Annotated in this window: 54 protein-coding genes, 1 rRNA gene, 5 pseudogenes and 1 riboswitch (1 of these 61 running past the window's edge); of the genes and pseudogenes, 36 read left to right on the forward strand and 24 right to left on the reverse strand. The window is 71.3% G+C overall.

Translation table 11 applies throughout. From position 1 onward, the window contains the following. The 11 genes from rrf to ADK64_RS38520 all read left to right on the forward strand — a co-directional run. Window positions 1–99 (forward strand): 5S ribosomal RNA (gene rrf / locus ADK64_RS38470); the annotation flags it as partial. Between the two features lie 108 nt (window positions 100–207). Continuing rightward, window positions 208–816 carry a CDP-alcohol phosphatidyltransferase family protein gene (locus ADK64_RS38475; RefSeq protein WP_053666756.1) on the forward strand — a complete coding sequence of 203 codons (609 nt, stop codon included), beginning with the start codon at window positions 208–210 and terminating at the stop codon, window positions 814–816. 114 nt (window positions 817–930) lie between these two features. Then, entirely contained in the window at window positions 931–3,426 is a 2,496-nt protein-coding gene (locus ADK64_RS38480; RefSeq protein ID WP_053666757.1) for a mannose-1-phosphate guanyltransferase, read from the forward strand. Between the two features lie 145 nt (window positions 3,427–3,571). Further along, the gene (locus tag ADK64_RS38485) at window positions 3,572–4,480 is read left to right on the forward strand and encodes a DUF881 domain-containing protein (protein ID WP_234384897.1); all 909 of its coding nucleotides are present in this window, start codon (window positions 3,572–3,574) and stop codon (window positions 4,478–4,480) included. Next, the gene (locus tag ADK64_RS38490) at window positions 4,477–4,809 is read left to right on the forward strand and encodes a small basic family protein (protein WP_031174261.1); all 333 of its coding nucleotides are present in this window, start codon (window positions 4,477–4,479) and stop codon (window positions 4,807–4,809) included. The genes ADK64_RS38485 and ADK64_RS38490 overlap by 4 nt, the downstream gene beginning before the upstream one ends. 4 nt (window positions 4,810–4,813) lie before the next feature. After that, window positions 4,814–5,647, forward strand: coding sequence for a DUF881 domain-containing protein (locus ADK64_RS38495; RefSeq protein ID WP_053666759.1), 834 nt, complete (start codon window positions 4,814–4,816; stop codon window positions 5,645–5,647). A 190-nt stretch (window positions 5,648–5,837) separates the two neighbouring features. Next, window positions 5,838–6,668 carry an FHA domain-containing protein gene (locus ADK64_RS44400; RefSeq protein ID WP_199829831.1) on the forward strand — a complete coding sequence of 277 codons (831 nt, stop codon included), beginning with the start codon at window positions 5,838–5,840 and terminating at the stop codon, window positions 6,666–6,668. A gap of 43 nt (window positions 6,669–6,711) precedes the next feature. Then, a complete protein-coding gene (locus ADK64_RS38505) occupies window positions 6,712–7,449 on the forward strand; it encodes a MerR family transcriptional regulator (RefSeq protein ID WP_053666761.1) in 738 nt (245 codons plus the stop codon). Window positions 7,450–7,535: 86 nt separating this feature from the next. Then, a complete protein-coding gene (locus ADK64_RS38510; RefSeq protein WP_053666762.1) occupies window positions 7,536–8,009 on the forward strand; it encodes a bifunctional nuclease family protein in 474 nt (157 codons plus the stop codon). A 228-nt stretch (window positions 8,010–8,237) separates the two neighbouring features. Then, window positions 8,238–8,882 carry a MerR family transcriptional regulator gene (locus ADK64_RS38515; RefSeq protein ID WP_078993113.1) on the forward strand — a complete coding sequence of 215 codons (645 nt, stop codon included), beginning with the start codon at window positions 8,238–8,240 and terminating at the stop codon, window positions 8,880–8,882. 59 nt (window positions 8,883–8,941) lie between these two features. Continuing rightward, window positions 8,942–10,285 (forward strand): DNA polymerase IV, encoded by a 1,344-nt coding sequence (locus tag ADK64_RS38520; protein WP_053666764.1) that lies wholly within the window; start codon window positions 8,942–8,944, stop codon window positions 10,283–10,285. Window positions 10,286–10,396: 111 nt separating this feature from the next. On the opposite strand, the gene ADK64_RS38525 is transcribed toward ADK64_RS38520, so the two are convergent. After that, window positions 10,397–10,765 carry a PRC-barrel domain-containing protein gene (locus ADK64_RS38525; protein WP_053666765.1) on the reverse strand — a complete coding sequence of 123 codons (369 nt, stop codon included), beginning with the start codon at window positions 10,763–10,765 and terminating at the stop codon, window positions 10,397–10,399. Window positions 10,766–10,883: 118 nt separating this feature from the next. After that, a riboswitch (glycine riboswitch) is annotated at window positions 10,884–10,978 on the forward strand. Window positions 10,979–11,148: 170 nt separating this feature from the next. Here ADK64_RS38525 and gcvP point away from each other — a divergent pair. Then, the gene (gene gcvP / locus ADK64_RS38530) at window positions 11,149–14,034 is read left to right on the forward strand and encodes an aminomethyl-transferring glycine dehydrogenase (RefSeq protein WP_053666766.1); all 2,886 of its coding nucleotides are present in this window, start codon (window positions 11,149–11,151) and stop codon (window positions 14,032–14,034) included. 66 nt (window positions 14,035–14,100) lie between these two features. On the opposite strand, the gene ADK64_RS38535 is transcribed toward gcvP, so the two are convergent. Genes ADK64_RS38535 through modA form a run of 4 tightly spaced genes read right to left on the reverse strand, consistent with a single transcriptional unit; the run spans window position 14,101 to window position 17,349 of the window. Beyond that, on the reverse strand, window positions 14,101–14,520 hold the full coding sequence (locus ADK64_RS38535; protein WP_053666767.1) for a TOBE domain-containing protein: 420 nt from the start codon (window positions 14,518–14,520) through the stop codon (window positions 14,101–14,103). 26 nt (window positions 14,521–14,546) lie between these two features. Then, the gene (locus ADK64_RS38540; protein WP_053666768.1) at window positions 14,547–15,632 is read right to left on the reverse strand and encodes an ABC transporter ATP-binding protein; all 1,086 of its coding nucleotides are present in this window, start codon (window positions 15,630–15,632) and stop codon (window positions 14,547–14,549) included. A 41-nt stretch (window positions 15,633–15,673) separates the two neighbouring features. Further along, window positions 15,674–16,534, reverse strand: a complete 861-nt coding sequence (gene modB / locus ADK64_RS38545) for a molybdate ABC transporter permease subunit (RefSeq protein WP_053666769.1) — start codon at window positions 16,532–16,534, stop codon at window positions 15,674–15,676. Next, window positions 16,531–17,349, reverse strand: a complete 819-nt coding sequence (gene modA / locus ADK64_RS38550) for a molybdate ABC transporter substrate-binding protein (RefSeq protein WP_053666770.1) — start codon at window positions 17,347–17,349, stop codon at window positions 16,531–16,533. Before modA ends, modB begins: the two co-directional genes overlap by 4 nt. 216 nt (window positions 17,350–17,565) lie before the next feature. Between modA and ADK64_RS38555 the strand changes: the two genes are divergently transcribed. Further along, entirely contained in the window at window positions 17,566–18,054 is a 489-nt protein-coding gene (locus ADK64_RS38555) for a molybdopterin-dependent oxidoreductase (RefSeq protein ID WP_053666771.1), read from the forward strand. Here ADK64_RS38555 and ADK64_RS38560 read toward each other — a convergent pair. Together ADK64_RS38560 and ADK64_RS38565 are read right to left on the reverse strand one after the other, a co-directional pair. Continuing rightward, window positions 17,969–20,707 carry a molybdopterin-dependent oxidoreductase gene (locus tag ADK64_RS38560; RefSeq protein WP_053666772.1) on the reverse strand — a complete coding sequence of 913 codons (2,739 nt, stop codon included), beginning with the start codon at window positions 20,705–20,707 and terminating at the stop codon, window positions 17,969–17,971. The two genes, ADK64_RS38555 and ADK64_RS38560, sit on opposite strands and share 86 nt — an antisense overlap. Further along, the gene (locus tag ADK64_RS38565) at window positions 20,704–21,528 is read right to left on the reverse strand and encodes an FAD binding domain-containing protein (protein WP_053666773.1); all 825 of its coding nucleotides are present in this window, start codon (window positions 21,526–21,528) and stop codon (window positions 20,704–20,706) included. The genes ADK64_RS38560 and ADK64_RS38565 overlap by 4 nt, the downstream gene beginning before the upstream one ends. 210 nt (window positions 21,529–21,738) lie before the next feature. On the opposite strand from ADK64_RS38565, the gene ADK64_RS38570 reads away from it, so the two are divergent. After that, window positions 21,739–23,325, forward strand: coding sequence for a helix-turn-helix domain-containing protein (locus ADK64_RS38570; protein WP_053666774.1), 1,587 nt, complete (start codon window positions 21,739–21,741; stop codon window positions 23,323–23,325). Window positions 23,326–23,335: 10 nt separating this feature from the next. Here ADK64_RS38570 and ADK64_RS38575 read toward each other — a convergent pair whose 3' ends face one another. Then, window positions 23,336–23,731, reverse strand: a complete 396-nt coding sequence (locus ADK64_RS38575) for a TOBE domain-containing protein (protein WP_053667122.1) — start codon at window positions 23,729–23,731, stop codon at window positions 23,336–23,338. Between the two features lie 125 nt (window positions 23,732–23,856). Between ADK64_RS38575 and ADK64_RS38580 the strand changes: the two genes are divergently transcribed. Beyond that, a complete protein-coding gene (locus tag ADK64_RS38580) occupies window positions 23,857–24,462 on the forward strand; it encodes a DUF1707 SHOCT-like domain-containing protein (RefSeq protein ID WP_053666775.1) in 606 nt (201 codons plus the stop codon). A gap of 51 nt (window positions 24,463–24,513) precedes the next feature. On the opposite strand, the gene ADK64_RS38585 is transcribed toward ADK64_RS38580, so the two are convergent. The 3 genes from ADK64_RS38585 to ADK64_RS44405 form a co-directional block, all read right to left on the reverse strand. Continuing rightward, window positions 24,514–26,469: an APC family permease gene (locus ADK64_RS38585; protein WP_053666776.1), complete on the reverse strand. Its 1,956-nt coding sequence runs from the start codon at window positions 26,467–26,469 to the stop codon at window positions 24,514–24,516. Window positions 26,470–26,939: 470 nt separating this feature from the next. After that, entirely contained in the window at window positions 26,940–27,470 is a 531-nt protein-coding gene (locus ADK64_RS38590) for a universal stress protein (RefSeq protein WP_053666777.1), read from the reverse strand. Window positions 27,471–27,723: 253 nt separating this feature from the next. Continuing rightward, a complete protein-coding gene (locus tag ADK64_RS44405; RefSeq protein ID WP_234384898.1) occupies window positions 27,724–27,861 on the reverse strand; it encodes a hypothetical protein in 138 nt (45 codons plus the stop codon). Between the two features lie 395 nt (window positions 27,862–28,256). Here ADK64_RS44405 and ADK64_RS38595 point away from each other — a divergent pair. From ADK64_RS38595 to ADK64_RS48185, 3 pseudogenes are all read left to right on the forward strand, one after another. Further along, window positions 28,257–29,062, forward strand: a pseudogene (locus ADK64_RS38595) (extracellular solute-binding protein); the annotation flags it as partial. Continuing rightward, window positions 29,059–29,457 (forward strand): annotated as a pseudogene (locus ADK64_RS48180) (carbohydrate ABC transporter permease); the annotation flags it as partial. The pseudogenes ADK64_RS38595 and ADK64_RS48180, both read left to right, overlap by 4 nt. Next, a pseudogene (locus ADK64_RS48185) lies at window positions 29,430–29,795 on the forward strand (endo-1,4-beta-xylanase); the annotation flags it as partial. The pseudogenes ADK64_RS48180 and ADK64_RS48185, both read left to right, overlap by 28 nt. A 101-nt stretch (window positions 29,796–29,896) precedes the next feature. On the opposite strand, the gene ADK64_RS48190 reads toward ADK64_RS48185, so the two are convergent. Further along, entirely contained in the window at window positions 29,897–30,103 is a 207-nt protein-coding gene (locus ADK64_RS48190) for a DUF5999 family protein (RefSeq protein WP_078993114.1), read from the reverse strand. A gap of 290 nt (window positions 30,104–30,393) precedes the next feature. Continuing rightward, the gene (locus ADK64_RS38605) at window positions 30,394–30,993 is read right to left on the reverse strand and encodes a hypothetical protein (RefSeq protein WP_053666778.1); all 600 of its coding nucleotides are present in this window, start codon (window positions 30,991–30,993) and stop codon (window positions 30,394–30,396) included. 570 nt (window positions 30,994–31,563) lie between these two features. Here ADK64_RS38605 and ADK64_RS38610 point away from each other — a divergent pair. After that, the gene (locus tag ADK64_RS38610) at window positions 31,564–33,099 is read left to right on the forward strand and encodes a hypothetical protein (protein WP_053666779.1); all 1,536 of its coding nucleotides are present in this window, start codon (window positions 31,564–31,566) and stop codon (window positions 33,097–33,099) included. A 231-nt stretch (window positions 33,100–33,330) separates the two neighbouring features. Then, the gene (locus ADK64_RS38615; RefSeq protein WP_053666780.1) at window positions 33,331–34,131 is read left to right on the forward strand and encodes a CPBP family intramembrane glutamic endopeptidase; all 801 of its coding nucleotides are present in this window, start codon (window positions 33,331–33,333) and stop codon (window positions 34,129–34,131) included. A gap of 19 nt (window positions 34,132–34,150) precedes the next feature. On the opposite strand, the gene ADK64_RS38620 is transcribed toward ADK64_RS38615, so the two are convergent. Next, on the reverse strand, window positions 34,151–34,963 hold the full coding sequence (locus ADK64_RS38620; protein WP_053666781.1) for a PhzF family phenazine biosynthesis protein: 813 nt from the start codon (window positions 34,961–34,963) through the stop codon (window positions 34,151–34,153). A 220-nt stretch (window positions 34,964–35,183) separates the two neighbouring features. Between ADK64_RS38620 and ADK64_RS38625 the strand changes: the two genes are divergently transcribed. Beyond that, window positions 35,184–35,810 (forward strand): PadR family transcriptional regulator, encoded by a 627-nt coding sequence (locus ADK64_RS38625; RefSeq protein ID WP_078993138.1) that lies wholly within the window; start codon window positions 35,184–35,186, stop codon window positions 35,808–35,810. A 78-nt stretch (window positions 35,811–35,888) separates the two neighbouring features. Here ADK64_RS38625 and ADK64_RS38630 read toward each other — a convergent pair whose 3' ends face one another. Together ADK64_RS38630 and ADK64_RS45630 are read right to left on the reverse strand one after the other, a co-directional pair. Then, a complete protein-coding gene (locus ADK64_RS38630; protein WP_053666783.1) occupies window positions 35,889–36,317 on the reverse strand; it encodes an SRPBCC family protein in 429 nt (142 codons plus the stop codon). 114 nt (window positions 36,318–36,431) lie between these two features. Next, complete coding sequence (locus tag ADK64_RS45630) at window positions 36,432–36,617, reverse strand: hypothetical protein (protein ID WP_199829847.1); 186 nt, start codon at window positions 36,615–36,617, stop codon at window positions 36,432–36,434. A gap of 227 nt (window positions 36,618–36,844) precedes the next feature. Here ADK64_RS45630 and ADK64_RS38635 point away from each other — a divergent pair, with 227 nt between their 5' ends. The 3 genes from ADK64_RS38635 (at window position 36,845) to ADK64_RS38645 (ending at window position 39,667) form a co-directional block, all read left to right on the forward strand. Continuing rightward, window positions 36,845–37,429, forward strand: coding sequence for a Clp protease N-terminal domain-containing protein (locus ADK64_RS38635; RefSeq protein WP_234384899.1), 585 nt, complete (start codon window positions 36,845–36,847; stop codon window positions 37,427–37,429). A 95-nt stretch (window positions 37,430–37,524) separates the two neighbouring features. Further along, on the forward strand, window positions 37,525–38,517 hold the full coding sequence (locus tag ADK64_RS38640) for an EamA family transporter (RefSeq protein WP_420713104.1): 993 nt from the start codon (window positions 37,525–37,527) through the stop codon (window positions 38,515–38,517). Window positions 38,518–38,707: 190 nt separating this feature from the next. After that, entirely contained in the window at window positions 38,708–39,667 is a 960-nt protein-coding gene (locus ADK64_RS38645) for a DMT family transporter (protein WP_420713105.1), read from the forward strand. Between the two features lie 50 nt (window positions 39,668–39,717). Here the strand turns inward: ADK64_RS38645 and ADK64_RS38650 are convergent, their stop codons facing one another. Continuing rightward, a complete protein-coding gene (locus ADK64_RS38650) occupies window positions 39,718–40,401 on the reverse strand; it encodes a pyridoxamine 5'-phosphate oxidase family protein (protein WP_053666785.1) in 684 nt (227 codons plus the stop codon). A gap of 70 nt (window positions 40,402–40,471) precedes the next feature. Here ADK64_RS38650 and ADK64_RS38655 point away from each other — a divergent pair, with 70 nt between their 5' ends. Further along, window positions 40,472–41,803: an aminotransferase class I/II-fold pyridoxal phosphate-dependent enzyme gene (locus ADK64_RS38655; protein ID WP_078993115.1), complete on the forward strand. Its 1,332-nt coding sequence runs from the start codon at window positions 40,472–40,474 to the stop codon at window positions 41,801–41,803. A 31-nt stretch (window positions 41,804–41,834) separates the two neighbouring features. Here the strand turns inward: ADK64_RS38655 and ADK64_RS38660 are convergent, their stop codons facing one another. Beyond that, window positions 41,835–42,773 (reverse strand): DMT family transporter, encoded by a 939-nt coding sequence (locus tag ADK64_RS38660; protein WP_199829833.1) that lies wholly within the window; start codon window positions 42,771–42,773, stop codon window positions 41,835–41,837. 74 nt (window positions 42,774–42,847) lie between these two features. Between ADK64_RS38660 and ADK64_RS38665 the strand changes: the two genes are divergently transcribed. Next, window positions 42,848–43,756: a LysR family transcriptional regulator gene (locus ADK64_RS38665; RefSeq protein WP_053666788.1), complete on the forward strand. Its 909-nt coding sequence runs from the start codon at window positions 42,848–42,850 to the stop codon at window positions 43,754–43,756. A 3-nt stretch (window positions 43,757–43,759) separates the two neighbouring features. Here ADK64_RS38665 and ADK64_RS38670 read toward each other — a convergent pair whose 3' ends face one another. Further along, window positions 43,760–44,230 carry a pyridoxamine 5'-phosphate oxidase family protein gene (locus ADK64_RS38670; RefSeq protein ID WP_053666789.1) on the reverse strand — a complete coding sequence of 157 codons (471 nt, stop codon included), beginning with the start codon at window positions 44,228–44,230 and terminating at the stop codon, window positions 43,760–43,762. An 84-nt stretch (window positions 44,231–44,314) separates the two neighbouring features. Between ADK64_RS38670 and ADK64_RS38675 the strand changes: the two genes are divergently transcribed. Next, window positions 44,315–44,959, forward strand: coding sequence for a cysteine hydrolase (locus tag ADK64_RS38675; protein ID WP_053666790.1), 645 nt, complete (start codon window positions 44,315–44,317; stop codon window positions 44,957–44,959). A 5-nt stretch (window positions 44,960–44,964) separates the two neighbouring features. Here ADK64_RS38675 and ADK64_RS38680 read toward each other — a convergent pair whose 3' ends face one another. Next, window positions 44,965–45,471: a Rieske (2Fe-2S) protein gene (locus tag ADK64_RS38680; RefSeq protein WP_053666791.1), complete on the reverse strand. Its 507-nt coding sequence runs from the start codon at window positions 45,469–45,471 to the stop codon at window positions 44,965–44,967. Window positions 45,472–45,632: 161 nt separating this feature from the next. Here ADK64_RS38680 and ADK64_RS38685 point away from each other — a divergent pair, with 161 nt between their 5' ends. From ADK64_RS38685 to ADK64_RS38715, 7 genes are all read left to right on the forward strand, one after another. Next, on the forward strand, window positions 45,633–46,409 hold the full coding sequence (locus ADK64_RS38685) for a HipA family kinase (protein ID WP_053666792.1): 777 nt from the start codon (window positions 45,633–45,635) through the stop codon (window positions 46,407–46,409). Beyond that, window positions 46,406–46,855, forward strand: coding sequence for a DUF3037 domain-containing protein (locus ADK64_RS38690; protein ID WP_053666793.1), 450 nt, complete (start codon window positions 46,406–46,408; stop codon window positions 46,853–46,855). Before ADK64_RS38685 ends, ADK64_RS38690 begins: the two co-directional genes overlap by 4 nt. A 122-nt stretch (window positions 46,856–46,977) precedes the next feature. Further along, complete coding sequence (gene fabG, locus ADK64_RS38695) at window positions 46,978–47,739, forward strand: 3-oxoacyl-ACP reductase FabG (RefSeq protein ID WP_053666794.1); 762 nt, start codon at window positions 46,978–46,980, stop codon at window positions 47,737–47,739. A gap of 21 nt (window positions 47,740–47,760) precedes the next feature. Beyond that, complete coding sequence (locus ADK64_RS38700; RefSeq protein ID WP_053666795.1) at window positions 47,761–48,522, forward strand: SDR family oxidoreductase; 762 nt, start codon at window positions 47,761–47,763, stop codon at window positions 48,520–48,522. A 189-nt stretch (window positions 48,523–48,711) separates the two neighbouring features. Continuing rightward, entirely contained in the window at window positions 48,712–50,289 is a 1,578-nt protein-coding gene (locus ADK64_RS38705) for an ABC transporter substrate-binding protein (protein ID WP_053666796.1), read from the forward strand. Between the two features lie 92 nt (window positions 50,290–50,381). After that, a complete protein-coding gene (gene ung / locus ADK64_RS38710) occupies window positions 50,382–51,083 on the forward strand; it encodes a uracil-DNA glycosylase (protein WP_053666797.1) in 702 nt (233 codons plus the stop codon). 160 nt (window positions 51,084–51,243) lie between these two features. Further along, window positions 51,244–51,729 (forward strand): tetratricopeptide repeat protein, encoded by a 486-nt coding sequence (locus ADK64_RS38715; RefSeq protein ID WP_053666798.1) that lies wholly within the window; start codon window positions 51,244–51,246, stop codon window positions 51,727–51,729. 14 nt (window positions 51,730–51,743) lie between these two features. Here the strand turns inward: ADK64_RS38715 and ADK64_RS38720 are convergent, their stop codons facing one another. The 3 genes and pseudogenes from ADK64_RS38720 to ADK64_RS44420 all read right to left on the reverse strand — a co-directional run. Further along, the gene (locus ADK64_RS38720; RefSeq protein WP_053666799.1) at window positions 51,744–52,208 is read right to left on the reverse strand and encodes a hypothetical protein; all 465 of its coding nucleotides are present in this window, start codon (window positions 52,206–52,208) and stop codon (window positions 51,744–51,746) included. A gap of 114 nt (window positions 52,209–52,322) precedes the next feature. Further along, entirely contained in the window at window positions 52,323–52,835 is a 513-nt protein-coding gene (locus ADK64_RS38725) for a DinB family protein (RefSeq protein ID WP_053666800.1), read from the reverse strand. Window positions 52,836–52,898: 63 nt separating this feature from the next. Then, window positions 52,899–53,182: pseudogene (locus ADK64_RS44420) on the reverse strand (TetR/AcrR family transcriptional regulator); the annotation flags it as partial. On the opposite strand from ADK64_RS44420, the pseudogene ADK64_RS48195 reads away from it, so the two are divergent. Then, window positions 53,182–53,463, forward strand: a pseudogene (locus ADK64_RS48195) (monooxygenase); the annotation flags it as partial. The pseudogenes ADK64_RS44420 and ADK64_RS48195 overlap by 1 nt on opposite strands. 16 nt (window positions 53,464–53,479) lie before the next feature. Next, a complete protein-coding gene (locus tag ADK64_RS38735; RefSeq protein WP_053666802.1) occupies window positions 53,480–54,391 on the forward strand; it encodes a Gfo/Idh/MocA family protein in 912 nt (303 codons plus the stop codon). Here ADK64_RS38735 and lnt read toward each other — a convergent pair. Continuing rightward, window positions 54,309–54,437, reverse strand: partial view of an apolipoprotein N-acyltransferase gene (gene lnt / locus ADK64_RS38740; protein ID WP_053666803.1) — the 3' portion only. The gene runs 1,437 nt beyond the window's last position; only the last 129 of its 1,566 coding nucleotides appear in the window; the start codon falls outside the window, past its right edge; the stop codon is at window positions 54,309–54,311. The two genes, ADK64_RS38735 and lnt, sit on opposite strands and share 83 nt — an antisense overlap.

Consider the following 54,437-nt stretch of genomic DNA (forward strand, 5'->3'; position numbering starts at 1 on the left):
AGGGAAACGCCCGGTTACATTCCGAACCCGGAAGCTAAGCCTCACAGCGCCGATGGTACTGCAGGGGGGACCCTGTGGGAGAGTAGGACGCCGCCGAACTCCTTTTAAAGCTCCGGCTCTTGGGCACTGCCCAGGGGCCGGAGCTTTTTTGCGTTGAGGTAGGGTCAGGGGGCATCGTTGGCTCGTTTTCGCACAGGAGGCCCCCGGGTGGAGGTCCAGGAGACCCGCGTCCAGACAGACCGGGTCCTCACCATCCCCAACATCCTCAGCATGGCGCGGCTCGTCGGCGTACCCGTCTTCCTGTGGTTGATCCTCCGGCCCGAGTTCGGAGGTCCCAAGAGCGATGGCTGGGCTCTCCTCGTACTGGCCTTCAGCGGGGTCAGTGACTATCTCGACGGGAAGCTCGCCCGACGGTGGAATCAGATCAGCAGCCTCGGCCGGCTTCTCGATCCCGCCGCCGACCGGCTCTATGTCCTTTCCACGCTGCTCGGTCTCACCTGGCGGGACATCCTGCCGATCTGGCTGACCGCTCTGCTGCTGGCGCGGGAACTGGTTCTCCTGGTGATGGTGGGCATCCTTCGCCGGCACGGGTATCCGCCGCCGCAGGTGAACTTCCTCGGGAAGGCCGCGACCTTCAACCTGATGTACGCCTTCCCGTTGCTGCTCCTCAGCGACGGGCATGGTTGGATCGCGTCACTCGCTGCTGTTTTCGGATGGGCGTTCGCCGGATGGGGTACAACGCTCTACTGGTGGGCAGGAGTGCTCTACGTGGTACAGGTCCGCCGTTTGGTTCGGGCGGACGCCATGGCCGATTGAGCTCGGCGGTTGTCCTGACGTTATGCCTCGATGGCCCGCGGTGGAAAAGTGCGGGACAATCAGGACGGGTGAAGTCGGCTAGACCGTCGTCTCTTGGAGGAGGACGCTTCCGACATGAAGGCCGTCGTGATGGCCGGGGGCGAAGGCACACGCCTGCGCCCCATGACCTCTAGCATGCCCAAGCCGCTCCTGCCCGTGGTCAATCGCCCGATCATGGAGCATGTGCTACGGCTGCTCAAAAGGCACGGGCTCACCGAGACCGTCGTCACCGTCCAGTTCCTGGCATCGCTCGTCAAGAACTACTTCGGTGACGGCGAAGAGCTCGGCATGGAGCTCACCTATGCCAATGAGGAGAAGCCACTCGGTACCGCCGGAAGCGTCAAGAACGCCGAAGAGGCGTTGAAAGACGATGCTTTCCTCGTCATCTCCGGTGATGCCCTGACCGACTTCGACCTCACGGAGCTGATCAATTTCCACAAGGAGAAAGGTGCCCTGGTCACGGTCTGTCTGACCCGTGTGCCCAATCCGCTGGAGTTCGGCATCACCATCGTCGACGAGGAAGGCAAGGTCGAGCGCTTCCTGGAGAAGCCGACCTGGGGTCAGGTCTTCTCCGACACGGTCAACACGGGCATCTATGTCATGGAGCCCGAGGTCTTCAACTACGTCGAAGCCGACGTTCCGGTCGACTGGTCCGGTGACGTCTTCCCGCAGCTCATGAAGGAAGGCAAGCCGATTTACGGCTATGTCGCCGAGGGCTACTGGGAGGATGTCGGCACGCACGAGAGCTATGTGAAGGCGCAGGCCGACGTCCTCGAAGGCAAGGTCAACGTCGACATCGACGGATTCGAGATCTCGCCGGGCGTATGGGTGGCCGAAGGCGCCGAGGTCCATTCCGACGCCGTCCTGCGCGGGCCCCTGTACATCGGGGACTACGCGAAGGTGGAGGCCGGCGCGGAGATCCGGGAACACACCGTCGTCGGATCGAATGTCGTCGTCAAGAGCGGGGCCTTCCTGCACAGGGCCGTCGTGCACGACAACGTGTATGTCGGCCAGCACAGCAATCTGCGTGGCTGTGTCGTCGGGAAGAACACCGACATCATGCGCGCTGCCCGGATCGAGGACGGCGCCGTCATCGGTGACGAGTGCCTGATCGGTGAGGAATCGATCGTCCAGGGAAACGTCCGCGTCTATCCGTTCAAGACCATCGAGGCCGGCGCCTTCGTCAACACCTCGGTCATCTGGGAGTCCAGAGGACAGGCCCAGCTGTTCGGCGCCCGCGGTGTGTCCGGCATTCTGAACGTCGAGATCACACCCGAGCTGGCGGTGCGGCTCGCCGGGGCCTACGCGACCACCCTGAAGAAGGGTTCCACCGTCACCACCGCCCGCGACCACTCCCGCGGCGCCCGTGCGCTCAAGCGGGCGGTCATCTCCGCGTTGCAGGCCAGCGCCATCGAGGTACGCGACCTGGAGAACGTGCCGCTGCCCGTGGCCCGGCAGCAGACCGCGCGCGGCAGCGCCGGCGGCATCATGATCCGGACCTCGCCGGGTGTCCCGGACTCGGTCGACATCATGTTCTTCGACGGGCAGGGCGCCGACCTGTCGCAGGGCGGCCAGCGCAAGCTGGACCGGGTGTTCGCACGGCAGGAGTACCGGCGCGCGTTCCCCGGTGAGATCGGCGACCTGTACTTCCCGGCGAGCGTCTTCGACTCGTACACCGGCTCGCTGCTGCGAAACGTCGACACGACCGGTATCGCCGAGTCCGGTCTGAAGGTCGTCGTCGACGCCTCGAACGGCAGCGCCGGGCTGGTGCTGCCGAGCCTGCTCGGCAAACTCGGTGTGGACTCGCTGACCATCAACCCCGGTCTAGACGAGTCGCGGCCCACGGAGACAACCGAGATGCGCCGGAACGGGCTGGTGCGGCTGGGCGAGATAGTGGCGTCCTCCGGTGCCGCCTTCGGTGTGCGGTTCGACCCTGTCGGCGAGCGGCTGTCGCTCGTGGACGAGAAGGGCCGGATCATCGAGGACGACCGGGCGCTGCTCGTGATGCTCGACCTGGTGGCCGCGGAACGGCGCAGTGGGCGGGTGGCGCTGCCGGTGACCACGACCCGGATCGCCGAGCAGGTGGCCGCGTACCACGGCACCCAGGTCGAGTGGACCACGACCTCGCCCGACGACCTCACGCGCGTGGGGCGCGAGGAAGGAACCATTTTCGGCGGTGACGGCAAGGGCGGCTTCATCGTCCCCGAGTTCAGCAGCGTCTACGACGGTACGGCCGCCTTCGTACGGCTGATCGGGCTCGTCGCCCGGACGCAGCTCACGCTCAGCCAGATCGACGCGCGGATCCCGCGGGCGCACGTGCTCAAGCGGGACCTGGCCACGCCGTGGGCCGTAAAGGGCCTGGTCATGCGGCGGGTGGTCGAGGCGGCCGGGGATCGCTCCGTCGACACGACGGACGGTGTGCGGGTCGTGGAGACGGACGGGCGCTGGGTGATGGTGCTGCCCGACCCGGCCGAGGCGGTCACCCATCTGTGGGCCGAGGGGCCCGACGACGCCTCCGCGCAGGCCCTGCTGGACGAGTGGTCGGCCATCGTGGACAGCGCCGGCCATTAAGGGTCCACACCAGCGGGGATCACATCGCGCCGAGCGTGAGACCCACGCACACGTGCGTGCCGGACAAGTGTCCTCAAGGGGGCCTGTCCGGCACGTCGGTGGGGCCATTCGGAGGTACTGCCCGCGACGTGCGACGATGTGCGGCATGCCGCAGCAACCCCCCGTTCGGAGCAGCCCTGCGCGGCCGCAGCGTCCGGACGCCTCCATGTCGTTGATCACCAATGTCATGGATCACAGCCTCGACGACGGGTACGCCGAGGCCGCCGCCCGCAGGAAGGCCCGGGGCGAGAGCGGGCTGCCCAGGACGCTCCGGACGAAGCTGGGCCTGGCGGGCGGGCTCGTCCTCGCGGCGCTGGTCGTGACCCTCGGCGCGGCGCAGGCACGGGTGGCGGCGCCCGTGGTGGCCAAGGAGCGCCAGGAGCTCATCGACCGCGTCGACAGCGAGACCGCGAGCGCGGACAAGCTGGAAGGCACCGTGGACAAGCTGCGCGACGACGTCAGCGCGCGCCAGCGGGCGGCGCTGAAGTCGAGCGGTGGCGGCGCGCAGGAGGATCTCGTCGGCATCCTTTCGGGAGCGACCGAGGTGCACGGTCCGGGCGTCAAGCTCGTCGTGAACGACGCCAAGGAGGCCAGCACCGGCGGTGACGGGACCAACCCGCGGGAGACCTCGGGCTTCTCCGACAGCGGCCGGGTGCGGGACCGCGACATGCAGCGCGTGGTCAACGGCCTGTGGGCGTCCGGGGCCGAGGCCGTCTCCATCAACGGGCAGCGGCTGACGTCGCTGTCCGCGATCAGGGCCGCGGGAGACGCGATACTGGTCGACAACAGGCCGCTGGTGCCGCCGTACACCGTGCTGGCGGTGGGGGACGGGGAGCGGCTGAGCACCGGGTTCCAGAACGGCGCAGACGGGTTGTATCTGCATGCTCTGGAGCAGAACTTCGGTATCCGCGCCACCATTTCCACCGAGGGCGACCTACGGTTGCCCGCCGCACCGAGTGTGATCGTCCGTACCGCACAGCCGAGCACCGAGAAGACTGAGAAGGGCACATCGTGATCGCCGTACTGGGCCTCGTCGTGGGAGTCGTGGCCGGCCTGTTGGTCCGGCCCGAGGTTCCGGCGGTCGTCGAGCCGTATCTGCCGATCGCCGTCGTCGCGGCGCTGGACGCCGTCTTCGGCGGAGTGCGGGCCATGCTCGACGGGATCTTCGACGACAAGGTCTTCGTGGTGTCGTTCCTGTCGAACGTGGTCGTCGCCGCCCTGATCGTGTTCCTCGGCGACAAGTTGGGCGTGGGCGCGCAGCTGTCCACGGGTGTCGTCGTGGTCCTGGGCATCCGGATCTTCTCCAACGCCGCCGCGATCCGGCGTCACGTGTTCCGGGCGTGACACCATGAGCGAGCAGAACGAGCAGCCGGAGAACAGACTGCGTGAGGAGCTGCCGGCCGAAGTGCCCGCGGTGGCCTCCGAGCCCGGGCCGACGCCCGGTCAGCCGCAGACGCCGCTGACCGGTCGGCAGCGGCTGGTCAAGGGGCTGTGGCCGCCGCGGCTCACCCGCGCCCAACTCATCGTCGCCCTGCTCCTGTTCGGCCTCGGTTTCGGCCTGGCGGTGCAGGTGGCGTCGAACAGCGACAGTGACAGCGCGTTGCGCGGCGCGCGGCAGGAAGATCTTGTGCGCATCCTCGATGAACTGGATTCGCGTACTCAGCGTCTTGAGGACGAGAAGCAGGGACTAGAGAAACAGCGCCAGGAGCTGCAGAGCAGCTCCGACCAGGCGGCGGAGGCCCGCAAGCAGACGGCCGAGAAGGAGAGACAACTCGGTGTGCTGGCGGGCACCGTGGCGGCGCAGGGTCCCGGCATCACGATGACGGTCGAGGACACGAAAGGGACGGTCAAGGCGGACATGCTGCTCGACGCGATCCAGGAGCTGCGCGCGGCCGGTGCCGAGGCGATCCAGCTGAACGGGGTGCGGGTGGTCGCGAACACGTATTTCGCGGACTCCGGCGACAGCGTGAGCGTCGACGGGAACAAGATCAACGCTCCCTATCGTTTCCAGGTCATCGGCAAGCCGCAGGATCTGGAACCGGCGCTGAACATCCCGGGAGGAGTGGTGCAGACCCTGGAGAAGGAGCAGGCCACGGTGTCGGTCCAGAGCGCGGACAAGATCGTCGTGGACTCCTTGCGACAGGCGAAGCGGCCTGACTACGCTCGGTCGTCCTCCCAGTGAACCAGCGGTGCATGGGGGACGTCCGGCAGGGGCATGAGGTTGCGGGGGGTCGGCGCACCGAAGGGGTGGTGCGTGGTGGAAACTGTTTGGTGGATACGGACGTTGTGAGAATGTCCGGCTCGGCCGGTGTAGGCAATCAGGGTTCGTCCTGCCCCACGGGCGGGTCTGTTTCGGTCAAGGGGAATCGCCCGTGAAGTTGTTTGCGAAGTTGTTCGGCAAGAGTGCGCGCGAGAGGAGCGAGAACGCTACCGCTCGTCATCGCGCCCAGCCTGACGCGGAGGGCCAGCGCCCGCTGTTCCGGGACCAGGTCGCTGGTCCGGGCGGTGACATTTCCGGAGGTCAGGGCGGGGCGTCGGTTGACCCTGCCCAGTCCGGCGGCATAGGTTTCGGGCAACCGTCAACCTCAGGTGCGGGTGGAGGGTTCGCCTCCGGTCCGTACGCGTCCAACGCCCCGGCGGGGCAGCCGCGGCAGGAGGATCCGTCCATGTCGGTCCTGGTGTGTACGAGGTGCGGTAACCGCAATGCGGAGAACGCCCGCTTCTGTTCCAACTGCGGCGCGCCGTTGCGCTCCGGAGTGACGCCGGAGCGTGCCTCCGAGACGACGTCCACGATCTCGATCTCCGGTCTCGAGGCGTACGACGCCGAGGTGACCGGCCAGACGCAGATCCCGACGCTGTCGCCCGAGGCGCAGGCCGCGGTGGACGCCCTGCCGTTCGGCTCGGCGCTGCTGGTGGTGCGCCGGGGGCCGAACTCGGGCAGCCGCTTCCTGCTGGACGCCGACCTGACCACGGCCGGCCGGCATCCGCAGAGCGACATCTTCCTCGACGACGTGACGGTCTCGCGTCGGCATGTGGAGTTCCGCCGCTCCCCGGACGGCTCGTTCACCGTGGCGGACGTGGGCAGCCTGAACGGCACGTACGTCAACCGTGAGCCGATCGACCAGGTCGCTCTGTCGAACGGTGACGAGGTGCAGATCGGCAAGTACCGGCTGGTGTTCTACGCGAGCCGACAGGGCATCTGACCCGCCCCCGGACCGTCGTCCGGGGGGACCCCAGGGAAGGTCCATGCTTCAAACACCGAGCGGCGGTGCCGGAAGCGGTACCGCCGCCAGGGACAGTGGGCTGATGAGCATCGGCACGGTGCTGAGCGTGCTGCGCGACGAGTTCCCCGAAGTCACCATCTCCAAGATCCGCTTCCTGGAGTCGGAGGGACTCATCGAGCCGCAGCGGACCCCTTCGGGGTACCGCAAGTTCAGTGCCGGGGACGTCGACCGCCTGGCGCACGTCCTGCGGATGCAGCGGGACCACTATCTGCCGCTCAAGGTGATCCGTGAGCACCTGGACGCCATGGAGCGGGGCGAGGCCGTTCAGCTGCCCGTCGTCGGGCGGCAGCGCACCCCGCAGGACATGGGGGAGGCGCCTGCGGTGCCCACGGTCGCCAGGGTCCACAGGGCCGAGCTGCTGGCTGCGGCGGACGTGGACGAGGGCGAGCTGAAGGAGTGGGAGTCCTACGGGCTGATCGCCCCGCTGGCGGACGGGGCGTACGAGGCCGAGGCGGTCACCGTGGCCGCGCTCGTCGCCGAGCTGGGCCGGTTCGGGATCGAGCCGCGTCACCTTCGGGTGATGAAGGCCGCCGCCGACCGCGAGGCCGGGCTCGTCGACCAGGTGGTGGCCCCGCTCAAGCGCCACCGCAACCCGCAGACCAGGGCACTTGCCGAGGCCCGTACGAAGGAGCTGGCGGCGCTCACGGTGAAGCTGCACGCGGCGTTGGTGAAGACCGCTCTCGGGGTGCGGCTGCCCTGAAGGGCCCGGGTCCGCCGGAGACCGGATCGGGCACCTGTTCCCGGCCCGACTACCCAAACGTCCCGGGCACGGCCTAGGGTTGCTGTGTGAACGAGCTCGATGTCGTAGGTGTCCGGGTCGAAATGCCCTCCAACCAACCGATCGTGCTCCTGCGCGAAGTGGGAGGCGACCGTTACCTCCCCATCTGGATCGGGCCGGGGGAGGCAACGGCGATCGCCTTCGCCCAGCAGGGCATGGCTCCCGCTCGACCGCTGACGCACGACCTTTTCAAGGACGTGCTGGAAGCCGTCGGCCAGGAGCTGACCGAAGTACGCATCACCGATCTGCGGGAAGGCGTCTTCTACGCGGAGCTGGTCTTCGCCAGCGGTGTCGAGGTCAGCGCCCGTCCTTCGGACGCCATAGCGCTGGCCCTGCGCACGGGGACGCCGATCTACGGCAGCGACGCGGTGCTGGACGACGCGGGCATCGCCATCCCGGACGAGCAGGAGGACGAGGTGGAGAAGTTCCGCGAGTTCCTCGACCAGATCTCGCCCGAGGACTTCGGCACGAGCAGCCAGTGACGGCGAGTGGCCGGCGTGCGTCGATGCCCGGTGTGCGGGCAATTGCCACCGGCCATTGAGGGCGTCCTAGGGTCGCCCGCGAGCGCATTCGGCTAGCCTTTCCCCGCGGTGGGACACGGGAAACCACTCCTTGGGTGATTATCACTCGGCGTGCCGAGTGTGGCGATCGTTGACGCACCCCTGGTGACTGCCTACCGTCGAGAAGGCAGGTCGAGGACGGAGGTCGGCGTGAGAACCAGCGGCGACGGTACGGCTGGGGGTGCTCCCGTGCGCGGTTTCGGGGAGAGCGGTCCGTACCCGGTTCACAGCAGCGCGGTGGATCACGCTCCGCAGTGGCCGACGGTGGTGCCGAACGGCGGAGGGGCGGCGTCCATGACGTCCGAACAGATCGGCTATCGCGGGCCCACGGCCTGCGCGGCCGCGGGCATCACCTACCGGCAGCTCGACTACTGGGCACGCACCGGCCTGGTCGAGCCCAGCGTGCGGCCCGCCCACGGGTCGGGAACCCAGCGGCTGTACAGCTTCCGGGACGTGGTGGTCCTGAAGATCGTGAAGCGGTTCCTGGACACCGGGGTCTCGCTGCAGAACATCCGCTCGGCCGTCCAGCACCTCAGGGAACGCGGTTTCCGCGACCTGGAGCGGATGACCCTGATGAGCGACGGTGCCACGGTCTACGAGTGCACCTCCCCGGACGAGGTCCACGCCCTGCTCCAGGGCGGTCAGGGCATCTTCGGGATCGCCGTGGGCGTGGTGTGGCGGGACGTGGAAAGCGCGCTCTCCCAGCTGCACGGCGAACGCATCGACACGGGCGAGACCCTCGTCGGGCACAACCCCGCCGACGAGCTGGCCCGGCGGCGCAACAAGGCGGTCTGACCGCCGTATCCGCCGCCCGCGGCACGGCATTGTCAGTGCCATGGTGCAGCATCGGAGATGTGAGACACGCGCCCACGATCCTCCATCTCGACATGGACGCCTTCTACGCCTCGGTGGAGCAGGCGTCCAAGCCGAGTCTGCGCGGGAAGGCGGTCGTCGTGGGCGGGCTCGGGCCGCGCGGGGTGGTGGCCACCGCGTCGTACGAGGCACGGGCCTTCGGGGTGCACTCGGCCATGCCCATGGCCCAGGCGCGCCGGCTGGCTCCCAACGCCGCGTATCTGGTGCCGCGCTTCGGGGTGTACCGGGCGATCAGCGAGCAGGTGATGGCGCTGCTGGGGGAGCTGTCGCCGCTGGTTGAGCCGCTCAGCCTGGACGAGGCGTTCGTGGATCTGGAGGCCGGCGGCGCGGCCTGGGACGAGGAGTCGGCACGGCTGGCCGGGATCAGGCTGCGCGCCGACATCCGCGCCGTCACGGGGCTCACCGGGTCGGTGGGGCTGGCCGCCTCCAAGATGCTCGCGAAGATCGCCTCCGAGCAGGCCAAGCCGGACGGCCTGGTGCTCATCGAGCCGGGGACCGAGCGGGCGCTGCTGGGGCCGCTGCCGGTGCGGACCCTGCCCGGCGTCGGCCCGGCGACCGGCGACCATCTGCGCAGAGCCGGGATCACCACGGTCGAGGAGCTGGCCGAGGCGGGTGAGGACGAGCTGGTACGGCTGCTCGGCAAGGCGCACGGGCACGGGCTGTACGCCATGGCGCTGGCCCACGACGACCGGCCCGTGGTGGCCGAGCGCGAGGCGAAGTCGGTGTCGGTCGAGGACACCTACGACGTGGACATCCACGACCGGCCGCGGATCGGCATGGAGGTGCAGCGGCTCGCCGACCGGTGCGTGGGGCGGCTGCGCGGTGCCGGGCTGTCCGGGCGGACCATCGTGCTGAAGGTGCGCCGGTACGACTTCTCGACCCTGACCCGCTCCGAGACGCTCAGAGGGCCCACGGACGATCCGGCCGTGGTCCGGGAGGCCGCCGCGCGGCTGCTGGACTCGGTGGACACCACGGGCGGGGTACGGCTGCTCGGAGTGGGCGTCTCCGGGCTCGCCGACTACACGCAGGAGGATCTGTTCGCCCAGGCCGCGCACCCCTCGGGGGAGGCGGAGGCGCCGGAGGAGGTCGTGGCCGACGCCGTGCCGGAGCGGGCGGAGCCTGTCGAGCGGCACTGGCGGGCCGGGCAGGACGTGCAGCACGCCGAGTACGGGCCGGGGTGGGTGCAGGGGAGCGGGGTGGGGCGGGTCACCGTGCGGTTCGAGACGCCGCAGTCCCCTCCGGGGCGGGTGCGGACGTTTCTTGTCGGGGATCCGGCGCTGGAGTCCGCCGAGCCGCTGCCGTTGGTTTCGGAAGCCGGGCTGTAGAGAAGCCGGGCTGTAGAGGGGCCCCGCTGCAGAGGGAGGCGGGGCGGTCGTCTGCGGGGTGCGGCTTCGTCGGGGTTGTTCGCGCAGTTCCCCGCGCCGCTGGGAGGCGCCTCAGCCCTCCTCCGACCCCGCCAGCTTCCCGAAGTCGTGGTCGGGGCCCGGCGCTGGGGCGATGTCCAGGCCGTAGTGGTGGTAGAGCTGGAGTTCCTGCTCGGGGGAGAGGTGGCGGCCCACGCCGAAATCCGGGGCGTCCTTGATGAGGGCGCGGTCGAAGGGGACGTGGAGGGTGCCCTCGACGAGTTCGCTCGGCTCCAGCGGTACAAAGGCGTCGCGGGAGAACAGACCGGTGCGTATCGCCGCCCACTCGGGCACTCCGGTCGCGTCGTCCAGGTACACCTCGTCGACGGTGCCGATCTTGGAGCCGTTACGGTCGAACGCCTTGCGGCCGATCAGGTTGCGCGGATCGATGTCGGTCTGCACGGTCCCTCTCCCTCCACTGGTCGCAACTCATCCGTAAGCACTACAAAAGAGCACATTCACGGAGGCGGCCACTCGAGGGCTCGGGCGTTGACCTCGCTGGTAGTCTGACAACGGCTGTCGAACCCGTGCGGGAGAGTCCTCCGACCATCTCGGAGGCGCCGAAGGAGCAAATCCTCCCCGGAATCTCTCAGGCCCACGTACCGCACGGACGAGGTCACTCTGGAAAGCAGGGCGGATGTCGACGGCGTCCGCCCTCACCGACGGGGAAAGCCGGGGCGCGTCCCCGGTGAAGCTCTCAGGTTGAGATGACAGAGGGGGAGGCCGTCGGGGTGCCCGCGCCGGGGTGCCCCTCGAAGGTCGCGTCAGACCAGGAGGCCTCCGCCATGACCGCCCACCGCACTCCGCTCTCCGATCTCGAAGCGGGCATCCCCTTCGAGCAGCGCCACATCGGGCCCGACCAGGAGGCGCGGGCCAAGATGCTCGCGCAGGTCGGCTACGGCTCGCTGGACGAGCTGACCGCCGCCGCGGTGCCCGACGTGATCAAGAACGCCGACGCCCTCGACCTGCCGGGCGCCCGCACCGAGGCCGAGGTGCTCGCCGAGCTGCGCTCCCTCGCCGACCGCAACCAGGTGCTGGGCTCGATGATCGGGCTCGGGTACTACGGCACCTTCACCCCGCCCGTCATCCTGCGCAACGTCATGGAGAACCCGTCCTGGTACACGGCCTACACGCCGTACCAGCCGGAGATCTCTCAGGGCCGGCTCGAGGCCCTGCTGAACTTCCAGACCGTCGTCGCGGAGCTGGCCGGGCTGCCCACCTCCGGCGCCTCCCTGCTGGACGAGGGCACCGCGGCCGCCGAGGCGATGGCGCTGTCCCGGCGCATGGGCAAGAACAAGAAGGGCCTTTTCCTGGTCGACGCGGACGCCCTGCCGCAGACCATCGCCGTGATCGAGACGCGGGCCGAGCCGACCGGTGTCGAGATCGTCGTCGCCGACCTGAGCGAGGGCATCCCGGCCGACCTCGCCGCCCGTGAGATCAACGGCGTGCTGATCCAGTACCCGGGCGCCTCCGGTGCCGTACGGGACATCAAGCGTGTCATCGACCAGGCGCACGAGCTGGGCGCCCTGGTCACCGTCGCCGCGGATCTGCTCGCGCTGACCCTGCTGACCTCCCCGGGCGAGCTGGGTGCGGACATCGCCGTCGGCACCACGCAGCGCTTCGGCGTGCCGATGGGCTTCGGCGGTCCGCACGCCGGCTACATGGCCGTCCACGAGAAGTTCGCGCGCAGCCTGCCCGGCCGGCTCGTGGGCGTCTCCGTCGACGCCGACGGGCACAAGGCCTACCGGCTCGCGCTGCAGACCCGTGAGCAGCACATCCGCCGGGAGAAGGCCACCAGCAACATCTGCACCGCGCAGGTACTGCTCGCCGTGATGGCCGGCATGTACGCCGTGTACCACGGGCCGGAGGGGCTCAGGACGATCGCCCGGCGGACGCACCGGTACGCCTCCATCCTGGCCGAGGGGCTGCGAACCGGCGGTGTCGAGATCGTCCACGGTGCCTTCTTCGACACCGTCACCGCGCGCGTGCCCGGCAAGGCGGCCGAGGTCGTCGCCGCCGCCCGGGACAACGGGGTGAACCTGCACCTCGTCGACGCCGACCACGTCTCCGCGGCCTGCGACGAGACCACCGACCGGGCCCAGCTGGGCGCGGTCTTCGCCGCCTTCGGCGTCGGGGGCGACATAGAGGCGCTGGACGCGACCACCGCGGACACCCTGCCCGAGGCGATGCTGCGCGGCGACGACTACCTCGCCCACCCGGTCTTCCATCAGCACCGTTCCGAGACCGCGATGCTGCGCTACCTGCGCAAGCTGGCCGACCGGGACTACGCGCTCGACCGCGGCATGATCCCGCTGGGCTCCTGCACCATGAAGCTCAACGCGACCACCGAGATGGAGCCGGTCACCTGGCCCGAGTTCGGCCAGCTGCACCCCTTCGCCCCGGCCGAGCAGGCCGAGGGCTATCTGACGCTCATCCGCGAGCTGGAGGAACGTCTCGCCGAGGTCACCGGCTACGACAAGGTCTCCCTTCAGCCGAACGCCGGCTCGCAGGGCGAGCTGGCCGGTCTGCTGGCCGTTCGCGGCTACCACCGGGCCAACGGCGACGAGCAGCGCACCGTCTGCCTGATCCCGTCCTCCGCGCACGGCACCAACGCGGCCAGCGCCGTGATGGCCGGCATGAAGGTCGTCGTCGTCAAGACCGCCGAGGACGGCGAGATCGACGTCGAGGATCTGCGCGCCAAGATCGAGCAGTACCGCGACGAGCTGGCGGTGCTGATGATCACGTACCCGTCGACGCACGGCGTCTTCGAGGAGCACGTCGCCGACATCTGCGCCCGGGTGCACGAGGCAGGCGGCCAGGTGTACGTCGACGGTGCCAACCTCAACGCCCTGGTCGGGCTCGCCAAGCCGGGCCACTTCGGCGGTGACGTCTCGCACCTGAACCTGCACAAGACCTTCTGCATCCCGCACGGCGGCGGCGGTCCCGGCGTCGGCCCGGTCGCGGTCCGCTCGCACCTCGCGCCGTTCCTGCCGAACCACCCGCTGCAGCCCGCCGCCGGCCCGGAGACCGGTGTCGGTCCGATCTCGGCCGCGCCCTGGGGCTCCGCGGGCATCCTGCCGATCTCCTGGGCGTACGTCCGGCTGATGGGCGGCGAGGGCCTCAAGCGGGCCACGCAGGTGGCCGTGCTCTCGGCGAACTACGTCGCCAAGCGCCTGGAGCCGCACTACCCGGTGCTCTACACCGGCCCCGGCAATCTGGTCGCGCACGAGTGCATCATCGACCTGCGCCCGCTGACCAAGGCGACCGGCGTGAGCGTGGACGACGTGGCCAAGCGCCTGATCGACTACGGCTTCCACGCGCCGACCATGTCCTTCCCGGTGGCCGGCACCCTGATGATCGAGCCGACCGAGTCGGAGGACATCACCGAGCTGGACCGTTTCTGCGATGCGATGATCGCCATCCGCGCGGAGATCGAGAAGGTCGGCTCGGGCGAGTGGCCGGCGGAGGACAACCCGCTGCGGGGCGCCCCGCACACCGCGGCCGCGCTCGGCGGTGAGTGGACGCACGCCTACAGCCGCGAGGAGGCGGTCTTCCCGGCCGGCGTCTCGACCGCGGACAAGTACTGGCCGCCGGTCCGCCGGATCGACCAGGCCTTCGGCGACCGCAACCTGGTGTGCTCCTGCCCGCCGCTGGACGCATACGAAGACTGAGCCGACTGAGTGAGCGGTGGTTCCCAGGGCCTCGTCCGGATCTCCGGGCGGGGCCCTGCCGCGCCTCTAGGCCGTCGCCAGCGACACCTCGGTCGACTTGATCAGGGCGATGACCTCAGAGCCGGCGGTGAGGCCCAGGTCGGTGGCGGACTCCTTGGTGATGGCCGAGGTCAGTTCGCCGCCCCGGATGGCGATCTTCACGGTGGCCATGGCGGCGCCGGTAGCCAGGTCCGTGACGGTGCCCGGCAGCTGGTTGCGGATCGAGACACGGGCGACCGGGGCGGTGGCGAGGGAGACCTCGGTGGACTTCACCAGGGCGCGCACCGATGTGCCCTCGGTCAGGCCGAGGTCGCGGGCCGCTTCCAGGGTGATGGCCGCGGTGAGGTCCTGGCCGCCGTCCAGCCGGAGCTTGACGGTGGCCATGGCCTCGCCGGGGCTGACCGCGGTGACGGTGCCCGGCAGCTGGTTGCGGATGCTCAGGTTCATGGCCCCACGGTAGAGCGCCTGTCCGTTCAGGCGGGGTATGCGTGTGTCTGGGTCGCTTTGACAGTCGCCCAGACCGGTGCACCAGGGTGCAGATCCAGTTCGGCGGCGGCGACCGTGGTGAGGTCGGCGGCGAGCTGGAGTTCGCCGGTGAGGTCGGCGCGGATCTGGTCGCCGTGCGTCTCCAGGCCCTCGACCTCGCAGCGCCACAGATTGCGGGCGCTGGCGCCGGTGGGCCGGTCCCGGAACAGGGTGACGGCGCTCGGCGGGAACGCCACGAAGGCCGGTCCGGACAGGTCCTCCGTGGTCGCGATGGAGAGCCCGGCGTCGAGCCGTACGGTGTGCCCGTCCGCCTGTCCCCGGTAGAGGTTGAGGCCGACGAGCTGGGCGATGTAGTCGGTGCGCGGATGGCGGGCGATGTCGGAGGGGGTGCCCTCCTGGACGACCTCGCCGTGCTCCACGACCACCAGCCGGTCCGCGAGCACCATGGCGTCCAGCGGATCGTGCGTGACCAGGACGGCGACCGCCTCGAACTCCGCGAGATGACGGCGGAGCTGGGCCCGGACCTCCAGACGCGTACGCGCGTCCAGGGCGGCCAGCGGCTCGTCCAGGAGCAGCAGCCGGGGGCGGGTGGCCAGGGCCCGGGCGACCGCCACCCGCTGGGCCTGTCCGCCGGACAGCCGACGGGGCTTGGCGTGCGCGTGGTCGGCGAGACCCATGCGCTCCAGCCACGCCGCGGCCCGCTCCCGGGCCTCGGCCCTGGACGCGCCCTGGCAGCGCGGTCCGAAGGCCACGTTGTCGAGGGCAGTCAGATGCGGGAAGAGCAGATAGTCCTGGAAGACCACACCGACCGGACGGGACTCCGGGGGAGTGCGCTCCAGGGAGGCGCCGTCCAGGCGCAGCCGGCCCTCGGTGAGCGGGACGAGACCGGCCAGGGCGCGCAGGGCGGTGGTCTTGCCGGCGCCGTTGGGGCCGAGCAGCGCGACGACCTCTCCGGGGGCCGCGGTGAGGGTCACGTCCAGCCGGAAGGAGCCGCGGTCCACGACGAGCCGGGCGTCGAGCCCCTCGTCACCCGCCATCCGGGCATCGGCTCGGGGGACGTCGATGTCGGTCATGGGTCTGTACGTTCGCACGGGCCCGGGGTCTCCTGCCACCGTCACGCCCCCGTCATCCAGCGGTCCCGCAGGCCGGCCAGCACCGCGATCGACACGGTGAGCAGGACCAGGCTGAGGGCGACGGCGGCGTCGGGGTCGTTCTGCAGGGCGAGATACACGGCGAGGGGCATGGTCTGGGTGCGGCCGGGGAAGTTGCCCGCGAACGTGATCGTCGCACCGAACTCGCCGAGCGCGCGGGCCCAGGCGAGCACCGCGCCCGCCGCGACACCGGGGGCGATCAGCGGCAGGGTGACCCGGCGGAACGCGGTGAAGCGGGAAGCGCCGAGCGTGGTCGCCGCCTCCTCGAAGCGCGGGTCGGCCGCACGCAGGGTGCCCTCGACGCTGATGACCAGGAACGGCATCGCGACGAACGCCTCCGCGATCACGACCCCGGTGGTGGTGAACGGCAGCGTGATCCCGAACCACGAGTCCAGCCACTGGCCGATGATCCCGTTGCGGCCGAGGGCCAGCAGCAGGGCCACACCGCCGACCACCGGCGGCAGCACGAGCGGCAGGGTCACCAGGGCCCGGACGAGCCCCCGGCCGGGGAAGTCCGTACGGGCCAGCAGCCAGGCCAGCGGCACCCCCAGGACGAGGCTCACGGCCGTCGCCGCGGTGGCGCTGATCAGGGACAGCTGGAGCGCCTGCCACACCTCGGTGCTGGACAGCTGGTCCGGCAGGGTGCGCCAGGGCGCGCGGACGAGCAGCGCGAGCAGCGGCAGCAGCAGGAACGCCAGCGCCACCAGGCCCGGCAGCAGCAGCGGCAGGGGCACTCCGCGCAGTGCCCCCGCGCCGACGCGGCGACGCCGCGGGCGGCCCGTGCGGGGGCCGGCCGCGGCGCCGGGCTTGTCGAGCGAGGTCACGGCTTGAGGAACCCGGCCTGGCTCAGCACCTTCTGGCCCTCGGCGGACTGCACGAGGGCGATGAACGCCTGGGCGGCCTGGGCGTTCGGCGCGTTCTTCAGCAGGGCGATCGGGTAGTTGTTGATCGCGTTGGCCGACTCGGGGAACTCCACGCCCTGCACCTTGCCGCCCGCGGCGTGGACGTCCGTCTTGTAGACCACCGCGGCGTCGGCCTCCTTCAGCTCCACCTTGGTCAGGGCGCCCTTGACGTCCTGCTCGTAGGAGACAGGGGTCAGCTTGAGCTTGCTGGCGTCCAGGGCCTTCTGCGCGGCGGCGCCGCACGGCACGGTCTTGTCGCACAGCACGACCTTCAGACCGGACTTGGTGAGGTCCTTCAGCGAGGCCACCTTGTGCGGGTTGCCCGGCACCGTGGCGATCTCCAGCTGGTTGCGGACGAAGGTGGCCGGGGTGCCGACCGCGTCCTTCTTGGCCGTCACGGTCGCCATGGTCTTGGGGCTGGCGGCGGCGAAGACGTCGGCCGGGGCGCCGCTGGTGATGTTCGCGGCCAGGGTGTCGCTGCCGCCGAAGTTGAAGGTGACCTTGGTGCCCGGGTGCTGCTTCTCGAACTCCTTGCCCAGGGTCGTGAAGCTCTCCTGCAGGGAGGCGGCCGCGAACACGGTGACCGTGCCGGACAGCTTCGGCGAGGCCGAGCCGCTCTTGGCCGGCTTGCTGGAGGAGTCACTGGAGGAGGAGCAGGCGCTGAGTGCCAGCAGGGCGGCGGCTCCAGCGCCGGCCACCTGCAGCATCCGCCGGGTCCGGCGCACGGAACGGGTCATCACGGATCTACTCCTCGGGTTCTTCAAGCCAAGTGGAACAACTGTCGCGCCCTGTCAGGCCCGGTTCAACCGGGCGTGACGGGGATGATACTGCCGCATCTGCCAGGTGTAGGTCTGCTGTCACATCGCATGAGCTGCGAACTTGTGACTTGTAGCTTGCATGTGCGTTTGTACGGCGCGTGTCCGCGGGTACCGTCAGGCGGGAGGTGGTCGCAGATGACCCTCGCGGAACTCGTCCTGACCGGCGATCTGGCCCGGCCCGCCCGACTGACGGTGCCGGAGCTGCTCCGCTGGCCGCAGCACCGGGTGGACGTCAGCTTCGACTGCGCGACCAGCGGCATCCAGCACCACCGGTTCACCGGACCGCGCCTGTACGACGTCCTCGCCGCCGCGGGACCGGACTTCGACCCGGCACGGCGCAAGGACCGGCTGCGCTTCCTCATCGCCGTCGCCGGCACCGACGGCCATCACGCGGTGCTGTCCTGGGCCGAGATCGACCCGGACTTCGCCGACGCGCCCGTCCTGCTGGGCGTGAGCATCGACGGCACCCCGCTCGACGCGGCCGGACCCCAGCTGGTGCTCCCGCAGGACAGATGCGGGGCCCGGCACATCAGCGGGATCACCGCGATCCGGGTGGACGGCGGCTACCGCTGTGGCGCTCCAGCTCCCGCCACACCCGGTCACGCAGCAGCGGCACCTCGGTGAACCGCACGCCGGTCGCGTCCCGCAGGGCGTTGGCGAGCGCCGGGGCGACCGGGTTGAAGGGGCTCTCGCTCATCGACTTGGCGCCCAGCGGACCGATCGCGTCGGCCGTCTCCATGAAGTGCACCTCGGTGCGCGGCACGTCGGCGTACTGCGGGAGCCGGTAGCGGCGGAAGGCGGCCGTGTCGACCGCGCCCCGCTCGTCCAGCAGGACCCGCTCGAAGAGCGTCGCGCCGAGCGCCTGGGCGACCCCGCCCTCGACCTGCCCCCTGCACTGCATCGGGTTCATCACCTTGCCCGCGTCGGCCGCGTGCACACTGCGCAGGATGCGGATCTCGCCCGTGCCGGGGTCGACGGCCACCCGGAACCAGTGCGCGTTGAAGGCGACCGAGCGCGGGGTGCCGCCGAAGTGCCCGTCGGCGACCAGCTCCAGGCCGACGGTGCGGGAGGCCGCGTACAGCTCCTTCAGCAGCAGCCGCCCGCCCGGGTGCACCACCGCCTCCTCCGCCAGCCGGCAGTGCGCGCGCGGGACGGCCAGGTGGGCTGCGGCGAAGTCCAGCAGCTGGTCGGCCAGCGCGCGGGCGGCACGCAGGGTGGCCTTGCCGGCCACGACGGTGCCGGTCGAGGCGAAGGCGCCGGTGTCGTGCCGTACGACGTCGGTGTCGGACTGGCGGATGGCGATCCGGTCGACCGTGGTGGCGAGTTCGCCGGCCGCGATCTGCTTGTGCACGGTCGTCGTACCGTTGCCGAACTCGGCGGTGCCGACGGCCAGATCGAAGGTGCCGTCGGACAGCAGGGTGGCCTTGGCGTCGGCGATGTGTCCGCCCGGCGGCCCGGTCGCGATCATCGCCAGCGCCGCGCCCTCGCCGACCAGCCAGCCTTCGGGGGCGGGTTCGGCAGGCTGTGACTGTGCCGTGCGCACGATCGACACGCACTGGTCGAGGCCGTAGCTCGCGATGTGCAGGTCCTCCTCGTGGCCGCCGGGCGTGACCATCGGCTCGTCGGGGCCGATGATGTTGCGCGCCTTGAACTCCAGCGGGTCCAGGTCGAGGCGGCGGGCCAGTTCGTCCAGCGCCGACTCCACCGCGAACAGCACCTGGCCGAGGCCGTAGCCGCGGAAGGCGCCCGCCGGGACGGTGTGCGTGTACACGGAGAAGGCGTCGACCTTCTTGTGCGGGGCGCGGTAGACGGCCATCGACTCGCCGACGCTGTGGAACATCACGGCCGGACCATGGTTGCCGTACGCGCCCGTGTTCGCGACGACGCGCAGCTGGAGGGCGGTGAGGGTACCGTCGCGGCGGGCGCCGGCCTTCACCCGGATCGTGAAGGGGTGCCGGGTGGTGGCGCCATAGAACTGCTCCGCGCGCGTGTACTCCAGTTTCACCGGGCGGCGCAGCTTCAGTACGGCGAGCGCGACGATGTCCTCGACCAGCATCTCCTGCTTGCCGCCGAAGCCGCCGCCGACCCGGCCCGCCATCACGCGCACCTGCTCCTCGGGCAGGTCGTACAGCGCGCACAGGGCGCGGCGGGTGAGGAACGGGGTCTGGGAGCTGGTGCGGACGGTGAGCCGGCCGTCCTCGTCGATCCAGGCCACCGCGCCGTGCGTCTCCAGGCTGGCGTGCTGGACGCGCTGGGTGCGGAAGGTCTCCTCGTAGACGACGTCCGCCGCGTCGAAACCGGCGGCCACGTCGCCGATCTCCCCGTGCGCCTCGCCGACGACGTTGGCCTCGGGGCGGGAGATCCGGGCGGTCGCCGCGTCCTTGTCGTGGACCACGGGGGCCCCGGGCCGCATGGCCTCCTCCGGGTCGAGCACGGCGGGCAGCTCCTCGTACGTCACCTCGATCCGCCGGCAGCCCTCCTCGGCCGCCGCCTCGCTGTCGGCGACGACGGCGGCGACACGCTGACCGATGTAGCGGACGGTGGTGTCCAGGACCCGGGTGTCGTCCGGGTCCTCCGTGGGGTGCTCGTGCCGGGCGGTGGAGAAGTGCCGTTCCGGGGCGTCCTGGTGCGTGAACACGGCGTGGACGCCGGGGACGCGCAGGGCGGCGGAGGTGTCGATCGCGAGGATGCGGGCGTGCGCGTGCGGGGATCGCAGCAGCTTCATGTGCAGCAGGCCGGGCACGTCGATGTCGAAGGTGTAGCGGGCGGTGCCGGTGACGACCTGCGGTCCGGCCGGGGCGGGCAGGCTGCGCCCGACGGACTCGCCGGGCGCGGGCGCCTCCACGTTCTTGACCCCGCGTACGGCGTCCTCGATGGCCCGGTAGCCGGTGCAGCGGCACAGGTTGCCCTTGAACGCCCGCGGCAGATCGGCGAGTTGGTCCTCCTTGAGGGCTGCCGTCGTCATCAGGAAGCCGGCCGTGCAGAAGCCGCACTGGAAGCCCTGGGCGTCGAGGAACTTGCGCTGTACGGGGTGGAGTTCGCCGTCCGGGGAGGCCAGGCCCTCGACCGTGGTGACGCTGCGGCCGTCGGCCCGGAAGGCCGGGTAGAGGCAGCTGTGCACCGGCTCGCCGTCGACATGGACCGTGCAGGCGCCGCAGTCACCCTGGTCACAGCCCTTCTTCACCCCGAACCAGCCGCGTTCGCGCAGATAGGTGCGCAGACACTGGCCGGGCCTGGGCTCCTCCTCGAAGGGCCGGCCGTTGACGTTCACCTTCATCGCCGCTCCTCCTGAACCAGTTCCCGGCGGATCTCCTCCGCCAGCCGGAACGCCATGTGCCGCCGCCATTCGGGCAGTCCGTGGATGTCGTCGAACCACTCGTCGTCCGCGACGGCCCCCTCGATCGCCGCCCGCAGTGCCCCGGCCGTCGGCGGCAGCGGGAACCACAGCCGCACCGGGCGGACGGTGGCGGCCGTGACGGTGACCGTGAGCGAGTGGTCGACCGGGTCGAGCGTGCCGATGACGAGGGCGCCGGAGCGGCCCAGGCCGTACAGGGAGACCTGCCGGAACGCCGTGCGGCAGGCCAGGGCGCGGGCGGGCAGGGTGACCGAGCGCAGCAGCTCGCCCTCAGCGAGGTCCTTGCGGCCGGCCCCGATCACGAAGTCGGCGACCTTCACCCGGCGGCTGGAGCCGTCCTGGGCGATGAGCAGACAGGTGCCGTCGAGCGCGGACGTGAGGGAGATCATCGGGCCGGCCGGGAGGCCGTTGCACAGGTTCCCGCCGATCGTGGCCATGTTCCAGATCTTGAACGAGGCGAGGAACGCCCGGCAGCACTGCTCGAACAGGGGAGCCGCGGGGGCGAGGAGATCGCGGGCGTAGCGCGAGAGCTGGGCGATGGTGCAGGTGGCGGCCAGCTCCAGCGAGCCGTCCGGATGCCGCTGCGCGGGCGTCCAGCCCATGCGGCTCAGGTCCACCAGGCGTCGCAGCCAGGGCTGGGGCTCGGAGAACAGATACGTCCCGCCGCCGAGCCAGGCGTCCCCCGGCCGCCAGGGTGCGGGCCGTCCGGCGTCTCGGATCTCCGCCACGGTGTTCAGGTCCATGGCTGGAAGTGAACCAACGGGAACGGGCCCCGACGACTGGTTCGGGGCACGGAAACGCCGACGCGCGAGGCGCTGTGACTGGAGGATCAACCAGGAGGCGTTCCACTGTCGCAGGCTGGCATTTACGATGCTTTCTCTCGCACTCGCCTAGTGAATGCGAGAGGCCGGGGGTTCTGCTCGCCGCCCGGCGGCCGTACGAGGAGCCAGTACATGCACGTCGAACACCTCCTGGGGGACACCTCCCTCGGTCTGCGCCTGCTGTGGGCGGAGGACGCCCTCTTGCGGCGCGAAATCAGCGGAGTGACCGTCACGGATCTGGAGGACCCGGCGCGGTTCGTCCGGCCCGGCGAGGTGGTGCTCAGCGGCCTGGTCTGGTGGTCGCCCGACGGCGGCTCCGGCAAGGCGGACCGGTTCGTCTCGGCGCTGCGGGACGCGGGGGCCGCCGCCCTGCTCGCGGGCGAGGAGACCCACGGGAGCGTGCCGGACGACCTGGTCGAGGCGTGCGTGCGCCATGGCGTGCCGGTGGCCGGGGTGCCGGCGCACATCATGTTCCGGGCGATCACGGACACGGTGTATCTGCGTCAGTGGGGCGGGTTGAGCCGGCATCACGCGCTGCCGGAGAACGCGCGCGTGCGGCTGAGCCGGCTGCTCGCCCAGGAGGCCGGACCGGACGCCGTCCTCGCCGAGGCCTTCGCCCATCTCGGTAAAGCCGCCGCATACGTCTTCACGCCGTCGGGCCGTACGGTCGCGGTCACCGAGGGCGCACCGCCGGTGCCCGCGCGGGAGGCGGTCGCGCTCGCCGCGGACGGCGCCGGGATGACCGCCTCCGTCGACGCCGGCGGCATCTCCCCGTACGAGCGCTGGCTGCTGTACGTGCCCGACCCCGACGGCGTCCCGCCGCGCATGCTGCACGAGGTCGCCGCCGTGCTCGCGCACTGCCAGGAGGCCGGCGTGCGGCGCCCCTCGGCCGGGTTCCGGGCGGCGGACGAACTCGGCACGCTGCTGGCGGCTGGGGACGCGCGGGAGGACGGCACGGTGCAGGCGGCGCTACGGCGGTGCGGGCTGCCGGAGTCGGGGCCGTACCAGGTGCTCGTCGCGGACGCCGGGACACGGCAGCCAGGGCTGGACGAAGGCGCGCTCGCCGAAGGCGCGTTGCTGGAGATGGCGGGGCATGCGGTGGGGGCCGGTGCCCCTGCCCGGTCGGGGGGCGGGGGTGCCGGAGCGGAGCTCGGCGCGGAGGGCGAGTCCGGGGTCGCGGCGGCCGTGGGACGGTTGCCCGACGGGTGCGCCTTCGCGGTGCTGTCCGGGGTGCCGGCCGGCTGGGCCGACGAGGTCTGGCCGCTGGTCGAGGACTGCGCGCCCGGGGTCGTGCTGCACGGCGGCACCGGTACGTCCGCCGCGGGGCCCGAGGGGCTCGGCGGCGCGCTGGCGCAGGCCCGTTACGCCCTCACCTCGGCCCGGACCACCGCGCCCGACGCCTCCCGGCTCACCGACGCCGGCTCCCTCACCAGCCTGGACGCCCTGCTCACCGGTGTACCGGCCGAGGTGCGCACCGCCTACGCCCGTACGGTGCTCGGTCCGCTGCTGGAGACCGGCCGGCCCGCCATCGCCGTCCTGCTCGGCACGCTGGAGACGTTCCTCGCCTGCGACGGATCCTGGGCGCGTACGGCGCAGACGCTGCATCTGCACGTCAACACCGTGCACTACCGGGTGGAGCGGATCGAGCGGCTGACCGGACGTGACCTGTCCCGGCTGCGGGACCGGCTCGACCTGTGGGCGGCGCTGCTGTGCCGCTGACGGCCCCGGGTCAGACGCGGTCGATGTGCACGTTCGTGGACTTCACGCGCGCGGTGGCCTCCATGCCGACCTCCAGGCCCAGTTCCTCTACGGCCTCCCGCGTCAGCAGCGAGACCAGCCGGTGCGGGCCCGCCTGGATCTCCACCTGGGCGGCGACGTCGCCGAGCTTGATCGCCGTGACGATGCCGGGAAAGGCGTTGCGCACGGAGGTGTAGGAGGCGTCCTCCTCCCCGCCGACCGTCTTGGCCAGTTCGACCGAGAACGCGGCGAGGTCCCTGCCGTCGATGAGCCGCCGTCCGGCCTCGTCGCGATGGGTGGCCATCCGGCCCGCGTCGGCCCAGCGGCGGGCGGTGTCCGGGCTCACGCCGAGCAGCCGCGCCGCCTGGCCGATCGTGTAGGACTGCATGCCGGTCACGATAGGGCCACACGCAGGGAACCGTGGACGTGGGGTTGGCCGTTGGGTATAACGCGATATAGCGTTAGTTCGTGACGGTGGATCCCTGCGGGGACGTTCTGAGACGGGGTGAGGGCATGGCGGCCGACATGGTCGACGCGGACGTGCCGACGGGGCTGCGTGCCTCGCATGCGGACCGGGACCGGGTGGTGGAGGTGCTGGCGGCCGCCGCGGGCGACGGCCGGCTCACCGCCGAGGAGCTGGACGAGCGGGTCGCGGCCGCGCTGTCGGCGCGTACGCTCGGGCAGCTGGCGGTCCTCACGGCAGACCTGCCGCAGGAGGCGGGCGCCGCACCGGCTTCGGCTCCGGCGTCCGCGCCGGCCAAGGACATCGCCCGCATCGAGCAGCGGGGCGCGGCGGCCGTGCGCGCGGGCGGCTGGGCGGTGCCGCGCCGGATGGAGATCGAGTCCGCCTGGGGAGACGTGACCCTGGACTTCTCCGACGCGGTGATCACGTACGACACGCTGGGCATCGACCTGGACATGCGCGGCGGCACCCTGCGGCTGATCACCCGGCCCGGTGTGCTCGTGGACGCCGACTTCCTGGTCAGGGACTACGTCAAGACCAAGGTCCGGCCGCCCGGCGATCCCGAGGCGCCGGTCGTGCTCCGCGTGGAGATACGGGGGCGGCTCGGCATGGGGCGGCTGGAGGTACGGCCGCCCAGGCGCTGGTTCGGCAGGTAGGACGCGCCGCGCGCCCCTGTCCCGACGCGTCCGTCCGCGGCGTGTCCCGCCTCAGCCGGTGTGCACCCGCGGCCGGCGGCTCCGGTTCGGTTCCGCCTCGCGCAGTACCTCTCGGGTGACCGGGGCGACCTCGCCCTGGCCGAAGAGGAAGAAGCGCAGGAAGTTGGCGAACGGGTTGCCCTCGGTCCACTCGAAGTACATGTGCGGGGTGCAGTTCGTCATGTCACGGACGTGGAGGAGGAGCGCGGCCAGGGCGTTCGGGATGGACGCGGACTCCAGGGTCAGCACCCGGTAGCGGCCGTGCAGGACCTCGCCGCACACGGTCAGGCTCGCTTCGAACTCGGACGGGTCGGTGACCGTGACCTCGACGAAGACGAAGTCCTCCTGCTCCGGCATGTCGTTGTCGGCGCGGATCTGCTCGATCTTGTCGCGGTACTCGGCCTTGTCGCGGTGACCGGGCTCGTTGGCGATGAACCGTATCTTCCGGCTGGCCATGTCCCGGATGAATCGTTCCGCCAGAGGATCGAACGTCACGCTGGTGACGCGCAGCTCGAAGGCGCGGGCCAGCCGGGAGAGCAGCGAGACCAGGATGATGCCGACGATGAAGCAGGCACCGATCTTCACACCGTCCGGGCGCTCGATGACGTTCACGACGGTCGTGTACACGAACACCGCCGCGATCACGCCGAACCCGATGGTCCACTTGCGCTGTCCGGCCTTGCGCGCCGCGATGGTGACCGCGATCGCCGCGGAGGTGATGAGCACCAGTACACCGGTGGCGTAGGCGCCGCCCTGCGCGTCGACGTTGGCGTCGAAGAGCCAGGTGACCAGGAAGGCGATGAGGGTGAAGACGATGACCATCGGGCGCACGGCGCGGGCCCAGTGCGGGGCCATGCCGTAGCGGGGCAGGTAGCGCGGCATCAGATTGAGCAGGCCGGCCATGGCCGAGGCGCCGGCGAACCACAGGATCGCGATGGTCGAGACGTCGTAGACCGTGCCGAAGGCGTTGCCGAGGTACTCGTGGGCGAGGTAGGCGAGCGCGCGTCCGTTGGCCGGGCCCCCGGTCTTGAAGGCGCTCTCCGGGATGAGCAGCGTGGTGATGAAGCTGGAGGTGATCAGGAAGCAGCTCATGATCAGCGCGGCCGTGGTGAGCAGCTTCTTCGTGTCCCGGATCCGGCCGGTCGGCTTCTCCTCGGTGTCGTCCGGGTCGCCCTGGACGTGCGGCATGACGGCGACGCCGGTCTCGAAGCCGGAGAGGCCGAGCGCGAGTTTGGGGAAGACGATCAGCGCCAGGCCGATCATGACGAAGACGTTGCCGTGCTGCGCGGTCAGTGCGCTGGACCAGTCGGTGATGACGTGTCCCGCGGTGACCACGTGGTACAGGCCGACGATCACGACGACGACGTTCAGCGCGAGGTAGATGCCGACCAGCGCGGTCGCGACGCCGATCGCCTCCAGGAAGCCCTTGAGGAACACCGCGCCGAGCAGCGCCACCAGGATCAGGGTGATCACCATCTGCCGGCCGTGCAGGAACTCGGTCAGATGCGGGTTCTCCACCAGGTGGGTGGAGGCGTCGGCGGCCGAGAGGGTGATGGTGATGAGGAAGTCGGTGGCGGCGAAGCCGAGCAGCGTGAGCACGAAGAGTTTGCCCTGCCAGAAGGACAGCAGCCGCTCCAGCATGGCGATCGAGCCCTCGCCGTGCGGGCTCTCCTCGGCGACCCGGCGGTACACCGGGAGCGCGCCGGCGAGGGTGACGATGACGAGGACGATGGTCGCGATCGGGCCCAGCAGTCCGGCCGCGAGCGCCGCGATGCCCGGCTGGTAGCCGAGGGTGGAGAAGTAGTCGACACCGGTCAGGCACATCACGCGCCACCAGCGCTGGCCCTTGTGCTCGGGCTCCGGCTGGGCGTGGGGACCCGTGTGGCCGCCGTGCTTGCCCATGTCGGACAGCCCCTCCAGCATCCAGGCGCGCAAACGACTGGGAGGGGGGTGTTCGGTCGTGGCCATCGGCGTGCTCCTGTGTGCGGCTCAGCTCTTTCCGGCCATCACGCGGACGGCCGCACCAGCGTAAGCGGAGAGTGACGTCTGGGCCCATGGATCTCGACTCGGTGGGCGTCAAGCTTGCGTTAAGAATGACCCGCGGGTACCCGCGGCGCATCAAGAAGCGCCGGCCGGGGTTCCGGCCTGGAACACGGTCATGCGGGTGGCGTGCCATGTCGTCGGTTCGCGGTCGTGGCCCGGTGTGCTGTCTTGGCGGTGTCCTGACGGCGACGGGGCGGTTTCCTGACGGCGTCGCGGTGCCCGACGACGGCCCGTCGACCCGGCGCGTGACCACGGTGCGTGACCACGGTCCGCCGCCTCCAGGGCCGCGCCGATCGGTGGCGGAGGCCGCGCCGCTCCGGCCGGCGGCGGCCGGGCCGCCCTCCCCGGTGGCGCAGGCCCGGCCGGGCTCACCGGTGCCGGATGCGCGGCCGCGCTCACAGGCGCCGGATGTCCATGCGCAGGTGCCATGTGTTCCGCCGGTGGACGGACAGCAGCTCGGACTGGAGCGGGGACGGGGGCACCGCGAGAACCGGGCAGATCGCGTGGGCCAGGCAGTGCCGGGAGACGCGGCCGGAGAAGGCGCGGTGCAGTCCGCGCCGTCCCGCGCCCACGACCAGGACGTCGTCCTCGCGGTCCGCGGTAGCCACCAGCGCGGGACCCGGGGCGCCGCGGACGACGACGGCGCACATGGGCACCCCGGGGCCGTCCCCGCCGAAGATCTCGTCGAGCACCGCGGCCAACCGCTGTCCGGCCAGCCGCTGCCACTCCTCGACCAGCAGACCGCCCGCCGGGGAGCGGCGCGCGGCAGGGTCACCGCCGGGCGGCTCCCAGGCCAGCACCGGCCACAACTCCGCTCCCAGGCGGCGGGCCACCGCGGTGGCCCGCCGCAGGGCCGTGACGCTGCCCAGGGAGCCGCTCACACCGACCACCACCCGCGCCGCTACCGAGGCGTCGTAACCGGACATCGCTCCACCGCTCCTCGCGTCCTGGCGGGCGACGCCGGGTGATGCGCGCGGACGTTCCCGCCTGCAAGGCCCTTGCTTCCTTCCATCCCACCCCCGCACGGGCGATTCGACCAGCCGGGGCGGGCGCGGTTCTCCGCGTCCCCACGGGTTTTCCCGTCCCTCCGACCCGCCGCCCCGCGACTGGGATTCGGCTCCACCATCGAAACTTTCGGACGGCCTGAGGGGCGAGCCGTGCGGGCCTGCGGGAACCCCGTCATCCCCGCGGTTTCGGGTGCCGGTTCGCGCGGATGTCGACGGCCGGCGTGACCGGGCCCGCCGGTACGGGATGTTCGGCGACGCGCTCGTGCAGCGGGCCGATCCGGGCGAGCACGGCCGCCGTTCCCCAGGCCACCTCCAGGTCGTGGTGATGCCCCTCGTCCAGCCGGACCGACAGTCCGGCCCGGCAGACGCTCGGGTCGGGGTGGGAAGCCGAACTGGACGGCCGCTATCCGTCCACCGAAGTGGCCACCGGATTCACCGGTCGTGTCCTCGGGATGTACGTCACCGAGGGCCGTGCGGCCTTCGACTGGTCCGACTGCGCGCCCGCGACCTCGTGCACGACACCTTGACGCTCCTCACGCCCCTTTCTGGAGTCGCGGTTAGGAACGTTCGGGGTTTTAGTCAAATGTTTCGGCCCACCGGGATGCGGTGAATGCTCCGGCGGCCTTCGATCGCTCTTTGATGGCCCCCGCACTCTCAGTCGGAACCCTCTCCACGGCAACTCCGAAAGTTTCGAAGGAGCGCATGATGGGCGACCCTGCACTGTCCCGCCGCGGCCTCCGTCGCTGCCGGTCTCGGTATGACCGCACTCGGCGGCTGCGGCGGCGACTCGGACGGAGGGTCGTCCTCGGGGACGACCTCGATCGAATGGTGGAACATCTCCACGACCAACCCGGCCAAGGACGTCTGGGCCGGGTTGGCCAAGCAGTTCGAGGCACGGAATCCCAAGGTCAGGATAAAGATCGTCCAGTTGGAGAACGAGGCCTACAAGTCGAAGATGGCCGCGCTGGCCGCCTCCGGGAAGCTGCCGGACATCTTCCACACCTGGGGCGGCGGCGTCCTGGAGCAGCAGGTCGGCGCCGGGCTCGTCGAGGACCTCACCGACAGCACGAAGGCCTGGGCCGGCGGCATGCTGCCGGTGGCGCGGCAGCCGTACCTCCTGGACGGCAAGCAGTACGGCATCCCGTTCGACATCGGCATGGTCGGCTTCTGGTACAACAAGGCACTCTTCAAGAAGGCCGGGATCGGTGCGCCTCCGACCGCGTGGAGCGGATTCCTGGACGCCGTACGGAAGCTCAAGTCCGCCGGTGTCACCCCGCTCGCCCTCGCGGGCAAGGAGAAGTGGCCCGGTATGTACTACTGGGCCTGTCTGGCGATGCGCACCGCCGGTGTCGACGCGCTCCGGAAGGCCGGGGAAAGCAAGGACTTCACCGGCTCCGGGTTCGTGTCGGCCGGACAGCATGTGAAGGACCTGGTGGATCTCCAGCCGTTCCAGAAGGGCCTTCTGGGCGCCTCGTACCTCCACCCCGACCGGGCAGGCCGCGAGCGTCGGCACAACCCCGTCGGGCTTCCCCGGCCCTGGGTGTTCTCGCACTACGGCGACATCCTCGGCTCGGGCTCCTTCTGGCGGCTGGTCGGCAACAGCACGCTGATCGCCGTCGGTACGACGGTCATCGTCGTCGCGGTCTCCGCGCTCGCCGCGTTCTCCTTCGCGCGCTTCGCCTTCCGCGGCCGGGAACTGCTGTTCACGCTGTTCACGATGGGGCTGATGTCCCCGTTCGCGGTCGCGGCGCTGCCGCTGTTCCTGCTGCTGCGCTCGATGGACCTCCTGGACAACCCGCTGGGCGTGATCCTGCCGCAGGCCGCGTTCGGGCTGCCGATGACCATTATCGTCCTGCGCGGCTTCTTCCGGCAGATCCCCGGCGAGTGCCGCTCGACAGCATCGGTTTCCAGACCCATCTGGCGCTCCAGTACGGCTATCCCACCACCCTGCCGGACAACCTGAGCCGCTTCTCCGGCCTCGGCCTGGACACCGCGCTCACCGAAGCCGACGTACGGATGCAACTGCCCGTGACCGAGGAGAAGCTGGCCGAACAGGCGAACTGGTACGGGCAACTGATCGAGGCCTGCCTGGCCGTACGCCGGTGCGTCGGTGTGACCATCTGGGACTACACGGACAAATACTCCTGGATCCCGGCCGTCTTCCCGGGCGAGGGCGCCGCCCTGCCGTGGGACGAGCAGCTGAACCCCAAGCCGGCGTACCAGGCACTGCGGGACGCGCTGCGCCAGCGCCCGGCTACGGCCCGTGGCCGCCCCCGGGCACAGGTCGGGGCCGGTGCGCACGCGGTGGTGCGGCCGGCCCCTCGGGTCGCTCGTGCTCGCTCCGCTCAGGCGGCGGTCATCACCTGCTCCGCACCGGGCGGGCGGTGCGGGTCGATGATCCGGCCGTCGGGCAGCAGCTCACCGGTGTCCTCGAAGAGCAGGACGCCGTTGCACAGCAGACTCCAGCCCTGCTCCGGGTGGTGCGCCACGAGACGGGCGGACTCCCGGTCGGCGGACTCTGCTGTCGGACACGGCGGCTGGTGCTGGCACATGGGTGGGATCTCTCGCTCTGTCGTGGTCATGGCCGTCCCCCCGTGGTGATAAGTCGGTCGGAACCCAGTGTTGCCCTCCGGGCGTCATTCCGCAGGGATTTCGCGGCACCGTTTCTCACAGGTTGATGACGCGCTACCCGCGCGGACGGTTCAGCCCAAGTGCACTGTCCCTTTGGGTGGTTCGCAATGGTCGGATAGGGCTAGCCCATGCAGGCCAGGCCGCTGGCACGGGTGCACCCCGCCGCCCTGTGCGGGCGGCGGGGTGCACGGGAGACGGCGGAGTGGTCCGGTCAGGCGGGCGAGCCGAGCACGGGCGGGCCGAGCAGCGGCAGCGGTGTGGCGCGCTGGGTCAGCACCGGCAGCAGTTCGGCGACCCGGAACGGTCGGTGCGTCGGGATGCCGGGCGGGGCCGGGGCCAGCGGAACGAGCAGATCGGTGCCGTCCGGGTGCCCCTCGGTGCCGTCGGCCGTGGTGTCGCCGTGCAGCCACAGCGTGAGCATGTACAGCCCGGGCACGGACAACAGCCGTGCCTGGTACGGCTGTTGCAGCGCCTCGGCCTGCTGCATCGCGCGTTCGGTCGAGGTGACGTAGGGGCCCTCGAAGAAGTGCGAGAAGGCCCAGCCGTCGGGGGTGAGCATGGTCTCGGCCGCGGCCACCGCCCGGTCGCCGCAGCGGATCAGGAAGCGCCAGCCGGCCAGCCGGGTCGCGGACAGGCCCTGTGCGGTGATGCTGTCCAGCACGTGGACGGGCAGCGGGAGTTCGGGTATTGCCGGGCCCTGCGCGGCGCGCAGGGAAGGGGTACGGGCCTCGCGGACCGCGGTGGGAGAACCGAGGGCGGCGAGGACGGAGCGCAGGGCGGGCGCGGGGGCAGGGGGCACGTGCAGCGGCATGTGGGTCGCCTCTCTCATTCGACAGGCGCGGCGGCGCGAGGAGGGGTGGGGCGGACGGCGCTGTCTGCTCACGGAAAGGCCGGAAGGGTGGCGGCCGGTTCGGTGAACATGCGTGCGGCTCGGTCTGCCACCGGTCACCGCGGCGGCAGGAACATGGCAGGAACCAGGACCGAGGGCGTCAACCTTCTGCCTTGTGGGCGAAGTTTATACGACGCGTGTTCGGCCGTTGTTTCGTCTATCCCATTTCGGTGAGCTGCGCAAGGCATGAATGCGTCGCCAATGTGCGGCACTCCTCCCGGTTCCCGGACGGTTCCTCGCCGCTGACCTCGGAATACACGCCGATGGGGGTCGGCCGAATGTCGTCGGCGTTTTTCACGAGGTGTTCAGGGAACCCGGTGGGACGGGGTGAAGCATGCCTGGTGAAAATGCCCCTGGGAACAATCCGACAGAGTAGCGCGCGTCGGGCCCGGGCGGGACGTTATCGATCGCTTCCGCTGGGCATCATCCCCCCTGCACCAGGGAGCCCGGCGGCCGTAACGTCGGTCCGCCCAGCCGAGAAGGGACACTTCGATGGGGGAGAAGGTCGTGGCCGGGCAGTTCGACCTGTCCGATCGCCAGCGCTACCGCGAAAAGCTCCAGAAGTGCCTGACGGGACTGGAGCGACTGCTGGTGGAGAAGCGATTCGATCGCCCCAAGAATCTCATGGGGGTCGAGATAGAATTGAATCTCGCCGGAGCCGACGGCATGCCGAAAATGTTGAACGGTCAGGTGCTGGAACGCATCGCGAGCCGTGATTTCCAAACAGAACTCGCCATGTTCAACCTGGAAGTCAACATAGCCCCACACCGATTGGGCGGCCGGGTATTCGACCGGCTCGCCGAGGAACTGCGCACCTCCCTCGCGTACGCCGACCGCAAGGCCCGCGAGGTGGACGCCGGCATCGTCATGATCGGCATCCTGCCCACGCTCGGCCCGGACGACCTGGTCTCCGCCAACCTCTCCGAGGTCGACCGCTACGCCCTGCTCAACGACCAGATCGTGGCCGCGCGAGGGGAGGACTTCCGGCTCGACATCGAGGGCGTGGAGCACCTCGTCCGCACGGCGAAGTCGATCGTCCCCGAGGCCGCGTGCACCTCCGTACAACTGCATCTCCAGGTCACCCCGGCCCGGTTCGCCGACGTGTGGAACGCGGCTCAGGTGGCGTGCGCCGCGCAGATCGCCGTCGGCGCCAACTCGCCGTTCCTGTTCGGGCACGAGTTGTGGCGCGAGTCCCGGCCGCCGCTGTTCCTGCAGTCCACCGACACCCGCCCGCCCGAACTCCAGGCGCAGGGGGTGCGGCCGCGTACCTGGTTCGGTGAGCGCTGGATCACCTCCGCGTACGAACTGTTCGCCGAGAACCTGCGCTTCTTCCCGTCCGTCCTGCCGATCTGCGACGACGAGGAGCCACTGGACGTCCTCGATGCCGGGGGCACGCCCAGACTCGCCGAACTCGTGCTGCACAACGGCACGATCTACCGCTGGAACCGGCCGGTGTACGGCATCGCCGACGGCGTACCCCACCTGAGGGTGGAGAACCGGGTGCTGCCGGCCGGACCGACCGTCACCGACGTGATCGCCAACGCGGCCTTCTACTACGGCCTGGTCCGCGCGCTCGCGGAGGAGAGCCGCCCGGTGTGGACCCGGCTGCCGTTCGCCGCGGCCGAGGCCAACTTCGACGCCGCGTGCCGGCACGGCATCGACGCGCGGTTCGTGTGGCCCCGGCGCGCACGCTACGGCGGTACGGGCGAGGTCGACGCGGTCACCCTGGTCCGCGACGAACTGCTGCCGCTGGCCTCGGCCGGGCTGGACGCGTGGGGTGTCGAGGCCGCCGACCGGGACCTCTACCTGGGCGTCATCGAGGAGCGCTGCCGGCGCCGGGTCAACGGGGCGTCCTGGCAGGCGGCCACGTTCCACAGGGCGTTGGAGCAGGGCCTGACCCGTGAGTCCGCGCTGGCCGCCACGACGCGGAGGTACGCCGAGCTGATGCAGAGGGGCGAGCCGGTACACACCTGGCCCGTGGGCCTACCGGAGCCGGTCGCTCCGCTGGGCTTGGCCGACGTGGGGTGAACGCCGTGCGGACCGGCGGTTCGTGGCGTGGCGGGTGAGCGGGGTTGCGGTGGGGGGTTCGGGGGCTGAGCGGCGTGGTGGGCGCGGGGCAGTGCTGTGGGGTGGGTGTCGGTCCGTGCCGGCGTGGGTGCGTGGCCTTGCGGCGGGGACGGTTCTGGTCCCACATCTCCTTCTGCGATCCTTGCGGGCGAAGGCGGGCCCGTGGGGCCCGTGAGCCGACGGGAGGCAGGGGTGCAGGTGGAGGCTGACTCGGTGGCGGACTCCGGGGTGCGCGAGCGTGACCCGCGGCGCATCCTGCGGGACGAGACGCTGCTCGTCCTCGGGCTGTCGCTGGGGGCGAGCGGGGTCTCGGCGCTGATCAGCTTCGTCGGCTCGGTGACCAAGCCGGGCGGCCTCAAGGACCAGGCGGCCACCCTCAACGCGTCGGCCGCGCCCGGCCGCCCCTGGCTCGACCTCGCCTGGCAGCTCTTCGGCATCGCCAGCGCGCTGGTCCCCGTGGCCCTGGTCGCCCATCTCCTCCTGCGCGAGGGCGGCAGCCTGCGCACGCTGGGCTTCGACCGCACCAGGCCGCGGCTCGACCTGGCCCGGGGCGCAGGCATCGCCGCGGTGATCGGCAGCACCGGCATCGCCTTCTACCTGGCGGCCCGGGGTCTGGGCTTCAACCTCACGGTCGTGCCCGAGGCGCTGCCCGACGTGTGGTGGAAATTCCCCGTGCTGATCCTGAGCGCCGTACAGAACGCGGTCCTCGAAGAGGTCATCGTCGTCGGCTACCTGCTGCGCAGGCTCGGCCAGTTGGGCTGGACCCCGGGGACCGCACTGGTGGCCAGCGCGGTCCTGCGCGGCTCCTACCACCTCTACCAGGGCATCGGCGGCTTCATCGGCAACATGGTGATGGGCGTGGTGTTCGTGTACCTGTACCGCCGCTGGGGGCGCGTCGGTCCCCTGGTCGTCGCGCACTCCCTGCTCGACATCGGCGCCTTCGTCGGCTACGCCCTCCTCGCGGGCAAGGTGGGCTGGCTGCCGACGGCCTGAGCACCGGCGGACCCGCCGCTCAGGCCCGCAGCTCGCCCTCGATGACCGTGACCGCGCGGCCGGTGAGCAGCGTGCGATCGCCGCGCAGAGCGGTGCGGACCAGGCCGGTACGGCGGGAGGCCTGGAGCCCCGTGAGGTCGTCGCGGCCGAGCCGGGCGGACCAGTGCGGGGCGAGCGCGGTGTGGGCGGAGCCGGTGACCGGGTCCTCGTCGATGCCGACGTTCGGGAAGAAGCAGCGCGAGACGAAGTCGTAGCCGAGGGCGGGGTCCGCTGCGCGGGCGGTGGCGATGATGCCCCGTGAGGAGTACGCGCCGAGGGCCTTGTGGTCCGGGGCGAGCCCCAGCACCGTCTTCTCGTCGGCCAGTTCCACCAACAGGTCGCCGACGTTCGGCCCGGTGTCGAAGGCGACCGCCGGCTCGGCGCCGAGCGCCTCGGCGATCCCGGCCGGGACTTCGGCCGGGGTGAGCGGGGCGGTCGGGAAGTCGAGGGTGATCGAACCGTCGGCGGCGGGCGTGGCGATGAGCACGCCGCTGCGGGTGGCGAACCGCACCGGGCCCGCGTGCGCTTCGGTGGTGTGCAGGACGTGGGCCGTGGCGAGCGTGGCGTGCCCGCACATCGCGACCTCGGCTGCGGGCGTGAACCAGCGCAACGCCCAGTCCGCCCCGCCGCCCTCCGGCAGCCGGTGCGCGAACGCCGTCTCGGCGTGGTTGACCTCCATGGCGACGTCCTGGAGCCAGTCGTCGTCCGGGAACACGTCGTCCAGGAGCAGGACTCCGGCCGGGTTGCCGGCGAAGGGGCGGTCGGTGAAGGCGTCCACGATTCGAATACGCATGACGCCGACGCTAGCGGCCGCGCCGCGCACCGGACCAAGGCCAATTCGCGAACCCTGGCCCGATTCCCGTACCGCGACACCCCGCACCGCTTGAGTGAGAGCGGGACGGACCCCTGCCGGAAGGGGATTGTCATGCGATCGGTTCCGATATATCGTTGAGCCATCGCGAACGATACGCGATGCAGACGTGACAGATCAACGATGGAATGGAGTGATCGCCATGCGTAACCACGGATACGAGCATGGGCATCGGCACGAGGGCCCCGGTCGTCGCGGTATGGGTGGTTTCGACGGCCGTCGGGCCGCCTTCGGACCGTTCGGTCCGGGTGGTCCGGGGTTCGGCCCCGGCGGACCCGGGTTCGGGCCTGGCCCCTGGGGACCCCGGGGGCGTGGCGGCCCGAGGGGACGGGCCCGGCGCGGTGACGTGCGGGCCTCGATCCTGGCCCTGCTCAAGGACCGGCCGATGCACGGCTACGAGATGATCCAGGAGATCGCCGAGCGCAGCGGCGGCGCGTGGAAGCCCAGCCCCGGCTCGGTCTACCCCACGCTCCAGCTGTTGGAGGACGAGGGCCTGATCGCCAGTGAGAGCGAGGGCGGCAAGAAGCTGTTCGCTCTCTCGGAGAGCGGCCGGTCCGCCGCCGACGAGGGGCCGGACGCCCCTTGGGAGGAGGCTTCGCGCGGGGTCGACTGGGAGGCGCTCGGGGAGATCCGGCAGGCCGGCTTCGGGCTCATGGAAGCCTTCGGGCAGGTCTGGAAGACCGGTACCAAGGAGCAGCGCGAGAAGGCGCTCGCCGTCATCAACGACGCCCGCAAGAAGCTGTATCTGATCCTCGCCGACGAGCACTGAGTCTCGTAGGCGGGCCGTGGAAGCGCCCCGTGCGGTGAACCGCGCGGGGCGCTTCCGCCTGCCCGGGCCCGACCGGGCTCAGGCGACCAGGCCGGCCAGTTTGCGCAGCGACTCGTTCAGGGCGGCCGTCGCCGAGTCCTTGAGCTTGCCCGCCATCAGCGACACCGCGGCGCCGGTGAACTCGCCGTCGATGCGGACCGTCGTGGCGTCCCCGTCGGGGGTGAGGGTGTAGCGGGTGGCGACGGTGACCGCCATCGGGCCCTTGCCGCGGATGGCGAGCACCCGCGCCGGTTCCAGCTCCTCGACGGTCCAGTCGACCTCCGCCGGGAAGCCCATCAGCTTCATGTTCTCCTGGAACGTCCCACCCACGGCCAGTGTCTGCGGGCCGCCCTTGGGGAAGCTGGTGTGGGTCGCGTTCCACGCCCCGTACGACGGCCAGTCGGTGAGCTGGGCCCACACCTTCTCGGCCGGTGCCTGGATGCGTGCCTCCGCGCTGACTTCGGCCATGGGGCCACCCCTTCGGATCGGGCGTATCGGGCTACGGTGTCGCGGAACGTAGCCTCAGGGGCGCGAACATTCAATACTGATGAACCGTCAGACATCCCCGCCCCAGGCCACGGATCAGCACACGCGCCGTATCAAGGCAGCGTCGAACAGGTCCCACGCGCGTGGGAAGGCACTCTCGTCGTGGCAGTGCCAGGCCTCCCAGAACAGGTCGGCGAGCAGGGCGTCCTGTGGCGCGTACACCCGGTACACGTACTGCTTCCCGTCGACCGCCGGCAGCGCCACAAGCCAGCACTCGCGCACGCTCTCCACATCCGGGGTGGACGTGCGCGGATGTGCGACGGTTGCCTTCAGGGCGCACGGCAGGGCGGCACACGCCCTTCGGGTCGGATCGGCCCGAGCTTTTCCGTACCGGCCGAATCTCCTCCGTAAGGATGAGATCCCGGCCGGCGATGTCCACTCTGTGTGGGACGCGAAGATGGTTCCGCTCGCGGATGACTCGGGCCGTTGAGGCTGATGAGGTAGGGGATGTGCAACCCCGTACTACCCGCGGCGGCGCCCATGACGAGGCCGTTCCGCACACGGACGACGATGCAGCGCTCGGTGCCGAGCCGGCAGCGGTGGTCGCCGGTGCCCGCCGCAGGGCCGTCCGGGACGGGGACCGCCAGATCGACACCGCCCACCTGCTGCACTCCCTCCTGGAGCACGACCCCGAGGTCCGCGCCGCCGTCGGTGACCCGCAGCGGCTCGCCCGGCTGTTCGGCTACCTCGTGCAGCGCAGCATCGGCTACGGGCTGCGCTGGCAGGGCAGCGTGGAGGACTCCGGCGCGATCGCCGTCGTAGCCGCCCCGGTGGGTGCCGGTGGCCGGGACGGCAGGGACGCCCCGGCCTGGTCGCCCGCCGCGGCCGCCGCCATGGCCGCCGCGCGTGGGCGCGCCCGCCGCCGCGGCGAACCCCGGCCCGCCGGTACCGACCTGCTGGCCGCACTCACCGCGGACCCCGGCTCCCGCGCCGTCGAGGTCCTCGAACGCGCCGGCATCCCCGCGCGCGACCTCCACGACCGGATCGAGACCGGCACCGAGGAGTACGCGGGCGACAGCGGCGGGAGCTGCTGACGTACCGGACCCGCACGAGGTGAAGTCCATCCCCTGAGACAGGTGTCAAGAGGCGTGACGCTCATGTCGTCGCCTGTCATCATGTGCCGGTGCAGATGTCTGAGAGCAGTCAAGGCGGCAGCGGCAAGGGCGCCGGGCTCGGTCTCGCGCTCGTGTCGGCGCTCGCCTTCGGCGGGTCCGGTGTGGCCGCGAAGCCGCTGATCGAGGCGGGACTCGACCCGCTCCATGTGGTGTGGCTGCGGGCGACCGGCGCCGCCCTGGTCATGCTGCCGCTCGCCGTACGCCACCGGTCCCTGCCGCGCCGCCGTCCCGCGCTGCTCGCCGGGTTCGGGCTGCTCGCCGTCGCCGGTGTCCAGGCCTGCTACTTCGCCGCGCTCTCGCGCATTCCGGTGGGCGTGGCGCTGCTCGTCGAGTATCTGGCGCCGGCCCTGGTGCTCGGCTGGGTGCGGTTCGTGCAGCGGCGGCCCGTGACGCGTGCCGCCGCGCTCGGCGTGGTCCTCGCGGCCGGCGGCCTCGCCTGTGTGGTGGAGATCTGGTCGGGGCTGAGCTTCGACGCGCTCGGTCTGCTGCTCGCGCTGGCCGCCGCCTGCTGCCAGGTCGGCTATTTCGTCCTGGCCGACCAGGGCAGCGACGCGGGCGACGAGGCGCCGGACCCGCTCGGCGTCATCGCGTACGGACTGCTCGTCGGCTCCGCCGTCCTGACCGTGGTGGCCCGCCCCTGGAACATGCGCTGGTCGGTGCTGGCCGGCTCGGCGGACCTGAACGGCACCGCCGTACCCGCCGTCGCCCTACTGGCCTGGATCGTGTTGATCGCGACGGTCGTCGCGTACGTGACCGGCGTGCTCTCGGTCCGGCGGCTGTCGCCGCAGGTCGCCGGTGTCGTCGCCTGCCTGGAGGCGGTCGTCGCGACCGTGCTGGCCTGGGTGCTGCTCGGCGAGCACCTCTCGGCACCACAGATCGCCGGCGGCGCGGTCGTGCTCGTCGGCGCCTTCATCGCCCAGTCCTCCACTCCGGCCAAGGGCGCCGTGGAGCCGGTGGCCGCCGGCGGCCCGGACCGGGAGTTGTCCGGGCACCGCACGTCCGCCTAAGGTGCCGGTCATGCCGTCCACGCTCGTTCTTCCGCCCCCGGCCGCCTGAGGCGGGCCTCCGGGACACCCGCTCGGTGCATGTGCGCCGGGCCGGACGGTGCTGCCCGCAGATGAAGTCCGCGCGCCCCGCTCCAGCGGGCCGCCCTCGAACTTCCGCACCCCGTGGTGCGTTTTCTGCGGAGAAACTCTCTTGTCGAACCTGTCGATTCCGTCGGACACCGCGTCTGGCCTGCCCGTCGGGCGTGGCCTGCTCTATCTGATCGTCACCGGTGCCACGTGGGGCACCGCCGGCGCCGCCGCCTCCCTGGTCTACCGGACCAGTGATCTGGGCGCCCTCGGCCTCTCCTTCTGGCGCTGCGCGCTGGGACTGGTCCTGCTGCTGGCCGGCCGGGGCCTGCGTCCGAAGGTCCGCCCGGCCGTGACCGAACCGCTGCCGCGCAGGATCGTGCGGGCTCTCGCCACCGGCCTCGGCCTGGCGGTGTTCCAGACCGCCTACTTCGCGGCCGTGCAAGCCACCGGGCTCGCCGTGGCCACCGTCGTCACCCTCGGTGCGGGCCCCGTGCTCATCGCGCTCGGCGCCAGGCTCCTGCTCGGGGAGCGGCTCGGCAGCGGCGGGATCCTCGCGGTCACCGGGGCGCTCGCCGGGCTGGCCGTGCTGGCCTTCGGCGGCTCCGCCGCGACCGTCCGTCCCTCCGGCGTGCTGCTGGCGCTGGTCTCGGCGACGGGCTACGGCGCCATGACCCTGCTGACCCGCTGGTGGGGGAGGGACGGCGGCGCCGACGCCTCCGACACCACCGTCTGGGCCTTCGCGGTGACCGGCCTGTGTCTGCTGCCCTTCGCCCTGCACGAGGGACTGCTCCCGCACACCGCCCATCCGGCCCGGCTGCTGTGGCTCGTGCTCTACATCGCCGCCGTGCCCACCGCGCTCGCGTACGCCCTGTACTTCGCGGGAGCGGCCGTCGTACGGTCCGCCACCGTCTCCGTGATCATGCTGCTGGAGCCGGTGACCGCGGCCGTGCTCGCCGTCGTCCTGCTCGGCGAGCGGCTCACGGCGACCACCGCGGCCGGCACCCTGCTCATGCTCGCGGCGGTCGCGGGCCTCGCCGTGAGCGAGGCCCGCGGGGCCGGCCGGGGGCCGGTCCCGGTGTGACCGCCGGGCCGTGACACCGCCGCGCCGGACTGCCCTGAAGCGTGCCGGTCCTACAGCTTCGCGAGGTAGTCCGGCAGCGCGATGCCGGCCGCGAGGTCGGCGTTGCGGACCGGTGTGCCGTACCCCTTGCGGAGCGGGACGACCCCGGCCCAGTGCGGCAGGGCGAGGTCCTCGGGCTCGTCGTTCGCGCCGCCGCCGCGGATCTTGGCCGAGACCTCGTCCAGGTCCAGGCGGATCACCGCGGTGGCGGCCAGCTCCTTCTTGTTGGCGGGCCGGGAGTCGGCGGCGCGGCCCGGCACGACGTGGTCCACCAGTGCGTCCAGGGCCACCCGGCGCTCCTCGGGGTCGGTGACCTCGTGCGCGACGCCGTGCACCACCACGGAGCGGTAGTTGATCGAGTGGTGGAAGGCGGAGCGGGCCAGCACCAGCCCGTCCACGTGGGTGACCGTCAGACACACCGGCAGCCCCGGGTCGGCGTCCCCGGTCATCCGCAGCGGACGGGAGCCGGTGGACCCGTGGACGTAGAGCCGCTCGCCGACCCGGCCGTACAGCGTCGGCAGCACCACCGGGGCCCCGTCCCGGACGAAGCCGAGGTGACAGACGTACCCCTCGTCGAGTATCGCGTGCACCAGGTCCTTGTCGTACGACGCCCGGTCCGCGGAGCGCGTGGGCACGGTGCGGTCGGTCGGGGTGTAGGCGGCGGCCTGGGCTTCCTCGGTCGTCGTCCCCTGCATGACGGTCCCTCCATGACGAGCGGTGATGAGCTGTTTTGCTGCTGCATTGCACTAGTGCATAATATGCTTTGTGCTAGGAGAGTATCGGATCGAAGGGCGTGGCGCAGCCGAGATCGCGGCCAGCGTCGAGCGCGCGGTCGGTGCGGGAGAGCTGGTGCCGGGCCAATCTCTGCCGCCCATGCGGGAGTTGGCGGCTCGGCTGGGCGTGAATCCCAATACGGTCGCGGCCGCCTACCGCACCCTGCGCGAGCGCGGGGTGATCGAGACGGCCGGCCGCCGCGGCAGCCGCGTCCGCCCCAAGCCGGCCACCACCGGGCGTGCGGAACTGCGCCTGGAGGTCCCCGCGGGCGGCCGCGACCTGGCCAGTGGCAATCCCGACCCGGCCCTGCTGCCCCGCCTGGCCCCGGCCCTCGCCGCGGCGGCCAAGGAGGGTGACCGGCGGCCCGTCCGCTACGGCGACGACCCCCTCGACGCGGAACTCGCCCGCCTCTCGCGCGCCGAACTCGACGCCGACGGCGTCCCCGAGGGCCCGCTGACCGTGACGTCGGGCTCCCTCGACGCCATCGAACGCGTCCTTTCCGCGCACCTCAGGCCGGGCGACGCGGTCGCCGTCGAGGACCCCGGCTGGGGCAGCGTCCTCGACCTGATCCCCGCGCTGGGGCTGCGCACACTCCCGGTCGGCGTGGACGACGACGGCCCGCGCGTCGACGGGCTGCGCCATGCGCTGCGCTCCGGCGCCCGTGCCGTGATCGTCACCGATCGCGCCCAGAACCCGACCGGCGCCTCGGTGACCGCCACGCGCGCGCGTGCCCTGCGCGCGGTTCTGCGCGACCATCCGGGAACCCTGCTGATCGAGGACGACCACGGCCACGGCATCGTCGACCTCCCCCTGCATCCCCTCGCGGGTGTGACCCACCACTGGGCCGTCGTCCGCTCCGCCTCCAAGGCCTACGGCCCCGACCTGCGCGTGGCCGTCCTCACCGGCGACCGGGTCACCGTCGACCGGGTGCGCGGCCGCCAGAGCCTGGGCCCCGGGTGGGTGAGCCTGGTGCTGCAGCGGACCGTGGCCCGGCTGCAGCACCAGGGCGCGGCGGACCGGGCGGCGGTGGCGCAGTCGTACGGATCACGCAGGAACGCGCTGCTCGACGCCCTGGCGGACCGGGGCGTCGTCGGTCACGGCCGCAGCGGTGTGAACGTCTGGATCCCGGTCCCGGACGAGACGGGCGTGGTGGCCCGCCTCCTGCAAGCGGGCTGGGCGGTGGCACCCGGAGCCCGCTTCCGCCTGAGCAGCCCGCCGGCGATCCGGATCACGGTCTCGACACTCACGGAGGAGGACATCGCCCCGCTGGCGGACGCGGTGGCGGCGGCGGTACGGCCGTCGCCGGCCCGCGTCTATGGCTAGGCGAGAACGGGACAGGGGCACGGGGCTGTCTTCACTGGGTGCCCTTGCGCCCCCGGACCTGCGTGAGCGCGGCCCCCGCCAGAACGACGACCGCCCCCACCGGCGTGGTCCACCGCAGCGACTCCCCGAGAATCGCCACTCCCGCGGCGGTGGCGATGACGGGGATGAAGTACGTCACCATCTGCGCGGTCGTAGGCCCGACTTCAGCGACCAACCCGTACTGGATCAGTACAGCCAGCCCCGTGCCGAAGGCGCCCAGCACGGCGATCGCCAGCAGCGGCACCCACGAGACGTGTGCCGGGAAACCGGTGAACAGCGGGGTGACAACCGCCAGTTGGACCGTGGCCAGCAGCAACTGCGCCCCGGTCATCGACAGATGTGAGTTCCCCGTCCCCGCCAGCGTCCGCCGCACATAGATCCAGCCCACCGGATAGCTCAGCGAGGCCAGCAGCGCCATCGCGGTGCCCGTGGCATCCAGACCGTGGAAGCCCTGCCACACGCCCAGCACGGTCAGCACCCCGAGGAATCCCAGCCCGAGCCCGGCGACGCGGACCCGGGTGGGCCGGTCCTCGGAGAGGGCGACCAGGGACAGGGCCATGCCCCACAGGGGCGACGTCGCGTTGCAGATGCCGGCCAGTGTGGACGGGATCGTCAGCTCCGAGTAGGCGAACAGGGAGAACGGCAGGGCGTTCAGGAAGAACGCGGCGACCGCCATATGACCCCACAGCCGGGCCCCACGCGGCAGCCGCTGCCGCTTGACCGCCATCGCCGCCCCCAGCACCGCCGTACCGAACACCAGACGCCCGAGGGTGACCTGGAAGGGCGCGTACCCGTCCGTCCCCACCTTGATCAACAGAAAGCTGAAGCCCCAGATCAGGGACAGCGCGCCGAAGCGGAGACGCCAGTCGATGCGGGGGCGGGACCGGACGGGTGCGGGGGACTGGGTGCGGGGTGCGGTGACCGTGCTCATGACCTCCACGATGCTGGAGGCAATCTCGTAGCACAATCGAGACTTCGCACGGGGTATCTCTTAGAATTGCTTACATGCTGAATCTGGAGCGCCTGCGCACCCTGGACGCCGTCGCCCGGCACGGCTCGGTCAGTGCGGCCGCCGGCGCGCTGCACGTCACCACCTCCGCGGTCTCCCAGCAGCTGGGCAAGCTGGAGCGGGAGACGGGCCAGCAGCTCCTCGCCAAGAACGGCCGGGGCGTGCGGCTCACGGACGCCGGCCGGCTGCTGTCGGAGCACGCTGCGCGGATCCTGTCCCAGGTCGAGCTCGCCGAGTCCGATCTCGAGGCGCACCGCGGACAGGTCGTCGGCGAACTGCGGCTGTCGGCGTTCCCGACCGCCGCCCGCGGGCTCTTCCCGGCCGTGCTCGGCGCGCTGCGGGCCCGGCATCCGGGGCTGCGGGTGCGCTCCAGCGAGCTGGAACCGGAACAGGGCGTCGCCGGTGTCGTGCGCGGCGACCTCGACCTCGCGGTCGTCCTGGACTGGTACAACAAGCCGATGCCGGTGCCCGACGGCCTGGTCAAGGCGCCCCTGCTGGACGACCCGGCCGATGTCGCCCTGCCCGTGGGGCACCGGCTCGCCGACCGCGACGAGGTGGACCTCACCGAGTTCGCCGAGGACGAGTGGATCACCTGGGGTGAGGGCGAGTTCTGCCACGAGTGGCTCATGTTCACGCTGCGGTCCAAGGGCGTGGAGCCGGTCGTGGGCCACCGCGCCGGTGAGACCCACACCCAACTCGGCCTGGTGGCCGCCGGGTTGGGTGTGTGCATCGCGCCGTTGCTGGGGCGCCACCCGGTGCCCGAGGGTGTGGCGCTGATCCCGCTCAGCCAGCGTGTGCGCCGCCATGTGTACGTCGTCTGGCGGGCGGACGCCGACCGCAGGCCCTCGATCCGCGCGGCGGTCGAGGCCCTGCGCACGGCGGCGCGGCAGCAGGTGCCCGGCTGAGCGTCACGCCCCGGCCAGTTTGCGGAAGTCCCAGGAGACGATCTTCTGCGGGGTGAGCCGCGCCCAGGCGTGCCTGCCGTCGTGCGGCATCTCGTCCAGGCCGAAGTTCTTCCGTGCGAACAGTGTCTCGGCCGTGTCGAGTTCGGCGCACAGCTCGCCCGTGCGCGGCGCCTCGCCCACGAACTCCACCCGTCCGGACAGCTCGACCCCGAGCAGCTGGTCGTACTCCTCGCCCGAGTCGACCACGACCGCGACGCGCGGATCGCGGTTCAACTGGGCCCAGCGCCTGCTGCGCACCACCGAGTACAGCCACAGCGACGTGCCGTCCCAGGCGAACCACAGCGCGCTGACATGCGGTGTGCCGTCCGCCGAGACGGTCGCGACCCGGCACGTGCGCTGGGTGGTCAGGAACGTGTCCAGCTCACCGGGCGTCATCATGATCCTCCGGCCCCGGCGCTGCTCTGTCACGGTCATGCGGCCCCCTCTTCTCTCACGTCGTGTCGGCGAACTATCGTGTCCCGGTGATCCTCTGACATCCCGTCAGAAAAGGAAATGGGTATGCCGTCGCACGCACAGCTCAGCGAACTCATCGACCCCGTGAGCACCGCCCTGCTCACCGTGGAGTGCCAGCAGGGGGTGGTCGGCCCGGACAGCGCGCTGCCCGAACTCGCCCGTGAGGCCCGCTCCTGCGGTGCCCTGCACAATGTCGCCCGTCTGGTCGCCGCCGCCCATGAGAGCGGGGTCCAGGTGGTCCACGCGATCGCCGAGCGACGCCCGGACGGCCGGGCCGCGAGCCGCAACGCCCGTCTGTTCCGGGCCGCGGAGCGGCTGCCCGTGCGCCAGCTGACCGGCAGCACCGCCGTCCGGGTCGCGCCGCCGATCGAGGTCGCCGAGGAGGACCTCGTCGTACGGCGCCTGCACGGGCTGTCCCCGCTGCACGGCACCGACGTCGACGCCCTGCTGCGCAACCTCGGCTGCCGCACGCTGATCGTCACCGGGGTCTCCGCCAACGTGGCGATACCCAACGCGGTGTTCGACGCGGTCAACCTCGGCTACACCGCCGTCGTCCCGGCCGACGCGATCGCGGGAGTGCCCGCCGACTACACCCCCGCGATGATCAAGCACACCCTCGCGCTGGTCGCCACGGTCGCGACCACCGACGAGGTGCTCGGCTGCCTCGCGCGGCCGCGCGGGCGCGCCTGACCGGCTCAGGCCAGCGTGATGTTCTCGCCGGAGACGGCGATCTTCTCGGCGGCCAGCGGCTGGGTCGCCGGACCCTGCTTGACGCTGCCGTCCGTGGCGGAGAAGTGGCTGTTGTGACACGGGCAGACGATCACGCCGTTCGCCACGCTGCCCACCGTGCATCCCTGGTGGGTGCACTTGGCCGAGAACGCCTTGTACGTGCCCGCCGTCGGCTGGGTCACGACCACGCCCTGGTCCTTGAAGATCTTGCCGCCGCCCTCGGGGATGTCGGAGGTCTTGGCGAGCGCGGTGCCGCCGCCGTTCTCGGAGGCCCCGGAGGAAGCCGTCGAGCCACCGGAGCCGGTCGTACCGGCCGAACCGGAGGCACCGGATCCCGTGTCGACCGTGCCGGAGGAGTTCTTGTCGCCCGAACCGCAGGCGGTCAGCGCGGCGGCGAGACCCGCCGCTCCGGCCGCCGCCACGACGGTACGGCGGGCCGGTCCCGCTGCGGGCCGGTGCGATGCGCTGCTCATGTGGGTTCCCTTCCGCGGAGCTTCTCGTGATCCGTCCAGGGGTACGGCGCCCGGGCGCCACCCGTTCAGACGGGCACTCAGATCCTTGCCGCCGGGGGATGAGACGGCCGTAAGCCACAGCTGTGGGCAAGCTGTCGGCCGTGCCCCAGTAACCTGGGGCGATGCTCAAGGAAGTCACCGCGACCCGCTACATCACGCCCCTGCGTGAGGGGGGCTCGCTGCCGGGGCTCGTCGAGGCCGACGACGTCGGGACGTACGTCATCAAGTTCACCGGCGCCGGACAGGGCCGCAAGACCCTGGTCGCCGAGGTGGTGTGCGGCGAGCTCGCCCGGCGCCTCGGCTTCCGGATGCCCCGGCTGGTGACCCTCCACCTGGACCCGGTCCTCGGACTCGGCGAGCCCGAGCAGCAGGTGCAGGAGCTGCTGCGGTCCAGCGGCGGCACCAACCTCGGCATGGACTTCCTCTCCGGCGCCCTCGGCTACGACCCGCTGGCCTTCCCGGTGAGCCCCGAGGAGGCCGGCCGGATCGTCTGGTTCGACGCGCTGGTCAACAACGTGGACCGGTCCTGGCGCAATCCGAACCTCCTCGTGCACCGCGGCGAGCTGTGGCTCATCGACCACGGCGCGACGATGATCTGGCACCACAACTGGCCCTCCGCCGAGGTCTCCGCGGCCCGCCCCTACGACGCGGGCGAGCACGCCCTGGTCCGCTTCGCCCCGGACGTCGCCGCCGCCGCGGCCGACCTCGCGCCCCGGGTCACCGAGGACCTCCTCGCCGAGGTCACCGCCGAGATCCCCGACGCCTGGCTCGCCGACGAGCCCGGCTTCGACACCCCGGACGACCTGCGCCGGGCCTACGCGCGGCCGCTGCTCGCGCGGGCCGCCGTCATCGCCGGGCGCATCACCGGCATCGCCACCGGTACCGAGGAGGGCAAGTGAGCGAGCGGCACATCCACATGGCCGGGCACGTCACCGAGCGGCACATCATCCGGGCGGGCCAGGGCGGCGGCCGGGACGTGTTCGAGTACGCGCTCGTCAGGGTCGTGCCACGCGTGGAGCGCGGCGAGTGCATCAACGCGGGCGTGATCGTCTACAGCCGCGCGAAGGCCTACGTCGGCGCCCGTACCCATCTGGACGAGGCCCGGCTGCTCGCCCTGGACCCGGCGGCCGACGTGGCCGGGATCCGGGCCGCGCTCGACGCGGTCGAGCGGCACTGCGCGGGCGGCGAGCAGGCCGGGCAGGCGGCCGGGGACGACGCCGGGCGCCGATTCCGCTGGCTGATCGCGCCCCGCTCCACCGTCGTCCAGCCCGGCCCCGTGCACACCGGCCTGACCGCCGACCCGGCGGCCGAGACGGAGCGCTTGCTCGACCTCCTGGTGAGGTAATGGATCACACGCGCGCGGTGTGGCGTTGACACCGGGTGCCAGGGCTTCTAGCGTCACGGGTACCGAAGGTACTAAGCGGTCGCTCACCGCACCACAGGTTCTCTCAAGGGCGAGGAGAAACAATGTCCACCACTGAACAGCGGGTCGCGGTAGTCACCGGCGCGGCACGCGGCATCGGCGCCGCCACCGCCGTACGGCTGGCCGCCGAGGGTCGCGCGGTCGCCGTGATCGACCTGGACGAGGCCGCCTGCAAGGACACCGTCGAGAAGATCACCGCGGCCGGCGGCAAGGCGATCGCGGTCGGCGCGGACGTCTCCGACGAGGCGCAGGTCGAGGCGGCGATCGCCCGGATCGTCGAGGAGCTGGGCGCCCCGACGATCCTGGTCAACAACGCGGGCGTGCTGCGCGACAACCTGCTGTTCAAGATGAGCGTCTCCGACTGGGACACCGTCATGAACGTGCATCTGCGCGGCTCGTTCCTGATGACCAAGGCCGTCCAGAAGCACATGGTCGACGCGGGCTTCGGCCGTGTCGTCAACCTCTCCTCGTCCTCGGCGCTCGGCAACCGCGGCCAGGTCAACTACTCGGCCGCCAAGGCCGGTCTGCAGGGCTTCACCAAGACCCTCGCCATCGAGCTGGGCAAGTTCGGCATCACCGCCAACGCCGTCGCCCCCGGCTTCATCGCCACCGAGATGACCAAGGCCACCGCCGACCGCGTCGGCATGGGCTTCGACGACTTCAAGGCCGCGGCCGCCACCGCGATCCCGGTGCAGCGCGTCGGCGAGCCCGAGGACATCGCCAACGCCATCGCCTTCTTCACCGGCGAGGCGGCCGGCTTCGTCTCCGGCCAGGTGCTGTACGTCGCCGGCGGACCGCTCGACTAGGAATCCTGGGGAAACACCGACATGACTGAACTCCCGGAGCTGTCCGGCAAGGTCGCCCTCGTCACGGGCGCGAGCCGCGGCATCGGCTACGGCGTCGCCGAGGCACTGGTCGCCCGCGGCGACCGCGTGTGCATCACCGGTCGCAACGAGGACGCGCTGAAGGAGGCCGTCGAGGCGCTCGGCGCCGAACGCGTCATCGGCGTCGCCGGCAAGGCCCACGACCTCGACCACCAGACCCAGGCCGTCGAGCGGACCATGGAGGCCTTCGGCCGCCTCGACCACCTGGTCAACAACGCGGGCACCAACCCCGTGTTCGGGCCCATGGCGGACCTCGACCTGAACGTCGCCCGCAAGGTCTTCGAGACCAACGTGATCTCCGCGCTCGGCTTCGCCCAGAAGACCTGGCACGCCTGGCAGAAGGACAACGGCGGCGCCATCGTCAACATCGCCTCGGTCGCGGGCCTCGCGCCCTCGCCGTTCATCGGTGCCTACGGGGTCAGCAAGGCCGCGATGATCAACCTGACCCAGCAGCTCGCGCACGAGTTCGCCCCGCGGGTAAGGGTCAACGCCATCGCCCCGGCCGTGATCAAGACCAAGTTCGCGCAGGCCCTGTACGAGGGCCGGGAGGAGGAGGCGGCCGCCGCCTATCCGCTCGCCCGGCTCGGCGTGCCCTCGGACATCGGCGGCGCCGCGGCCTTCCTCACCTCCGAGCAGTCCGACTGGATCACCGGCCAGACGCTCGTCGTGGACGGCGGCATCTTCCTCAACGCCGGCGTGGGCTGATCATGCGTTTCCGGGCGCCGATTTTCGGACGGATCGGCGCCCGGAAGACCCCACGCGATCCGCACAGCGAACTGACAACGTCGTCATAGCGGAGTCGATCAAGCAGCCCTGTTCCAGGGGAGGTTCGCAGAACCGAACGCTGCGGTAAGGTCTGCCGACCCTTGGTACGGCGGATCGAGGAGCGTGCGCGTGTTCAACCGGAACCGATTCCTGCGGAGAGTCGCGGCGATCGCGTCCATGTCCCTGGTGGCCGGGTGCGGCCTGCTGTCCGACGGCAGCGGCGGCGGCAAGGGCCCGATCGTCGTCGGGACCACCAGCGCGCCCAGCACCCTGGACCCGGCCGGCGCCTGGGACGGCTCCTGGGAGCTGTACCGGAACATCTTCCAGACACTCGTCGCCTACCCCAACGGCGCCACCACCCCGCAGCCCGACGCCGCCAAGAGCTGCGCCTTCACCGACTCCTCCAGCCGCACCTACCGCTGCGAGCTGCGCCCGGGCCTGAAGTTCGCCGACGGCGACCCGCTGACCGCGAGCGCCGTCAAGTACTCCATCGACCGCATCCGCACGATCAACGCCCCCGGCGGCCCCGCCGGACTGCTCGGCAGCCTGGACCGGGTGCAGGCGCTCGGCGGGAGCGAGGTCGTCTTCCACCTCAACCGGCCCGACGCCACCTTCCCGTTCGTGCTGGCCACCCCCGCCATGTCGATCGTCGACCCGGACGACTACCCGGCGCGCTCCCTGCGCAAGGACGCCGAGGTCCACGGCTCCGGGCCGTACAAGCTCCAGTCGTACGACGAGGGCAAGCAGGCCGTCCTCGTCGGCAACGGGAACTACCAGGGTTTCGCCGAGCGGCAGAACGACGCGGTGACCATCCGCTACTTCCAGGACTCGGCCGCGATGGTCGAGGCGCTGCGGGCCAAGCGGATCGACGTCACCTACCGCGGCCTCGCCGCCGACGACATCCTCGCCCTCCAGCAGCGCGGCGACGCCAACCTGCAACTCGTCGACGGCACCGGCACCGACATCAGCTACCTGGTGTTCAACCCTCAGGACCCCTGGGCGAAGGAGCCCGCCGTCCGCAGGGCCGTCGCCCAGATCGTCGACCGGGGCGCCATCGCGCACAAGGTCTACAAGGACACCGTCGACCCGCTGTACTCGATGGTCCCCAAGGGCCTGACCGGCCACACCACCGACTTCTTCGACGACTTCGGCGACCCGAGCGTGCCCAAGGCCCGCAAGATCCTCTCCGACGCGGGCATCCACCAGCGCGTCCCGCTCACCCTCTGGTACACCACCGACCGCTACGGCTCCGAGACGGCCCTGATGTTCCAGGAGCTGAAGCGGCAGCTGGAGGCGTCCGGGCTGTTCACCATCACCCTCGAGAGCCGCCCCTGGAAGACCTTCGTGGTCGGCTACCAGAAGGGCGAGTACCCGGTGTTCGGCCGCGGCTGGTTCCCGGACTTCCCCGACGCGGACAACTTCATCGCCCCGTTCGTCGGCGAGCACAACGCGCTCGGCACGCCGTACCCCGCGAAGGAGATCACCGACAAGCTGTTGCCGCACTCGCGTGCGGAGAGCGACCGCGCCCAGACGGTCAAGGACCTGGAGCAGGCCCAGCAGATCATGGTGAACGACGCCCGCCTGATCCCGCTGTGGCAGGGCCGGCAGTACATCGCGGCCAGCGAGGACGTCTCCGGCGGCGAGCAGGCCCTCGACCCGTCGACGATCATGATGATGTGGACACTGCACCGCAAGACCAGCTGGTGAAGCGGCCTTGCGGTGCCCGTTGTCAGTGGTCGCCTGTAGGTTCTGGAACCTGGAAGTGACCGCGTAGTCGACAGCCACCGTGAGGACTTGACGTGACCGACATCGCCATGCTGCCCGAATCCTGGCGCGGGGTTCTGGGCGACGAGCTGCAGCAGCCCTACTTCAAGGAGCTGACCGAGTTCGTCGAGGAGGAGCGGGCGAAAGGTCCCGTCTATCCGCCGCGCGACGAGGTCTTCGCCGCGCTGGACGCCACGCCGTACGACAAGGTCAAGGTCCTCGTCCTGGGCCAGGACCCCTACCACGGCGAGGGCCAGGGCCACGGCCTGTGCTTCTCGGTCCGCCCCGGCGTGAAGACCCCGCCCTCGCTGCGGAACATCTACAAGGAGATGAAGGAGGAGCTGGGCCTGCCGATTCCGGACAACGGCTATCTGATGCCGTGGGCCGAGCAGGGCGTCCTGCTGCTCAACGCGGTCCTCACCGTCCGGGCCGGCGAGGCCAACTCGCACAAGGGCAAGGGCTGGGAGAAGTTCACGGACGCCGTGATCCGCGCGGTCGCCGACCGGTGCGACCCGGCGGTCTTCGTGCTGTGGGGCAACTACGCGCAGAAGAAGCTGCCGCTGATCGACGAGAAGCGGCACGTGGTGGTCAAGGGCGCGCACCCCTCGCCGCTGTCCGCGAGGCGTTTCTTCGGCTCCCGCCCGTTCACGCAGATCAACGAGGCGATCTCGGCCCAGGGCCACGAGCCGGTCGACTGGCGCATCCCGAACCTGGGCAAGCTCGAGCCGGTGGCGTGATCCCAGGTGATCCCCGGCCGGCGCCGCGCCCCGGCCGGCGCCGAGCCGGCTGGCGTGGCGCCGTGCCGTGTCGGGGCCGCCTGCCCCGGTTTGGCCCCACCGCCGGTTAGCGTCGGGTCAGGCGGCTGACCAGACATCCGACGACGGGCCGGAGGACGCGGTGGCGGAGCGACAGGAGCACACGGCGCCGGACGCCGTGCTGACGCGGATCGGGCAGGTCGTGATGCTGTACCACGGCGGCGACCGCGAGGAGGCCCGCAGCCGCCTTCTCGACCTGTGGGCGGAGATCGGCGAGGCCGGGGACCCGCTGCACCGCTGCACCCTGGCCCACTACCTCGCGGACACCCAGGACGACCCTGCGGACGAACTCGCCTGGGACCTCAGGGCGTTGTCGGCGGCGGAGGAGGTGACCGACGGCCCCGGCGGCGACCCGCCCGGCGTCCGCGGCTTCTTCCCGTCCCTGCACCTCAACCTGGCCGCCGACTATGTGAAGCTCGGCCGCGCCGAGGCCGCCCGCAGCCATGTGCGCCGCGCTCGCCGGGCGGCCGGAGCACTGTCCGACGACCGGTACGGGGACGGGGTACGGGCCGCGATCAGCCGACTGGAGCTGAGGTTGGGGGAGGACGGCCGGCGCTTCGGGGAGTGAGCCGCACCCCGGTCTCACTGGTCGTACGTCTGCTCGCAGATCCGTGCCTCCGGGCTGTCCCCGCTCCAGCCGCCGTACTTCCTGCCGAGGGCGCAGACGTCCGGGGTCCTCGGGGCCGAGTCCCGCAGGTCCGGGGCGGCGCCGTGCGAGCGCCGGGGGTGCGTGCGGGGGTGCGGGGGAGCGGGTGCGGGTGCCGGTGGCCGGGGCGCGGCGACCGGTGGTGCCTCGGTCGTGTGCCGCGGGGCGGCCGGTTTCCTGTGCTGGGGACGCCGGGACGGGCCCGCCATCTCCAGGGCCTCGCGGGCCGGTGCCTGGACCACCCGAGGCTCCGTGCTGCCGTCCGGCCGGGGCGCCGTCGGCAGGGCGGGGGCCGTGTCCGGCGGCGCGGGTGTCGCCGGGCGCTGTACCGTCACACAGCCGGAGAGGGCCGAGAAGGCCACGGTGACCAGGAGCGCTGCGGTGGTGGTCGTTCGATGCACCCGGGCAACTCTGCTGGTTCGATGCCCGAGTCGGCACCGGTGGCCGAGGCGGATGCCCCCGCACGGGTGATCTCGTACCCCGTACGGAGGGTTCCGGTGGAGCGGAGGTGACGTTCAGTCGCCGGTGGCGCCGTCGAGGCGCTCGCGGATCAGGTCGGCGTGGCCGTTGTGACGGGCGTACTCCTCGATCATGTGGGTGTAGATCCAGCGCAGGTTGAACGGCGTCTGCGTGAACCTGCTCTTGCCCCGGGACAGATCGTCGAGCCCGAAGCCGGCCGCGTTCCGCCGGGCGATCTCGATCTCCGCCTGCCAGGTCGCGTACGCCTCCCGCCAGGTGTCGGTCCCGGTGGGGTGGAAGTCGCCGTCCTGGTCCTCGTCGGAGTAGTAGATCGGCCCCGGGTCGTCGCCCGTCAGCACTTTGCGGAACCAACCGCGCTCGCACTCGGCCAGATGCCGCACCAGCCCCATGAGGGACAGCTCGGAGGGCGGCACGGACGCGGTGCGCAGCTGCTCGTCGGTCAGCCCCTCGCACTTGTCGGCCAGCGTCCGGCGGTGGTAGTCCAACCAGCCCTCCAACATGGCGCGTTCACCGGCGGTCTGGTCGGGCTCTCGGCGTTCGGTTGTCATGGCCGTATCCTCGCCGAAGTCCCTCTCGCCCCACCAGTGGATTCCAGTGGTCCACAGGGGCTTTCACCGGCCGAGCATCCCCGTGAGCGGCTCCCCAAGCCCCTGCGGACCGTCGGCGGATCCGGTACCTCGGCGCTGAACGAACCGGCCGCGCACGAGAACATCAGCCCGTCCGCCCAGGCGGCCAGGGACAGCACATGCCGGTCCGGGTCGGGGGAGCCCACGGCGGTGGGCATCGCGGCCAGTTGTCCCTTGAAGACGGCGCGGGCGCGGTCGTGGAAGGCGCGCAGTTCGGGGCGGCGGGTGGCCTCCAGGGCGAGTTCGTGGCGGGCGATCAGCAGGTCGCGGGCAGGGCGGCAACCAGGCCGTCGCGGACGCGGTCGTCCTCGCCGACCACTGCGCCGACCTGCCCGCCCACAGCGCCGCCCGGCTCCCGCGCACCACGGCGATCGCCCGCCAGGCCATCAAGGTCGCCCGTGTGAACATGGCGGGCAGCCGCGCCGCCGTCGCCGTACGCGACACCGTCATCGCCGCCCTGTCCAGGGCCGGACCCGCGCTCTTCCTGCGCGGCTTCGACGGCATCGCCGACCGGCGGCCCCCGTATGCTGCTCGGGACACACCTATGGGCGCACAGGGGAGAGCACGTGAAGGTCGGCTGCATCGGACTCGGGGACATCGCGCGGAAGGCGTACCTGCCGGTGCTGGCCACGCAGCCCGGGATCGACCTCCACCTGCAGACCCGGACGCCCGCCACCCTCGACCGGGTCGCGGACACCCTGCACCTGCCGGCCGAGCGACGCCACACCACGCTGGACGCGCTGCTCGCCGCCGGCCTCGACGCGGCCTTCGTGCACGCGCCGACCGCTGCCCACCCCGAGATCGTCACGCGGCTGCTGGAGGCGGGCGTACCTACGTACGTGGACAAGCCGCTCGCCTACGAACTCGCCGACTCCGAACGGCTGGTGAGCCTCGCCGAGGAGCGCGGCGTCTGCCTCTTCGTCGGTTTCAACCGCCGCTACGCCCCCGGGTACGCGCAGTGCCTGGAGCATCCGCGCGAGCTGATCCTCATGCAGAAGAACCGGATCGGGCTGCCCGAGGAACCGCGGTCGATGATCCTGGACGATTTCATCCACGTCGTCGACACCCTGCGGTTCCTGGCGCCCGGTCCGGTCGACGACGTCACCGTGCGTGCCCGCGTCGAGGACGGGCTGCTGCACCACGTCGTGCTCCAGCTCGGCGGGGACGGTTTCACCGCGCTCGGCGTGATGAACCGGCTCAGCGGCTCCACCGAAGAGATCCTTGAGGTCTCCGGGCAGGACACCAAGCGCCAGGTGGTCAACCTCGCCGAGGTGATCGACCACAAGGGCCAGCCGACGGTGCGCCGGCGCGGCGACTGGGTGCCGGTGGCCCGGCAGCGCGGCATCGAGCAGGCGGTCCTCGCCTTCCTCGACGCCGTGCGGGCCGGAAAGGTGCTCAGCGCCCGGGACGCGCTGGCGACTCATGAGCTGTGCGAGCGGGTGGTACGAGCGGTTGGGGACCGCTCCGGCGCAGCCTGACCGCCCTGCTGCCCTCGGTCACGCACAGCGCGGCCAGCACGAGGAG

It is taken from the genome of Streptomyces sp. MMG1121 (assembly GCF_001280015.1).
Taxonomy (GTDB): domain Bacteria; phylum Actinomycetota; class Actinomycetes; order Streptomycetales; family Streptomycetaceae; genus Streptomyces.

Excerpts from the sequence above, each read along its gene's own strand:
- ADK64_RS38480 (WP_053666757.1), top strand. The coding sequence starts at position 931 with ATGAAGGCCGTCGTGATGGCCGGGGGCGAAGGCACACGCCTGCGCCCC.
- ADK64_RS38485 (WP_234384897.1), top strand. The coding sequence starts at position 3,572 with ATGCCGCAGCAACCCCCCGTTCGGAGCAGCCCTGCGCGGCCGCAGCGT.
- ADK64_RS38495 (WP_053666759.1), top strand. The coding sequence starts at position 4,814 with ATGAGCGAGCAGAACGAGCAGCCGGAGAACAGACTGCGTGAGGAGCTG.
- ADK64_RS38505 (WP_053666761.1), top strand. The coding sequence starts at position 6,712 with ATGCTTCAAACACCGAGCGGCGGTGCCGGAAGCGGTACCGCCGCCAGG.
- gcvP (WP_053666766.1), top strand. The coding sequence starts at position 11,149 with ATGACCGCCCACCGCACTCCGCTCTCCGATCTCGAAGCGGGCATCCCC.
- ADK64_RS38535 (WP_053666767.1), bottom strand. The coding sequence starts at position 14,520 with ATGAACCTGAGCATCCGCAACCAGCTGCCGGGCACCGTCACCGCGGTC.
- ADK64_RS38540 (WP_053666768.1), bottom strand. The coding sequence starts at position 15,632 with ATGACCGACATCGACGTCCCCCGAGCCGATGCCCGGATGGCGGGTGAC.
- modA (WP_053666770.1), bottom strand. The coding sequence starts at position 17,349 with ATGACCCGTTCCGTGCGCCGGACCCGGCGGATGCTGCAGGTGGCCGGC.
- ADK64_RS38555 (WP_053666771.1), top strand. The coding sequence starts at position 17,566 with ATGACCCTCGCGGAACTCGTCCTGACCGGCGATCTGGCCCGGCCCGCC.
- ADK64_RS38560 (WP_053666772.1), bottom strand. The coding sequence starts at position 20,707 with ATGAAGGTGAACGTCAACGGCCGGCCCTTCGAGGAGGAGCCCAGGCCC.
- ADK64_RS38565 (WP_053666773.1), bottom strand. The coding sequence starts at position 21,528 with ATGGACCTGAACACCGTGGCGGAGATCCGAGACGCCGGACGGCCCGCA.
- ADK64_RS38570 (WP_053666774.1), top strand. The coding sequence starts at position 21,739 with ATGCACGTCGAACACCTCCTGGGGGACACCTCCCTCGGTCTGCGCCTG.
- ADK64_RS38575 (WP_053667122.1), bottom strand. The coding sequence starts at position 23,731 with ATGCAGTCCTACACGATCGGCCAGGCGGCGCGGCTGCTCGGCGTGAGC.
- ADK64_RS38580 (WP_053666775.1), top strand. The coding sequence starts at position 23,857 with ATGGCGGCCGACATGGTCGACGCGGACGTGCCGACGGGGCTGCGTGCC.
- ADK64_RS38585 (WP_053666776.1), bottom strand. The coding sequence starts at position 26,469 with ATGGCCACGACCGAACACCCCCCTCCCAGTCGTTTGCGCGCCTGGATG.
- ADK64_RS38590 (WP_053666777.1), bottom strand. The coding sequence starts at position 27,470 with ATGTCCGGTTACGACGCCTCGGTAGCGGCGCGGGTGGTGGTCGGTGTG.
- ADK64_RS48190 (WP_078993114.1), bottom strand. The coding sequence starts at position 30,103 with ATGTGCCAGCACCAGCCGCCGTGTCCGACAGCAGAGTCCGCCGACCGG.
- ADK64_RS38605 (WP_053666778.1), bottom strand. The coding sequence starts at position 30,993 with ATGCCGCTGCACGTGCCCCCTGCCCCCGCGCCCGCCCTGCGCTCCGTC.
- ADK64_RS38610 (WP_053666779.1), top strand. The coding sequence starts at position 31,564 with ATGGGGGAGAAGGTCGTGGCCGGGCAGTTCGACCTGTCCGATCGCCAG.
- ADK64_RS38620 (WP_053666781.1), bottom strand. The coding sequence starts at position 34,963 with ATGCGTATTCGAATCGTGGACGCCTTCACCGACCGCCCCTTCGCCGGC.
- ADK64_RS38625 (WP_078993138.1), top strand. The coding sequence starts at position 35,184 with ATGCGTAACCACGGATACGAGCATGGGCATCGGCACGAGGGCCCCGGT.
- ADK64_RS38630 (WP_053666783.1), bottom strand. The coding sequence starts at position 36,317 with ATGGCCGAAGTCAGCGCGGAGGCACGCATCCAGGCACCGGCCGAGAAG.
- ADK64_RS38640 (WP_420713104.1), top strand. The coding sequence starts at position 37,525 with ATGTCTGAGAGCAGTCAAGGCGGCAGCGGCAAGGGCGCCGGGCTCGGT.
- ADK64_RS38650 (WP_053666785.1), bottom strand. The coding sequence starts at position 40,401 with ATGCAGGGGACGACGACCGAGGAAGCCCAGGCCGCCGCCTACACCCCG.
- ADK64_RS38660 (WP_199829833.1), bottom strand. The coding sequence starts at position 42,773 with ATGAGCACGGTCACCGCACCCCGCACCCAGTCCCCCGCACCCGTCCGG.
- ADK64_RS38665 (WP_053666788.1), top strand. The coding sequence starts at position 42,848 with ATGCTGAATCTGGAGCGCCTGCGCACCCTGGACGCCGTCGCCCGGCAC.
- ADK64_RS38670 (WP_053666789.1), bottom strand. The coding sequence starts at position 44,230 with ATGACCGTGACAGAGCAGCGCCGGGGCCGGAGGATCATGATGACGCCC.
- ADK64_RS38675 (WP_053666790.1), top strand. The coding sequence starts at position 44,315 with ATGCCGTCGCACGCACAGCTCAGCGAACTCATCGACCCCGTGAGCACC.
- ADK64_RS38680 (WP_053666791.1), bottom strand. The coding sequence starts at position 45,471 with ATGAGCAGCGCATCGCACCGGCCCGCAGCGGGACCGGCCCGCCGTACC.
- ADK64_RS38685 (WP_053666792.1), top strand. The coding sequence starts at position 45,633 with ATGCTCAAGGAAGTCACCGCGACCCGCTACATCACGCCCCTGCGTGAG.
- fabG (WP_053666794.1), top strand. The coding sequence starts at position 46,978 with ATGTCCACCACTGAACAGCGGGTCGCGGTAGTCACCGGCGCGGCACGC.
- ADK64_RS38700 (WP_053666795.1), top strand. The coding sequence starts at position 47,761 with ATGACTGAACTCCCGGAGCTGTCCGGCAAGGTCGCCCTCGTCACGGGC.
- ADK64_RS38725 (WP_053666800.1), bottom strand. The coding sequence starts at position 52,835 with ATGACAACCGAACGCCGAGAGCCCGACCAGACCGCCGGTGAACGCGCC.